48 protein-coding genes and 1 pseudogene are annotated in these 42,927 nt (G+C 66.9%); 23 read left to right on the top strand and 26 right to left on the bottom strand.

From position 1 onward, the window contains the following. Window positions 1–104: 104 nt before the first annotated feature. Window positions 105–737, bottom strand: coding sequence for a helix-turn-helix transcriptional regulator (locus MTBSS4_RS21350; protein WP_173985381.1), 633 nt, complete (start codon window positions 735–737; stop codon window positions 105–107). 117 nt (window positions 738–854) lie between these two features. On the opposite strand from MTBSS4_RS21350, the gene MTBSS4_RS21345 reads away from it, so the two are divergent. The 6 genes from MTBSS4_RS21345 to MTBSS4_RS21320 all read left to right on the top strand — a co-directional run bounded on the left by MTBSS4_RS21345 (window position 855) and on the right by MTBSS4_RS21320 (window position 4,474). Then, window positions 855–1,220, top strand: a complete 366-nt coding sequence (locus MTBSS4_RS21345; RefSeq protein ID WP_173985380.1) for a hypothetical protein — start codon at window positions 855–857, stop codon at window positions 1,218–1,220. Continuing rightward, window positions 1,217–1,666: a hypothetical protein gene (locus MTBSS4_RS21340; protein WP_173985379.1), complete on the top strand. Its 450-nt coding sequence runs from the start codon at window positions 1,217–1,219 to the stop codon at window positions 1,664–1,666. The genes MTBSS4_RS21345 and MTBSS4_RS21340 overlap by 4 nt, the downstream gene beginning before the upstream one ends. 76 nt (window positions 1,667–1,742) lie before the next feature. After that, complete coding sequence (locus MTBSS4_RS21335; protein ID WP_173985378.1) at window positions 1,743–1,949, top strand: hypothetical protein; 207 nt, start codon at window positions 1,743–1,745, stop codon at window positions 1,947–1,949. 1 nt (window position 1,950) lies between these two features. Beyond that, window positions 1,951–3,495: a portal protein gene (locus tag MTBSS4_RS21330; RefSeq protein ID WP_173985377.1), complete on the top strand. Its 1,545-nt coding sequence runs from the start codon at window positions 1,951–1,953 to the stop codon at window positions 3,493–3,495. Then, window positions 3,482–3,751 (top strand): hypothetical protein, encoded by a 270-nt coding sequence (locus tag MTBSS4_RS21325; RefSeq protein ID WP_173985376.1) that lies wholly within the window; start codon window positions 3,482–3,484, stop codon window positions 3,749–3,751. Before MTBSS4_RS21330 ends, MTBSS4_RS21325 begins: the two co-directional genes overlap by 14 nt. A gap of 45 nt (window positions 3,752–3,796) precedes the next feature. Further along, a complete protein-coding gene (locus MTBSS4_RS21320; protein WP_173985375.1) occupies window positions 3,797–4,474 on the top strand; it encodes a hypothetical protein in 678 nt (225 codons plus the stop codon). Here MTBSS4_RS21320 and MTBSS4_RS21315 read toward each other — a convergent pair. Beyond that, window positions 4,459–5,829 carry a mechanosensitive ion channel family protein gene (locus MTBSS4_RS21315; protein ID WP_254432701.1) on the bottom strand — a complete coding sequence of 457 codons (1,371 nt, stop codon included), beginning with the start codon at window positions 5,827–5,829 and terminating at the stop codon, window positions 4,459–4,461. The genes MTBSS4_RS21320 and MTBSS4_RS21315 overlap by 16 nt on opposite strands. Before the next feature lie 69 nt (window positions 5,830–5,898). Between MTBSS4_RS21315 and arsC the strand changes: the two genes are divergently transcribed. Further along, a complete protein-coding gene (arsC, locus tag MTBSS4_RS21310) occupies window positions 5,899–6,246 on the top strand; it encodes an arsenate reductase (glutaredoxin) (RefSeq protein WP_173985399.1) in 348 nt (115 codons plus the stop codon). On the opposite strand, the gene MTBSS4_RS21305 is transcribed toward arsC, so the two are convergent. From MTBSS4_RS21305 to MTBSS4_RS21240, 14 genes are all read right to left on the bottom strand, one after another. After that, the gene (locus MTBSS4_RS21305) at window positions 6,188–7,786 is read right to left on the bottom strand and encodes a bifunctional diguanylate cyclase/phosphodiesterase (protein WP_173985374.1); all 1,599 of its coding nucleotides are present in this window, start codon (window positions 7,784–7,786) and stop codon (window positions 6,188–6,190) included. The genes arsC and MTBSS4_RS21305 overlap by 59 nt on opposite strands. Before the next feature lie 152 nt (window positions 7,787–7,938). Then, window positions 7,939–8,469 carry a F0F1 ATP synthase subunit B gene (locus MTBSS4_RS21300; RefSeq protein ID WP_173985373.1) on the bottom strand — a complete coding sequence of 177 codons (531 nt, stop codon included), beginning with the start codon at window positions 8,467–8,469 and terminating at the stop codon, window positions 7,939–7,941. Continuing rightward, entirely contained in the window at window positions 8,466–8,960 is a 495-nt protein-coding gene (locus tag MTBSS4_RS21295; RefSeq protein WP_173985372.1) for a F0F1 ATP synthase subunit B', read from the bottom strand. Before MTBSS4_RS21295 ends, MTBSS4_RS21300 begins: the two co-directional genes overlap by 4 nt. Before the next feature lie 119 nt (window positions 8,961–9,079). After that, complete coding sequence (locus tag MTBSS4_RS21290; protein WP_173985371.1) at window positions 9,080–9,304, bottom strand: F0F1 ATP synthase subunit C; 225 nt, start codon at window positions 9,302–9,304, stop codon at window positions 9,080–9,082. A gap of 51 nt (window positions 9,305–9,355) precedes the next feature. Continuing rightward, complete coding sequence (locus MTBSS4_RS21285) at window positions 9,356–10,099, bottom strand: F0F1 ATP synthase subunit A (RefSeq protein WP_173985370.1); 744 nt, start codon at window positions 10,097–10,099, stop codon at window positions 9,356–9,358. A 12-nt stretch (window positions 10,100–10,111) separates the two neighbouring features. Next, the gene (locus MTBSS4_RS21280) at window positions 10,112–10,465 is read right to left on the bottom strand and encodes an AtpZ/AtpI family protein (protein ID WP_173985369.1); all 354 of its coding nucleotides are present in this window, start codon (window positions 10,463–10,465) and stop codon (window positions 10,112–10,114) included. Between the two features lie 245 nt (window positions 10,466–10,710). Then, a complete protein-coding gene (locus MTBSS4_RS21275) occupies window positions 10,711–10,914 on the bottom strand; it encodes a hypothetical protein (protein WP_173985368.1) in 204 nt (67 codons plus the stop codon). 70 nt (window positions 10,915–10,984) lie between these two features. After that, complete coding sequence (locus tag MTBSS4_RS21270; protein ID WP_173985367.1) at window positions 10,985–11,539, bottom strand: YceI family protein; 555 nt, start codon at window positions 11,537–11,539, stop codon at window positions 10,985–10,987. Then, window positions 11,536–12,090 (bottom strand): cytochrome b, encoded by a 555-nt coding sequence (locus MTBSS4_RS21265; RefSeq protein WP_173985366.1) that lies wholly within the window; start codon window positions 12,088–12,090, stop codon window positions 11,536–11,538. The genes MTBSS4_RS21270 and MTBSS4_RS21265 overlap by 4 nt, the downstream gene beginning before the upstream one ends. 6 nt (window positions 12,091–12,096) lie before the next feature. After that, window positions 12,097–12,696 (bottom strand): YceI family protein, encoded by a 600-nt coding sequence (locus tag MTBSS4_RS21260; RefSeq protein ID WP_173985365.1) that lies wholly within the window; start codon window positions 12,694–12,696, stop codon window positions 12,097–12,099. A gap of 103 nt (window positions 12,697–12,799) precedes the next feature. Beyond that, on the bottom strand, window positions 12,800–13,201 hold the full coding sequence (locus MTBSS4_RS21255; RefSeq protein ID WP_173985364.1) for a bacteriohemerythrin: 402 nt from the start codon (window positions 13,199–13,201) through the stop codon (window positions 12,800–12,802). A gap of 67 nt (window positions 13,202–13,268) precedes the next feature. Then, entirely contained in the window at window positions 13,269–15,092 is a 1,824-nt protein-coding gene (locus tag MTBSS4_RS21250; protein ID WP_173985363.1) for a helix-turn-helix domain-containing protein, read from the bottom strand. 321 nt (window positions 15,093–15,413) lie between these two features. After that, on the bottom strand, window positions 15,414–15,638 hold the full coding sequence (locus tag MTBSS4_RS21245; RefSeq protein WP_173985362.1) for a hypothetical protein: 225 nt from the start codon (window positions 15,636–15,638) through the stop codon (window positions 15,414–15,416). After that, window positions 15,635–16,516 (bottom strand): TauD/TfdA family dioxygenase, encoded by an 882-nt coding sequence (locus MTBSS4_RS21240; protein WP_173985361.1) that lies wholly within the window; start codon window positions 16,514–16,516, stop codon window positions 15,635–15,637. The genes MTBSS4_RS21245 and MTBSS4_RS21240 overlap by 4 nt, the downstream gene beginning before the upstream one ends. Before the next feature lie 230 nt (window positions 16,517–16,746). Between MTBSS4_RS21240 and dsrA the strand changes: the two genes are divergently transcribed. The 14 genes from dsrA (at window position 16,747) to MTBSS4_RS21170 (ending at window position 31,001) form a co-directional block, all read left to right on the top strand. Further along, window positions 16,747–17,997, top strand: a complete 1,251-nt coding sequence (dsrA, locus tag MTBSS4_RS21235; protein ID WP_173985360.1) for a dissimilatory-type sulfite reductase subunit alpha — start codon at window positions 16,747–16,749, stop codon at window positions 17,995–17,997. 12 nt (window positions 17,998–18,009) lie between these two features. Beyond that, entirely contained in the window at window positions 18,010–19,080 is a 1,071-nt protein-coding gene (dsrB, locus tag MTBSS4_RS21230) for a dissimilatory-type sulfite reductase subunit beta (RefSeq protein ID WP_173985359.1), read from the top strand. An 11-nt stretch (window positions 19,081–19,091) separates the two neighbouring features. Continuing rightward, entirely contained in the window at window positions 19,092–19,451 is a 360-nt protein-coding gene (gene tusD, locus MTBSS4_RS21225; RefSeq protein ID WP_173985358.1) for a sulfurtransferase complex subunit TusD, read from the top strand. 2 nt (window positions 19,452–19,453) lie between these two features. Next, window positions 19,454–19,834 carry a sulfurtransferase complex subunit TusC gene (gene tusC / locus MTBSS4_RS21220; protein WP_173985357.1) on the top strand — a complete coding sequence of 127 codons (381 nt, stop codon included), beginning with the start codon at window positions 19,454–19,456 and terminating at the stop codon, window positions 19,832–19,834. A 66-nt stretch (window positions 19,835–19,900) separates the two neighbouring features. Beyond that, complete coding sequence (gene tusB / locus MTBSS4_RS21215; RefSeq protein WP_173985356.1) at window positions 19,901–20,209, top strand: sulfurtransferase complex subunit TusB; 309 nt, start codon at window positions 19,901–19,903, stop codon at window positions 20,207–20,209. A 42-nt stretch (window positions 20,210–20,251) separates the two neighbouring features. Beyond that, entirely contained in the window at window positions 20,252–20,584 is a 333-nt protein-coding gene (locus MTBSS4_RS21210; protein WP_173985355.1) for a TusE/DsrC/DsvC family sulfur relay protein, read from the top strand. 93 nt (window positions 20,585–20,677) lie between these two features. Continuing rightward, complete coding sequence (locus tag MTBSS4_RS21205) at window positions 20,678–21,406, top strand: respiratory nitrate reductase subunit gamma (protein WP_173985354.1); 729 nt, start codon at window positions 20,678–20,680, stop codon at window positions 21,404–21,406. Between the two features lies 1 nt (window position 21,407). Further along, the gene (dsrK, locus tag MTBSS4_RS21200; protein WP_173985353.1) at window positions 21,408–22,907 is read left to right on the top strand and encodes a sulfate reduction electron transfer complex DsrMKJOP subunit DsrK; all 1,500 of its coding nucleotides are present in this window, start codon (window positions 21,408–21,410) and stop codon (window positions 22,905–22,907) included. A 23-nt stretch (window positions 22,908–22,930) separates the two neighbouring features. Beyond that, on the top strand, window positions 22,931–24,886 hold the full coding sequence (locus MTBSS4_RS21195) for an NAD(P)-binding protein (RefSeq protein WP_173985352.1): 1,956 nt from the start codon (window positions 22,931–22,933) through the stop codon (window positions 24,884–24,886). A 2-nt stretch (window positions 24,887–24,888) separates the two neighbouring features. Beyond that, on the top strand, window positions 24,889–25,266 hold the full coding sequence (locus tag MTBSS4_RS21190; RefSeq protein ID WP_173985351.1) for an Hdr-like menaquinol oxidoreductase cytochrome c subunit: 378 nt from the start codon (window positions 24,889–24,891) through the stop codon (window positions 25,264–25,266). Then, a complete protein-coding gene (gene dsrO, locus MTBSS4_RS21185) occupies window positions 25,263–25,976 on the top strand; it encodes a sulfate reduction electron transfer complex DsrMKJOP subunit DsrO (protein ID WP_217425591.1) in 714 nt (237 codons plus the stop codon). Before MTBSS4_RS21190 ends, dsrO begins: the two co-directional genes overlap by 4 nt. A 3-nt stretch (window positions 25,977–25,979) precedes the next feature. Continuing rightward, entirely contained in the window at window positions 25,980–27,167 is a 1,188-nt protein-coding gene (gene nrfD, locus MTBSS4_RS21180; RefSeq protein ID WP_173985349.1) for an NrfD/PsrC family molybdoenzyme membrane anchor subunit, read from the top strand. A 144-nt stretch (window positions 27,168–27,311) separates the two neighbouring features. Continuing rightward, window positions 27,312–28,487, top strand: coding sequence for a hypothetical protein (locus MTBSS4_RS21175; protein ID WP_173985348.1), 1,176 nt, complete (start codon window positions 27,312–27,314; stop codon window positions 28,485–28,487). Between the two features lie 294 nt (window positions 28,488–28,781). Continuing rightward, the gene (locus MTBSS4_RS21170) at window positions 28,782–31,001 is read left to right on the top strand and encodes an EAL domain-containing protein (RefSeq protein WP_173985347.1); all 2,220 of its coding nucleotides are present in this window, start codon (window positions 28,782–28,784) and stop codon (window positions 30,999–31,001) included. Here MTBSS4_RS21170 and MTBSS4_RS21165 read toward each other — a convergent pair. Then, entirely contained in the window at window positions 30,970–32,967 is a 1,998-nt protein-coding gene (locus MTBSS4_RS21165; RefSeq protein ID WP_173985346.1) for a PAS-domain containing protein, read from the bottom strand. The genes MTBSS4_RS21170 and MTBSS4_RS21165 overlap by 32 nt on opposite strands. A 192-nt stretch (window positions 32,968–33,159) precedes the next feature. Here MTBSS4_RS21165 and MTBSS4_RS21160 point away from each other — a divergent pair, with 192 nt between their 5' ends. Next, entirely contained in the window at window positions 33,160–33,618 is a 459-nt protein-coding gene (locus tag MTBSS4_RS21160) for a bacteriohemerythrin (RefSeq protein ID WP_173985345.1), read from the top strand. Between the two features lie 11 nt (window positions 33,619–33,629). Here MTBSS4_RS21160 and truA read toward each other — a convergent pair whose 3' ends face one another. Genes truA through def form a run of 3 tightly spaced genes read right to left on the bottom strand, consistent with a single transcriptional unit; the run spans window position 33,630 to window position 35,817 of the window. Continuing rightward, a complete protein-coding gene (truA, locus tag MTBSS4_RS21155; RefSeq protein ID WP_173985344.1) occupies window positions 33,630–34,388 on the bottom strand; it encodes a tRNA pseudouridine(38-40) synthase TruA in 759 nt (252 codons plus the stop codon). Further along, entirely contained in the window at window positions 34,388–35,302 is a 915-nt protein-coding gene (gene fmt / locus MTBSS4_RS21150; protein ID WP_173985343.1) for a methionyl-tRNA formyltransferase, read from the bottom strand. Before fmt ends, truA begins: the two co-directional genes overlap by 1 nt. Next, a complete protein-coding gene (def, locus tag MTBSS4_RS21145; RefSeq protein WP_217425594.1) occupies window positions 35,299–35,817 on the bottom strand; it encodes a peptide deformylase in 519 nt (172 codons plus the stop codon). The genes fmt and def overlap by 4 nt, the downstream gene beginning before the upstream one ends. A gap of 101 nt (window positions 35,818–35,918) precedes the next feature. On the opposite strand from def, the gene MTBSS4_RS21140 reads away from it, so the two are divergent. Next, window positions 35,919–36,662: a 16S rRNA (uracil(1498)-N(3))-methyltransferase gene (locus MTBSS4_RS21140; RefSeq protein ID WP_173985341.1), complete on the top strand. Its 744-nt coding sequence runs from the start codon at window positions 35,919–35,921 to the stop codon at window positions 36,660–36,662. 7 nt (window positions 36,663–36,669) lie between these two features. On the opposite strand, the gene MTBSS4_RS21135 is transcribed toward MTBSS4_RS21140, so the two are convergent. The 6 genes and pseudogenes from MTBSS4_RS21135 to MTBSS4_RS21110 all read right to left on the bottom strand — a co-directional run. Then, a complete protein-coding gene (locus tag MTBSS4_RS21135) occupies window positions 36,670–37,977 on the bottom strand; it encodes an RsmB/NOP family class I SAM-dependent RNA methyltransferase (RefSeq protein WP_173985340.1) in 1,308 nt (435 codons plus the stop codon). Window positions 37,978–38,116: 139 nt separating this feature from the next. Then, window positions 38,117–39,082, bottom strand: coding sequence for an SPOR domain-containing protein (locus tag MTBSS4_RS21130; protein WP_254432700.1), 966 nt, complete (start codon window positions 39,080–39,082; stop codon window positions 38,117–38,119). 19 nt (window positions 39,083–39,101) lie between these two features. Further along, a complete protein-coding gene (locus tag MTBSS4_RS21125) occupies window positions 39,102–39,803 on the bottom strand; it encodes a cytidylate kinase-like family protein (protein WP_173985339.1) in 702 nt (233 codons plus the stop codon). 106 nt (window positions 39,804–39,909) lie between these two features. Beyond that, window positions 39,910–41,322, bottom strand: coding sequence for a methyl-accepting chemotaxis protein (locus MTBSS4_RS21120; protein ID WP_173985338.1), 1,413 nt, complete (start codon window positions 41,320–41,322; stop codon window positions 39,910–39,912). A gap of 125 nt (window positions 41,323–41,447) precedes the next feature. Then, window positions 41,448–41,645, bottom strand: a complete 198-nt coding sequence (locus MTBSS4_RS21115; RefSeq protein ID WP_173985189.1) for a hypothetical protein — start codon at window positions 41,643–41,645, stop codon at window positions 41,448–41,450. 22 nt (window positions 41,646–41,667) lie between these two features. Beyond that, window positions 41,668–42,927, bottom strand: a pseudogene (locus MTBSS4_RS21110) (hypothetical protein); the annotation flags it as partial.

The raw sequence follows: 42,927 nt of genomic DNA, 5'->3' as shown, positions 1-42,927 counted from the left end.
GGGGTTGAAAAAGCTTAAGCACTTTTTCGCCCGACTGTCCATGCGGCGCCCCCGGCCGCAGGCCGGAACGCAATGAAGCCGGGCTATGGAGGCGTTCTGTCCGGCTACTGGCTCGCCCAGAGGATGCGGGCCATCCACGCCACCTCCTCCGAGGCCAGCGAGCGGCCGGAATGGGCGGGATTGACCGAGATCAGGTCGATGCGCCGGGCGGTCAGGCGGACCAGTTGCTTGACCATGACCTCGCCCTCGGTGGTGCGGACCACCACCCGGTCGCCGCGCCGCACGTTGGCGGCGGGCGAGACGATGACCACGTCGCCGTCGCGGTAGAGCGGCTCCATGGAATCGCCGCTGACCTCCAGGGCGTAGGCGTGCTGGTCGCCGACCTCGGGAAACGGGATTTCGTCCCAGCCGCCCCCCACCGGATAGCCGGCGTCATCGAAAAAACCGCGGTCGCCGGCCTGGGCAAAGCCGATCAGCGGCATGGTCGAGGCCGGGCGCGCCGTCGCGCCGCCCTCGATATAGCCGACGAAGGCGGCCATGGTGGCGCCGGTGGCTTCCAGCACCTTGGCGACGCTCTCGGTGGATGGCCAGCGGGCCTTGCCCTCGCGGGTGATGCGCTTGCTCTTGTTGAAGGTGGTGGGGTCGAGCCCGGCCTTGCGGGCAAGAGCCGACGCCGTCAGCCCGTGGTCTCGGGCAAGCGCGTCGATGGCGGCCCAGATGTCGGCATGCTTCAGCATGGGAAGATGGTCTCGCAATTCGCATTTTTTCGCAGCAGGATAATATGCCTGATGACTTGACTCGTTGGCGGAAAATCTGGCAGGTTCCTTCTGTTAAATCCTATTATGGAGGAACAAATGGCTAGGGATCGTCGGGTTGTCAGGTTCCAGTCCGCTGTCGAGGGGGTGCCGTTCTCCTCGGCGGAGGAGGCGTGGCTGTGGTATGCCCGCTGTCAGATCGCTCGTGACGAAGGTGTCCGCTATACCGCCGGACTGGCCGACATCCCCCGTCCCTGCGAGCCCGACGATATCGCCCGCGAGGTTGGGCGGCTGCACCGGGGGCGGCGGCTGCGTCCCGGCCATCTCCGCGTCCTCGGCCGGTTCGGCGGGCGGTTGACCGCTCCCGACCCCCAGGGTGACGCCACCCCGGGAGAGGCCGCCCTGTGGGACGAGGCCATGGACCGGCTGACCACGCCGCTGCGCCACAAGGGCATCGTCGCGTGAGCGCCCCGCCGCTTCAGTGGCGCCGCGCCCTGGTGGTATTTTCCGATCGCGCCGACCTGGTCTGGCTGCGACTGCTGCGGCGTGGCTTCAGGCATTGTTTCCTGGTTCTGGGCTCGTCCGGCGGCTGGGTCAGTCTCAACGCCATGGCGCACCGGGTCGAGGTGGCGGTGTTGCCGGTCGCCGCCGATTTCGATCTGGCCGGTTGGTATCGCACCCGGGGGCTGACGGTGGTGGAAACGGCGCCGGTGCTGCCGCCGCGCCGGCCGTTGCCGTTGCGTCCCTTTACCTGCGTCGAGATGGTGAAGCGGAGTTTGGGAATCGCGGACGGCGGAATCTTTACCCCCTGGCAATTATTCCGATATTTTAGCCGTGAATCGGATATAATTCTTGACGATAAGGCTGGCGTCGACGTAGTGTCGAGCCATCAACGCCATATCCGCGCCTGAATCCTGCCGGCTGTACCGCCGTGCGGGATTTTTTGCGTCGCCAAATGAACAAAACGTGATCAAAAAGGAGAGCCCCATGGGTGGATTTTTCACGTCGAGCCCGCCGCCGCCGCCGCCGCCACCGCCGCCGCCGGTCATGCCCGATCCGGAGGCCGAGGCGGCCGAGGAACGGCTTCAGGCCATCAACCGCAATCGCCGGGGCCTGCTCGGCACCATCGCCACTTCCGAATCCGGAATCCTTCGCCCCAGGACTCTGGCCGGCAAGACCTTGCTGGGAGAATGACATGACCGCCCGCCCCCCGCGCCGGGACGAGGTCGCCCCCCATGGCGAAGCACTGCTTGGCCCAGACGGCGACGACCCGTCCGTCCTGCTGAAGCGCTTCCGCAAGGCCAAGGAACGCCGCGCCGTCTGGGAATCCCACTGGCAGGAATGCTATGACTACGCCCTGCCGCTGCGCGATTCCGTCCTGCATGCCGGCACTCCCGGCGAGAAGAAGGCCGACCGCCTGTTCGACGGCACCGCCCCCGACGCCGTCGATCAACTGGCCGCCAGCCTGCTGTCCGAGCTGACCCCGCCCTGGGCGCAATGGTTCGGGCTGAGCGCCGGCGGCCAGTTGCCGGCCGAGAACCGTGATCGCGCCGCCTCCGCCCTGGAGCGGATCGGCATGGTCCTTCAGGGACATTTCGACCGCTCCAACTTCGCCGTCGAGATGCACCAATGCTACCTGGACGCGGTGACCGGCGGCACGGCCTCGCTGCTGTTCGAGGAGGCGTCGCCGGGCGAGACCTCGGCTTTCCGGTTCACCGCCGTGCCGCTGGGACAGGTGGTTCTGGAGGAAGGACCCGAAGGCCGCCTCGACGTCACCTTCCGCCGCAGCGAGCTGACCCTGGCGATGCTGAACGCCCGCTTTCCGGCCGCGCGGGTGCCCGAGGACATCCTTCGCGCCGCCACCGCCGACCCCGACCTGCGTCTTGGCGTCGTCGAGGCGGTGGTGCCGACCCGCAACGGCTATCGCTACGCCGCCGTGCTGGATTGCGACGCCGATGGCGCCGTGCTGGCCGATGGACGTTTCGCCATGACGCCGTTCATCAATTTCCGCTGGCTGAAGGCGCCAGGCGAGATCTATGGCCGTTCGCCGGTGATGAAGGCGCTGCCCGATATCAAGACCGCCAACAAGGTGGTGGAACTGGTGCTGAAGAACGCCACCATCGCGGTGACCGGCATCTGGCAGGCCGATGACGACGGAGTGCTGAATCCCGCCAACATCAAGCTGGTTCCGGGAACCATCATCCCCAAGGCGGTCGGTTCGGCCGGGTTGCAGCCGCTGACCTCGCCCGGACGGTTCGACACCTCGCAACTGGTGCTGGACGATCTGCGCGGCCGCATTCGCCATGCCCTGCTGGCCGACAAGCTGGGGCAGGCGTCCTCGCCCAGGATGACGGCGACCGAGGTGATGGAGCGCGCCTCGGACATGGCCCGCCTGCTGGGCGCCACCTATGGCCGGCTGCAAAGCGAATTGCTGACGCCGCTGGTCATGCGGGCGATCCACGTCCTGCGGCGGCGGGGCGAGATTCCCGAGGTGATCGTCGACGGCCATTCGGTGGAGCTGCAATACCGCTCGCCCCTGGCCCAGGGGCAGGCCCAGCGCGATGCCCGCAACCTGATGACCTGGATGGCGGCGTTGAACCAGTTGGGTCCCCTGGCCCAGGAATCCATCGATGCCGCCGCCGCCGCCCGCTGGCTGGGACGCACCTTCAACGTGCCGGCCGAGGTGCTGAAGCCGTCGTCTCCGGCCCCGGCGGAGGAGAATGGCCATGCCCCGCTCTGAACCGGCCGGCTGGGGCTGGTTCGATCCGCCGTCGCCATCCTCGGACGGGGAATCCGGCCGCGACATGGCCCGGCTGGCGGCCCGGCTGTTCTCCTCCGGCGATGGCGAGGCGCTGCTCCGCCATCTCCGCGAGATGACGCTGGATCGGTGCCTCGGCCCCGACGCCGGCGACCCGGCGCTGCGCCACCTCGAAGGCCAGCGTCACCTCGTGCTCCATCTTCTCGCCCTGGTCGCCCGTGGCCGGGCCGAGGGGTGAGCGCCTTTCCTTCCACTCAATGCCCATTTTTCTCAGGAGACCGACATGCATTACGAAGATTCCCGCGCTCCCGATCTGGAGCCGGCCCGAGGCGGCCGGCCGACCAACGTGCCGGAAAAGTTCTGGGACCCCGCCAGGGGCGAGATCCGCACCGATGCCCTGATCCGCGCCTATCTCGAACTGGAACGGCGGGCCTCGTCGCTGCCCAGGGCGCCCGACAGCTTCGACAAGTACAAGATCAGCCACCGCCATCCCAAGCTGACCAGCAGCGAGACGGTCAATCGGCGCCTGCATCAGGCCGGCTTCACCCAGGAACAGGCGCAACTGGTCTATGATCTGGCCCACGACGTGCTTCTGCCCATGCTGGAGGGGCTGACCGGCGAAAGCGAGCAGACCGGCCATCTCGGCCAGCTGGCTGAATATTTCGGCGGCGAGGAGCGCTGGCGCCAGATCGCGCCTCAACTGACGGCCTGGGGCCGCAGGAATCTGCCGCCCGACGCCTTCGACGCCCTGGCCTCATCGGTGGAGGGCGTCAAGATCATGCATCGCCTGATGGGGTCGGGCGAGCCCAGCCTGGGGCACGCCCCGCCGCCCAGGGATGAGGGCGCCACCGAGGCGGAACTGAAGAAGATGCTTCAGGACCCCCGCTACTGGAAGACCCGCGATCCGGCCTTCATCGCCAAGGTCGGCGCCGGCTTTCGCCGTCTCTACGGCGAGGGCTGACCGGCCGTCTGTCCCCCCCCTCCTTCGGGAGGGGGGGGCTTCTTCGGCGTTCTGGACAGCCAGACCTGGGTCTGGGGGAACGGAATTTCGATGCCGGCGGTGTCGAAACGCTGTTTCAGGCGGCGATTGAACTCACGCGACAATGACCAGCGTTCCAGCGGAACCGTCTTGATACGGGCGCGGATAACCACCGATGACGGGTCGAACCGATCGACCCCCATGACCTCGATGGGCTCGACGATGGATTTTCCCCAGACCTCGTCCGCCTGCAATTCGGCACCCAGATCGACCAGCAGGGCGGCGACTGCGTCGGTATCCTGGGAATAGGCGATGCCGATGTCGAACACGGCATAGGAAAATGTCTTGGTCATGTTGACCACGGTGGTGACGGCGCCGAACGGTACGGTGTGCAGGGCGCCGTTCAGGTCGCGCAGCCGGATGGCCCGGATGGAAATGTCCTCGACCAGGCCGGCATGCTCGCCCACCTTGACCACGTCGCCCACCGCGATGGTGTCTTCAAACAAGATGAAGGCACCGGTGATCATGTCCTGAACCAGCTTTTGTGAGCCGAAACCAATGGCGATGCCCAGGACGCCGGCGCCGGCCAGCAGCGGCGCGATATTGACCCCAAGCTCGGACAGCACGATCAGTCCCACGATCACCACCATCACCATGAAGGCGGCGTTGCGGACCAACGGCAGCAGGGTGCGGGCGCGGCCGGACCGCTGGCGGAGGTTGCCGTCGGAATCGGTGGCGGTCAGATAGCGTTCGATGGCGCCGTGCAGCAGGTGCCAGCCCACCAGGGCCGCCACCACCACCACCGCGATGGTGACCAGCGACGACGCCAGCCGCCGCCCCACTTCGGAATTCAGCAGCGCCAGCGGATCGAAGCCCCACAATTGCGCCAGCGCCAGCAGGCCGGTCAGTCCGATCAGGACGCGCAGCACCCGGTGAAGCATGGGCAGGTAGCGGTTGACCCGGACGCTGTCCTCGCCGGCGGCGGCCAGCGTCCGGTCCACCATCCGGCGCAGCAGCCTGGCCAGGAGCATCGCCACGGCGATGATCGCCAGCGTCGCCAGCCCGACCCGGATGTCGCCGGCCTTTTGCGTCATCCGCCCCACCAGACCGGCCTGTTCCGTCTTCTGGACCGCCTTCTGGGCCGCGATCAGGCCCTTGACCTGCGCCGCCAGCCGTTCGCGGGCCTTGGGGTCCTCCAAGGTGGCGGCCAGGCTTTCCAGGTCGTCGGCCGTCGCCGTCGCCGGCTCCGCCGCGACGCACGGCATCGCCAGGAACAGGGTCAACAACAAGGTGGCAAGCCCGTGCCTTGGCGGGCCATAGTGGAAAAAGCGGATCATGGGCTACCCCGACCATTCGGCGACGGGCTTACCATGACGAGCCGCACCGCCGGAATCAAGGGTCGAACCATGTCGGACGCCGTCACCATCTATCACAATCCCCGTTGCGGCAAATCCCGCGACACGCTCCGCCTGATCCAGGACAGGGGAATCGTCCCCAATGTGGTGGAATACCTGAAGGACCCGCCCAGCGCCGCCGAACTGGCCCGCATCCTCGGCCTGCTGGGCAAGCGCCCGGCCGAGATCACCCGCCGCAAGGAAGCCGCCGAGGCCGGAATCGACCCCGCCGCGATGGACGACGACGCCTTGATCCGGGCGCTGATCGCCCATCCCATCGCCATGGAGCGTCCCATCGTGGTCAGGGGCGACAGAGCCGTCCTGGGCCGGCCGCCGGAAAACGTTCTGGCTCTATTGTAGCGCCGGGCGCCAGCAGCGCCCGCAACTGGTCGGGAGGCACGGGACGGCCCAGCAGAAAGCCCTGGACGTCGTCGACCTTCAGGGCTTTCAGCAGATCGTATTGGTCGGCGGTCTCGACGCCCTCGGCGACGATGCGGCGCTTCAGGGCATGGCCCATGGTGATGATGGAACTGATGATGGCAACATCGTCGGCGTTCGACATGATCTCGTGGATGAAGCTCTTGTCGATCTTGATGATGTCGAACGGGAACTGCCGCAGATAGCTGAGCGACGAGAATCCGGTGCCGAAATCGTCGAGGGCGATGTGAATGCCCATGGCCCGGAATTCCTCCAGCAGGGCGGTGGCGCTCTCGGTATCCTTGATGATCATGCTCTCGGTGATCTCGAATTCCAGGTCGTCGGCCGAGATTCCGGCACACCGGATGATGTTGACGACGCTGTCGATCAGGCCGGGCTGCCGCAACTGGCGGGCCGAAACGTTGACCGCCATGCGCCCCGGCCGCAGCCCGGCGTCCCGCCATTCGCGTATCTGGCGGCAGGCCTCGGCCAGAACCCAGATTCCGACATCGGCGATCAGCCCCATTTCCTCCATCACCGGAATGAATTCGGCGGGCGAGACCTTGCCGAGGCGGCCGTCCTGCCAGCGCAGCAGCGCCTCCACTCCCCGCACCTGGTTGGTCTCCAGGCAGATCTTGGGCTGATAAACCAGGCTGAGGTCGCCGCGTGATCTGGCCTTCAGCAGCCGGTTCTTGATCAGCAGGCGCTGATGCAGCCTGGCATTCATGTCGCTGGTGAAGAAGGTATAGTGGCCGCGTCCCATTTCCTTGGCGCGGTACATGGCGCTGTCGGCCGCCACCAGCAGCCCGTCCACGTCGGGGGCGTCGCCGGGAAAGAGCGCGATGCCGATGGCCGCCGAGATCAGCACCTCGTTGCCGTCATGGATGAAGGGACGTTCCAGCGCCTCGATGGCGCGGGCGGCGATGAATGCCGCCTCGCCATCGCCCGAGATGACGGGCAGCAGCACGGTGAATTCGTCTCCCCCCAGCCGGCCGACGGTGTCGCCGTCGCGCAGCACCCCTTCCAGCCGCCGTCCCACCTCGCGCAGCATCTGGTCGCCGAAGCCGTGGCCGATGGTGTCGTTGATCAGCTTGAAGCCGTCGAGATCGATGAACAGCAACGCCACCTTGTCGCCGGAACCGGTAATTCCGGCGACAGCCTGCCCCAGACGCTCGTGAAACAGGGTTCGGTTGGCGGTTCCGGTCAGGGGGTCGGTGCCGGCCTGACGGCGGATGGCCTCGGTCAGCGCCGTCATCTCGTCCGACATCAGTTTCATGGCGCGGTCGTTGCGCCGCCGTTCCATGTCATGTTCGCCATAGGCTTGGTTCACCAGCCGGACCAGTTCGGCGACGTCGTCGGGCAGCGGTCCGGACAGGCCGGCCTTGCGCATCTGGCGGACAAGCAGGCGATGCCGCAGTGGTTCCGACTCCACCGTTCCGGCCGGGGTTCCCTCGGTTTCCGTCTGGTGCGGAGAATGATCCAAGCCGCAACCTCCCCGGAGTAGCCCACCTCCGGTCATGAGACTACCGAGCAAGGGAGTCTGTCAATCCGCGGATTACTTGACGCCCCAATAAACCAAACCCCCGCCGGACCATCGTCCGGCGGGGGCGGCTGTAACGATCTTGCCCGGTCAGGTCAGTGCAGCTTGCCCGACAGGTCCTTGATGGCGTTGTCGACCAGCGAGGCGGTCTGGGAGGCCGTCAGGCTGTCGCCGATCACCTTGCGGGCGGCGCCGATGGCGACGTCGACGGCGAGGTTCTGGACCTCCTTCACCGCCTGGGCCTCGGCTTGGGCGATGCGGTCCAGCGCCATCTGCTCGCGGCGCTTCATGGTGACCTCGAGATCCTTGGCCGCCTGCTGGGCAAGGCGCTCGGCCTCGGCCTTGGCGTGGGCGATGATCTCCTCGGCCTCCTTCATGGCGTCGCGCTGCTTGCGCTGATAGGTGGCCAGCATCTCCTGGGCCTCCTCGCGCAGCTTGTGAGCCTCGTCGAGGCGGGCCTTGATCTTGGCGGCGCGGGCGTCAAGCGCCGCGGCGATGCCGCGCGACACCGGCTTGTAGGCCAGGGCCACGATCATGAAAAAGGCGACGTTCACCCAGAAATGGGCTTCGGCGTAGAACGGGACGTGGGCGCCGCCGGCAGCGGCGGCATAGGCGGTCGAAATCATTTGCCGTGCTCCTCAAGGGCGCTCGCGACGGCGGTCTGCAACCGTCCGGCATCGGCGTCGGAGCCAACCAGCCGGGCGACGATGGAACCGGCCACATCGGCGGCGACATCGCGGACATTGGCCAGGGCCTCGGTCTTGGCCTGGTTGATGCGGACCTCTCCCGCCTTGATCTGCTCGGCCAGCCGGGCGGCGAGGGCGCGGTTGCGCTCGTCGGCTTCGTGGGCGAGGCGATCGGACGCCTCCTTGATGACGGCGTGGGCATGGGCCCGGGATTCGGACAGGGCCCGCTCGTACGCCGCCACGGCAGCCTCGGCCTCGGCCTTCAAGTGGGCGGCCTTGTCGAGATTGTCGTCAATCTTGCGCTGGCGTTCCTCGAGAACGGCTCCGATCTTGGGCAGGGCCACCGTGTTCATCAGCACATAGAGCGTGACGAAGGTCAGCAGCAGCCAGAACAGCTGGGGCGCAAAAAAGGTGGGATCGAATTGAGGCATCCCAAAGCTCCTGGACGGGTATTGATACCGACCCGAAATAGGTTCGGACCGGTCGGAGAACCGCGGCGGAGAGCGTGTCCCCGCCGCGGCGCCGACCTGTTCCGAAGGAGACTCTTCGCCTAGGCGAAGAGGATCATCAGCGCGACGACCAGGGCGAACAGCGCGATGGCTTCGGTAACGGCGAAGCCGATCCAGCCGTACAGTTCGACATTGGCCTTGGCGGAGGGATTGCGGCCGACGGTGGCGATCAGGCTGGACCAGATGTTGCCCACGCCGATACCCGAACCGATCATGCCGATGGCGGCCAGACCGGCACCGATCAACTTAGCAGCGCTCGCTTCCATTTACTCAACTCCTTCAGGAAAATACGGAACAGTGGGTTTGAACCAAGAAACTCAGTGCATGTGGATCGCATCGTGCAGGTAGATGCACGACAGGATCGTGAACACGTAGGCTTGCAGGAGGGCGATGCCGAACTCCAGCACCGTGATCGCCGACAGGAAGGCGAACGGAACCACACCGGGGACCAGGTAGAACGCGCCCAGCGACACCACGAAGCCGCCCATCACCTTGAGGATGATGTGGCCCACCGTCATGTTGGCGAACAGACGGACGGCGAGGCTGAACGGACGCGAGAAGTACGAGATCAGCTCGATGGGGATCAGGATCACCGCGGTCGCGATCGGCGCGCCCTCGGGGAAGAACATGCGCAGGTAATGGGTGCCGTGGCGGGCGAAGCCGATGATGGTCACGCCGGTGAACACCACCAGGGCCATGGCGAAGGTGACGATGACGTGGCTGGTGTAGGTGAAGCCGATCACCGGAAACGGGATCATGCCCAGCACGTTGCCGAACAGCACGAACATGAACAGGGTGAAGATGAAGGGGAAATACTTCCGCCCTTCGGACCCCACGTTGTCGCGCAGCATGCCGGCGATGAATTCGTAGAAGATTTCCGCCATGGACTGCCACCGTCCCGGCACCAGCGCGCGCGAGCGCACCGACAGCGTCAGGAACAGGGTGATCAGGCCGATGGACAGCACCATCATGGCCGCGGAATTGGTGAACGAGATGTCCAGTCCGCCCACGTTGAGCGGAACCAACGGCTGGATCTTGAACTGGTCGATCGGATTAGCCACTGCACGCCTCTCTCAAAGATCCCTTGTCCGTTCCGCCCGCCTCTGCGCCTGACCCAGGCCGACCGTGTCGTCCATCCCCCGCAGCAGGCGGAAGACATTCATGACGCCGGCAGCCCCACCCAGGAGCAGAAACAGCACCATCAGCCAGGGGGCGGTGCCCAGCCAGGAATCGAGAACCCAGCCGATACCGACGCCCACCATCACGCCAACCACCAGTTCGGCCCCGACGCGAAGACCAAGACCCATCCCGGTCGGCCGTCCTCGGCTTTCCGGTCCACGTCCCGAATCCTCTTCCTCCCTGGCGCGAGCGGCGCGCAGGCGGGCGTCAAGGTCATCCAGCGACGGGGGCGTTTCGGGGTCAGCCATTGCGGTGCATCCTCGATACTCCCCCTTCTGGCGCTGAGGTGCCAAAAGCGCGGGCACCATAAGGGGTAGCCCCACCCATGTCAAGACCGGAAACCGCCAGGAATAGGGCTATGTTTTGATTAGCTTTTTCAGGAATAAGCCGCCCTTGGAACCGGCATGGATGTTGCGGCGCGGCAAGATTTTCCCTCCCCGAAGGGGTGGCGGTCCCGGGACTCTCTGGCCCCATGCCGCGGGGCGTGGCCGCGTCACTGCCCGTTTCCGGAATGGCGCGGCGGGTCGGTGTCGCCTCCCTCGATGCCGTGGAAAAAGGCGAAGCGGAGCGAGGCCCGGAGAAAGCTGCCGCATCCCCCGCTCCGCGTCGTCGTTCTCGCCGCCGCCGACAGGCAGCGCGCGCCCCGCCGGTAATAGCAGTCGGCGCATTCGCGATGGTCTGGACCTGGTGGCGTCATCCGTTCCTCCCGTCTGGTTGGGGCGGGGCGGAGAATACGGATTTGGCGGCGGAACGGGGTGACAGGGATGTTAATCTTTTCTCGTCGCGGTCAGGTCGAAGGTCACCGCCACGTCCAGAGCCACCGTCTCGCCGGTCTTCCACGGTCCCTGGCCGATGCCGTAATCGGTGCGGATCAGGGGGAGGCGCCCCTTGGCGCGGGCGGTGGTTCCGGCGATGTCCAGGGTGAACGGCAACACGACGTCCTTGCCGATGCCGCGAATGGTCAGGCGTCCCGCGGCTTCGTAGGCATTGCCGCCGGTGGCGCGGAACCCGGCCGCCTCGAAGCGGGCGCGGGGGAAGGTCGCGGCGTCGAACCATTCCGCCTGGGGCAGGGAATCGTCCTTCTGACGGTCGCCGGTGGCGGCGCTGGTCATGTCGATGTCGACCACCACCCTGCCGGCGGCGGGGTTGGCGGGGTCGAAGTCGATTTTGGCGGTCCAGCGCTCGAACCGTCCCTCGAACGGGCTGCCGCCCTGGCTGCCGACGAAGCCGAGCCGGCTTGCGTTCCCGCCGCCCGCGCTCCATTCGGCGGCCTGGGCGGAGATGCTCCACAACAGGGCTGCGGCGACCAGGGCGGCCTTCATTGTTTCCTCCCGAATCGGGGCAGCATGCGACGCATGACGTCGTCTCCCAGCATGATGTGGTGGCGCAGGGCGGCGCCCACATGGGCGACCAGGGCGGCGATCATGATCCAGGCCCCGGCGGCGTGGGCGAGTTTGGCGCCGCCGTGGATGTCCCGGGGTAGCGGCAGGTGGGGCAGGGGAATGGTTCCGAACAGGAGCGTCGGAATGTTGAACGGCGAGGTCGACACCACCACCCAGCCTGCCAGCGGCAGGGCGAGCATCAGCAGGTAGAGAAGGTGATGGCCGGCATGGGCGGCCCGGCGTTCCCATCCGGCCATGTGGGCGGGCAGCGGCGGCGGCCGGTGCCCCAGCCGCCAGCCGAGGCGAACCGCCGTCAGGACCAGCACCAGGGCTCCGAAGGATTTGTGCATCTGGTAGAGCTGGAACTGGAGCGGCGAGCCGGGCTTTTGCGCCGTCATGACGAAGCCCATGGCCAGCAGGCCCAGGATAGCCGCCGCCATGGCCCAGTGCAGGGCGATGGCGACGGTGTCGTAACGCTTGGTGGCGGACATGGCGGGTTACTGGCGGATGAATTCGGCGCTGATGGTCAAGGTGACCTCGTCGCCCACCACCGGCAGGCCGTAGGTCAGGCCGAAATCGCTGCGCTTCAACCTGGTGGAGGCGTTGAAGCCGGCGATGTACTTCTTGTTCATGGGGTGGATGCCGGCGCCGTTGAACGTCGCGTCCAGGACCACCGTCCTGGTGACGCCGCGCAGGGACAGCTCGCCGGTGATCCGGCCGGTGGCCGGACCGGTCACCTCGATGGCGGTGCTCTTGAAGCTGGCGGTCGGGAACTTGGCGGTGTCGAACAGGTCGGGCGATTTCAGGTGGGCGTCGAACTTGGGAACCGTGGTGACGATGCCGTCCATGTTGATGCTGACCGCCAGGGCGCTTTGGGCCGGGGCCTTGGGATCGAAGCTCAAGGTGGCGTCGAAGTCGCTGAACAGGCCGTAGGAGGTGGAAAAGCCAAGGTGGTTGAAGGCGAAGATGATCTTGGCGTGGGTCTTGTCCACCTGGAACTGCCCGCCTTCCGCCTTGGCCGGATCGGGTGACGACTGGGCCAGGGCTGGAGCGGTGAAGGCAAGGAGGGCGGCAAGGGCGGCGGTTGCGAGCTTCATGGCGGTGACCTCTCGTGGCGACGATGTTGCGGCCAGTCTACATCGGTCCCGCCCCGGGACAATCGCGCCCCGGTGAAACACATTGTTTCTTGGGAGTGGACGGTCAGGCGGCGGGGGCGTGCGACGACAGGTGCCGGTGAAAGGCGTGGTCGTCGGTGCGGATATGGTCGATCAGCCATTGCTTCAGGGTCAGCAATCCGGCCGAGACCATGGTCAGCTCGCCCGACGCGAAATCCTCCATCACCCGCCGGGCCTGGTCGATCAGCCGGTCGTGGGCGGCTTCGTGGGCGGCGATGTCGGGATAGGCGTACAGCCGCATCAGCATCTGTTCGGACATGAAGTGGATGTTGGTGTAATCCACCAGCTGTTCCAGGATCACCAGCAGTTCCGGGTGGCTCTTGCCGGTTGCCAGGGCCTGTTCCAGCGCCACGAGCAGGCCGATCTGAATCTTGTGTTCCTTGTCCATGCCGTTCTGGCCGGCCGTCAGGCACTGATCACGATCCATGGCGTCTTCCCCGATGTCAGCCTTGCCGGGATGTAGAGAGTTATGGATGGAAATTCAACGGGAGCGATCAGCCTTTTTTACGCGGCCGGCGACCGGCATGGCCGGTGGCCTTGTCGGCGACCGGCGGCGGCAGCAGCACCGGCCGGCGTGGTTGCGTCTGTATCTGCGCCTCCATGGCCCGCTCGATCATCTGGGCGGTGGCGAGCACCTCGGCCAGCTTGGCGCGCAGCAGTTCGGCGGACAGGGGCTCGGGCTCCCTGGCGGCTTTCTTCCTGGTCTTGGGGGCGCTGAGGGCGCCGGCGCCGGCGGCGATGAAGGCGTCCACCCATTCGTCCAGCTTGGATTCGCGAATGCCCAGCGTCGCCGCCACCGTGGCGGCCGGTTCGCCCCGCAGCACCTTCAGCACCGACTGGCGCTTGATCGCCTGGGTGATGGGTGGACGCCGGGTTTTCGGCACCACCGTCAGGGCGGTGACGGTTCCCCTGGCCTCGGACGCGGCGGTTCCGGCCGGTGCGGCGCCGGGGCGCGGCAGGGCGATGCGCCCGCTCAGGGCGTTGGCGGGCTTGGCGCCGGTCTCGGCGGCGGCCGGCGGCGGCAGCGCCGCGGTGACCAGGACCGGCATCGGCCCCATGGCGACGGCGGGCAACGGCGGGCGCTGGCCGGGGGTGAGAACCGGCCGGCCGGTGGTGCCGATGCGGGTGGACGCGGGCAGGCGGGGGGCGATGCCGATGCCGGCCGGCACGGCGAGCGGCCGGGCGGCGGCGCTGAGCCTGGGGCCGGGGATCATCGGGCGGCGGGGCGGCATGCGCGCCGGCACGGCCGATGGCTGCGTCGCGGCCGATGGCGGCGGGGGGGATGGCCGGGCGGCCTGGGGCGGCGCTGCGGCGGGGGTGGGGGTGGCGGTCTTGGCGGCGGCGATGGCCTGATCCGCCAGTTCCGACGCCGGTATCTTCACCGGGGTGATGCGTCCCAGCGCCTGTCCCAGGTCTTCGCCGGCCGGGGCCGGAAGGGCGGGCTGCATCTTCTCCAGCAGCTTGGCCACTTCCTCGCGCATGGCGGCGGCGGTGTCGACGATGGGGGTGAAGCCGTGGCTGGTGACGACCTGGTCCAGGAAATCCAGGGACGTCCGGATTACTTCGACGGCCTGGGGGCCGCGCCCGCCCATATCCTGCACCGCCTTGCGCACCCGGTGGGGGATGCGCCGCAAGATGCCCTGGCGGCGGTTGGACAGAACCTTGAAGTTCAGCACTTCCATCATCTGCGGGGCGTGACGGGCCGGATTCATGGATTCGAACAGATACTCGATCAGTTCGATCTCGGGGAATTCCAGGACAAGGAAGGTCTGCTGGGATTTCTGCCAATTGGTGATGAAGTGGCCGATGGCGGTCAACTGGTCCGCCATTTCGTCCTCGAAGGTTTCCGGGTCCAGCATCCGCCATGCCCGTGCCGTCGCCAGGGGCAGGCGGTCGGGCGAGCCGAAGCCCTGGGCGAGCCGGGTCGCGACCGCCAGCAGGGCGCGGCTGCGGATATTGGACGAACCGAACTCGGCGAAGCAGTCCCGCACCATGTCGGCGGCGACGAAGTCCTTGTCGGGCAACTGGTTGCCCAGCAGCAGGGCCAGGCGGGTCAGGTCGGCCGGCAGCGTGGAATCGCCCTTGTCGGGGGTCTTGGCCAGGGCGGGGGTGATGATGCCGAGCGCGATGGACTCGGGCAGTTCCGGCGGTCCCGACGGCATCTGGAGAGGACGGGCGTGGATGCCTTCATTGCCGGGAAGTGGTTGGCGGGGCGTGGCTGGGTCGATCGCGAACAGCGGGGCGGTCAGCTCGGCCATGTGGCGCCGCAGCCATGCCGGCGCCCACCCGAGCAGGCGAAGCCCCGCGTTCCACCGCATGCGCCATGCGTGGATGCGGGATGAAGCCTCGCGATCCGGTGTTCCTTCCTTGCCCATTTGGCCAGTATGGCCCATAAATCATCAGCTGTGCAACTTTACTTAAGACAGAGGGTGAGGAATTTGCCTTGGTAAACAATTGGTAAATGCAGGTGATGAGCTTTTGTCACAGTAAGGATCGGAGCTATCGCTCCAGCATAGGATGTATCGTCGGATATTGCATACTTCCCCCCTTCTCCCACTAGGTCGGGTGTCCTGGTCGTTAAGCCGGATCAACCCTTTGTGATCGGCTGGGGGCTGTCGTGACAATTTGACACGGTTTCGTCAGCCCTTGCGCCACAGGATCATGGCCTCCAGCAGCGCGTCCACGGTCGGTTCGTCCAGGTCCAGGATGGTGAAGCGGGCGCGGCCCTCCTTGATGCGCAGGCGCATGAGTCTCAGGCCGCTGTCGTGGTCGACCCGCTGCACGGTGATCTCGCGGCTCCACGGTGCCGCCAGGGTGGCGAGCGTCGTGACTTTTTCCTCGGGGTGGCGTGTGTCGTCGGTCATGACTGATCCTGGATGCGGTCGTGGAAACGGGCCCGGTAGAGCAGGCGCGGGCGGGCGGAATCGTCGGCGAAGGGTTCGCGGGTGTGAAGCGGATTGTTGGAGACCAGCCCCTGGCCCGGTTGCAAGACGTGCTCGAAGATGAACGGGGATGGAGTCTCCAGCAGGCGCCGGATGGCGTCGGCGGCCGGGCGGGCGGCCTCGGACCACTCGATGCTGCGGGTCCGGGCGGTATAGCGCATGTGCAGGTTGCCCAGGCCGTCCACCGAGAACACCGGGCCGGTGGTGGCCGGGCGTTGCATGCCATCCTCGTCGTTGCCGGGAATGGTCATGGCGTCGGGCGCCATCAGGACCCGGATCAACTCCGGGTCCTCGTCGCGCAGCAGGATGTAGAGGATCTCGTGGTCCATCAGCCGGTTGGCGCCGCCTTGGGCCGCCGGGCGGGCGCAGTGCAGCAGCAGGGCGCGCACCGTCCGTTCCGGCGGATTGTAATAGCCGTCGGTGTGCCAGGCGATGGGCCGTTCGGTATAGGGGATATAGCGCGAGCGGATGCCGTCGCGGTGCACGCTGAGCGGCGTGACGCCGTCGTCGTCGGCGAGATGGTTGGAATCGAGGCCGGCAAGCCCGAACCGCCCGGCCAGCGCCCGCAGCGCGGCCTTGTCGTCGCGTCCTGCCTTGGGCGGCTCGGCGTAGACGGCCATGCCGGAATGGGCGACGCGCCCGGCCAAGGCGGCGTGTTCCGCATCGGACAGATGGGCGATGTCTTGCACCTCCACCACCAGGTCGGCCACCGAACGGGCGGCGCGGCTCAGCTTGGAATCGCGCCAGCGGCCATAGGCGGCGGCGTCGGCGAGATCGAAAACCCCCGGAAATCCAGACATCTTGCCTCCCTGCTCATTTTCATGCGGCTTCGCTAAAGAATCCACTTGGATCATGGTCGATCATAATATTATGATCCTTTAATGTAACGGGGCGCGCAAGAACGACCTCGACGCCAGGGACGGATCCGGGAAGCAAGCTTCCGTGGGATTGATACGGTTATCAACGGACGTGTGCGCCGGCCATCGCCGTGTGCCGTTCCGCAATGACGACGGGTAGGGAGCGAGAAGCAATGTCGAAAAAGATGCCCTCAACGCCGATGCTCGACGAGCTGGAGAAAGGCCCCTGGCCGAGCTTCGTCAGCGGACTGAAGCGGTTGGCCGATACCGAGGACAAGCCGCACGGCAACCTGATGAAGAGCCTGCTTGGTCAGCTGGAACACAGCTACCAGACCCGCAAGGGGTATTGGAAGGGCGGCACGGTCGGCGTGTTCGGCTATGGCGCCGGCGTCATCGCCCGCTTCTCGGAAGTGGCGTCGCAATACCCGGACTCGTCGGAATTCCACACGCTGCGCATCATGCCGGCGCCGGGCTTCTTCTACGATACCAAGACGCTGCGCCAGATGTGCGACATCTGGGAAGAGCACGGCTCGGGGCTGATCGCCCTGCACGGCCAGAGCGGCGACATCATGTTCCAGGGCTGCCGCACCGATCAGGTCCAGCCGGCCTGGGACAAGCTGAACGAGATGGGCTTCGACATGGGCGGCGCCGGCGCCGGCGTGCGCACTGCGGCCTCCTGCGTCGGTCCGGCCCGCTGCGAGCAGGCCTGCTTCGACACCCTGGAGGCTCACAAGACCCTCATCAACGACTTCACCGACGACATCCACCGGCCGTCGCTGCCCTACAAGATGAAGTTCAAGTTCTCGGGCTGCGCCAACGACTGCGCCAACGCCACCCAGCGGGCCGACGTCGCCATCCTCGGCACCTGGAAGGACGACATGCAGGTCAACCAGGCCGAGGTCAAGGCCAAGGTCAAGCAGCTGGGCCGCAAGGAATTCATCAACCAGGTCATCCGCATGTGTCCGACCCAGGCGCTGGGCCTGAACGACGACGACACTCTGGACGTGGACAACAAGTCGTGCGTGCGCTGCATGCACTGCATCAACGTCTGCACCAAGGCGCTGAAGCCCGGCAAGGAACGCGGCATCGCCATCCTGGTGGGTGGCAAGCGCACGCTGAAGATCGGCGACCTGCTGGGCACCGTGGTGGTTCCCTTCATGAAGCTGGAGACCGAGGAGGACTACGCCGCCCTGGTCGATCTCGCCCATCGCATGCTGGACTTCTTCGCCGACAACGCGCTGGAGCACGAGCGCACCGGCGAGATGATCGAGCGCATCGGGCTGGCCAACTATCTGGAGGGCCTCGACCTGCCGCTCGACGTCAACATGATCAGCCAGCCGCGCACCAACTCCTACGTCCGCACCGACGGCTGGGACGAGGAAGTGCGCAAGTGGAACGAAACCAAGTCCAGCGCGGCCGAGTAGGAGACAGCCACCATGAGCGAACTTCGTCGCCCCATCGAATGCGGCGTGCCGGATTCCAAGCAATTCATGCCTCCGGTCCTGGTCAGGAATTACGGCAAGTGGGCCTGGCACGACCGGCCCCAACCCGGCGTGCTGCGCCATGTCGCCGAAGGCGGCGATCAGGTGTTCACCGTCAAGGCCGGCACCCAGCGCCAGATGGACATCCATACCATCCGCAAGCTGTGCGACATCGCCGACCAGTTCTGCGACGGCCATGTCCGCTTCACCATCCGCTCGTCGGTCGAGTTCATGACCCCGGACGAAAGCAAGGTGAAGCCGCTGATCGACGCCCTGGAGGCCGCCGGCTTCCCGGTGGGCGGCACCGGCAACTCGGTGGGCTTCATCAGCCATACCCAGGGCTGGCTCCACTGCGACATTCCCGGCACCGACGCCTCCGGCGTGGTCAAGGCGCTGATGGACGAACTGGTGGACGAGTTCAAGCACGAGGACATGCCCAACCGGGTCAAGATCACCACCAGCTGCTGCCAGATCAATTGCGGCGGCCAGGGCGACATCGCCATCAACGTCCAGCACACCAAGCCGCCGGTGATCAACCACGCCCTGGTGTCCGGCGTCTGCGAGCGTCCGGCGGTGATCGCGCGGTGCCCGGTGGCGGCCATCCGGCCGGCCCTGGTGGACGGCAAGCCCTCGCTGGAAGTGGACGAGAAGAAGTGCGTGTGCTGCGGCGCCTGCTATCCGCCCTGCCCGCCCATGCAGATCAACGACCCGGTCAATTCCAAGATCGCCATCTGGGTCGGCGGCAAGCATTCCTCGACCCGCTCGAAGCCGATGTTCCACAAGCTGGTGGCGGCGGGCCTGCCCAACAACGCGCCGCGCTGGCCGGAAGTGGCCGAGGTGGTCAAGCTGATCTTGCGCACCTACAAGGCCGACGCCCGGCCGTGGGAGCGCATGGGCGAATGGATCGAGCGCATCGGCTGGCCGCGCTTCTTCGAGATGACCCAGCTGCCGTTCACCAAGTACCACGTCGACACCTGGCGCGGCGGCCGCGCCAACCTCAACGCCTCGGCGCATCTGCACTTCTAGGGTATCGGATCATGAAATTCGGCATTCTGGTCAACGAGGGCCCTTACAACCATCAGGCCTCGGATTCCGCTTACCAGTTCACCAAGGCGGCGCTGGAGAAGGGGCACGAGATCTTTCGCGTCTTCTTCTACTACGATGGCGTCAACAACGCCTCCGGCCTGGGACAGCCGCCCACCGACGACCGCAACGTGACCAGGAACTGGCAGAAGCTGGCCGAGGATCACAAGGTCGATCTGGTGGTCTGCGTCGCCGCCGCTTTGCGGCGCGGCATCGTCGAGAGCAATCTGGCCCCCGGCTTTCGCATCTCGGGCCTGGGCCAGCTCATCGAGGCCGGCATCCAGTCCGACCGCCTTGTGACCTTCGGAGACTGACCATGGACGAGATGGATAGCGGAATCGTCAAGAAGTTCATGTTCGTCAACCGCAAGGCCCCCCACGGCACGGTCTATGCCCTGGAAGTGCTGGAAATGGTGCTGATCTCGGCGGCGTTCGACCAGGACGTCCACCTGGCCTTCGTCGACGACGGCATCTACCAGATCAAGAAGGGACAGGCGCCGGCCGAGATCGGCTGCAAGAACTTCTCGCCCACCTATCGGGCGCTGGAAGGCTACGACATCGAAAAGCTGTACGTGGAAGCCGAGGGATTGGCCGAGCGCGGCCTGACCGAGGACGACCTGCTGGTTCCGGTCGAGGTCGTCAGCCGCGCCGACATGGGCAAGCTGATGGCCGAGATGGACGTGATCCTGACGGCTTGAGTTCGACCTTCGAGACGGCCCCGGCGGGCCTCCTCGGGACGAGGTGAGGGACAGAGGGAAAACGAAATGAGCATTCTTCATACCGTCAACAAGTCGCCGTTCGAGCGCAATACCCTCGAATCCTGCCTGGGCCACGCCCAGCCGGGCGATGCGATCCTGCTGATCGAGGATGCGGTGTTCGCCGCCATGGCCGGGACCGCCGTCGCCGGCAAGATGGCCGATGCCGCCAACAGTTTCCGCCTTCACGTCCTGGGGCCGGACCTGAAGGCGCGGGGTCTCGACCCCGCCAATGTGGTCGCGGGCTTTACCGTCGTCGATTACGGCGGCTATGTGGATTTGGCGGCGCAGAACAAGGCGGTCAACGCCTGGCTGTGACCATCGGGTAAATCAAGAGACAATCAGAGGAGAGGTTCGACCATGGCTTATACCAGCAACGGCGCCACCATCGAGGCCGATGAAGAGGGTTATCTGGTCAACATCAACGAGTGGACCGAGTCCCTGGCCGACCAGATCGCCAAGGACGAGGGCATCGCCCTTACCCCGGAGCATTGGGAAGTCGTGAACTTCCTGCGCGAATACTACTCCGAATACCAGATCGCCCCGGCGGTGCGCGTCCTGACCAAGGCCATCGCCAAGAAGATGGGCGCCGACAAGGGCAACAACAAGTATCTCTACGAGTTGTTCCCCTACGGTCCCGGCAAGCAGGCCTGCAAGATCGCCGGACTGCCGAAGCCGACCGGCTGCGTGTGATCAGGTGACCCCGGAGCGCGGGCGGTCTCGCCCGCCTCCGGTGGTGAAGGGCGGGCGAGGACGCCCGCGCACCGAAGTCTTGGGGGGCGGCTCGTGACGATATTCTTCGCCATACTCTTCACCGTGGCCACGCTGGTGCTGGTGGTCGGGCTGGGCCTGAAGATCGCCCGGTACGCCCGCACCCCGGCGCCGCTGAAGATCCCCACCACGCCGGCGCCCCTGACCGCGCCCGGCGTCGCCTTCCGCCTCGCCCGCGAGGCGGTGGTGTTCGAAAGCCTGTTCAAGGCCAACAAGCCGCTGTGGATTTTCGCCGCCCTGTTCCACTTCGGTCTGGCGGTGGTGCTGCTCCGCCATGTCCGTTACTTCGAGACCCAGGTGGGGCCGGTTATCGCCCTGATCCAGCCTTTCGCCGTGCCGGCCGGCCTCGCCATGCTGGCGGGGCTGCTGGCGCTGCTGGCCCGGCGCTTCGTCATCGAGCGCGTCCGCTACATCACCGGTCCCTCGGACATCCTGATGCTGGTCCTGCTGCTGGGCATCACCGTCACCGGCATGATGATGACCAACCACGTCCACACCGACGTAGTGGCGGTCAAGGCGTTCTTCACCGGCCTGCTGGCCTTCGAGCTGCGGCCGCTGCCCGCCGACCCGCTGCTGATCGTCCACCTGCTGCTGGTGGCGGCGCTGATGATCGTGTTTCCGTTTTCCAAGCTGCTGCATGCGCCCGGCCTGTTCTTCAGCCCGACCCGCAACCAGACCGACACGCCGCGCGAACGCCGCCATCTGTGCGATTGGGCGGCCAAGCTTGAAGAGAAGGTGAACTGAGATGGCCGCCCCCTTCGACACTCCCGAACTGGGCGACGTGGAGGAACGCCGGATTCCGGCGCTGAAGCCCGGCGCCATGGCCGAATCCAAGCCCTATGTCGCCGCCGCCGTCCATCAGGAACCGCTGGGCTTTCCCGGCGTGCTGGAGGACGGCTGGGAGAAGAAGGCCATCGGCCACATGGGCGAGCTGCTGTCCAAGTACCGCTCGCTCCAGGTGTTCATGGACATCTGCGTCAAGTGCGGCGCCTGCACCGACAAGTGCCATTATTTCCTGGGCACCGCCGATCCCAAGAACATGCCGGTGGGCCGCGCCGACCTGTTCCGCTCGGTCTATCGCCGCTATTTCACCCCGGCCGGCAAGATCGCCCCCGGCCTGGTGGGCGCCCGCGACCTGACCAGGGACGTGCTGGACGAGTGGTACAACTACTTTCACCAGTGCTCGCAATGCCGCCGCTGTTCGGTCTACTGCCCCTACGGCATCGACACCGCCGAGATTTCCATGGCGGCCCGCGACATCATGGATTCCATCGGCCAGGGCCAGAAGTACTGCAACGAGATCATCGGCAAGGTCCACAAGATCGGCAACAACCTGGGCCTGCCGGCTCCGGCGCTGCTCGACACCCTGGAAGGGCTGGAAGAAGACATCGAGGCCGATACCGGCGTGCCGGTCAAGCTGCCCATCGACGTTCAGGGCGCCGAGGTGCTGCTGGTCACCCCCTCGGCCGACTTCTTCGCCGAGCCGCATGTCCTGGGCCTGATCGGCTACGCCAAGGTGTTCCATGCCGCCGGCGTGTCGTGGACCTTGTCCACCAAGGCATCGGAAGCCGGCAATTTCGGCATGTTCATCGGCAATTACGAGCAGATGCGCAAGATTTCCATGCGCGTCCGCGAGGCGGCGCTGGAACTGGGCGTCAAGCGCATCATCTTCGGCGAGTGCGGCCACGCCTGGCGCGTCGCCTATTCCTTCCTCAACACCCTGGCCGGGCCGTGGGACTTCCTCGATCCGCGCTATCCGGTGCCGCAGCACATCTTGGAATTCACCAACGACCTGATCGAGCGCAAGGGCGTCAAGCTGGACAAGTCGGGCAACGACGGCATGGTGCTGACCGTCCACGATTCCTGCAACGTGGCGCGGGGCGCCCGCATGGGCGACCGGCCCGGCGGCCAGTTCACCATCCCGCGCGCGGTGATCAAGGCCAGCGTGCCGAAATTCGTCGACATGCACCCCGACACCATCTGCGAGAAGACCTTCTGCTGCGGCGGCGGCGGCGGCCTGCTGACCGACGAGTTGCTGGAGCTGCGCGTCAAGGGCTCGGCGCCGCGCATGGAGGCGCTGAAGGCGGTGGTCGAGCAGGAGGGCGTCACCCACATGGCCGCCATGTGCGCCATCTGCAAGGCCCAGTTCACCAAGGTTCTGCCGTATTTCGGCCACGACCGCGAGATGGTGGTGTCGGTTCACCAACTGGTGAGCAACGCCATCATCCTCGGCGACAACGACTAAAAAAGTTACCAGGGAGAGAGACCATGGCTGCCAAAACCACCGCCAAGGCCACCACCGAGGGCATGAACTTCCGCCGTTACAAGGACGGCGATTCCAAGCCGGGCGCCTGGCAGGAGGAAATCTTCAAGGCCAGCTGGTCGCACAAATGCCCGACCTACGTGCTGCGCACTCCGCCCTGTTCGGGGTCGTGCCCGTCGGGCCACGACATCCGGGGCTGGCTGGACATCGTCCGCGGGCTGGAAAAGCCGCCGGCCGGAATGGCCATGCAGGAATACGCCTTCCGCCGCATGGTCGAGGCCAATCCGTTTCCCGCCGTCATGGGCCGCGTCTGTCCCGCCCCTTGCGAGCAGGGCTGCAACCGCAACGTGGTCGAGGAGCATGTGGGCATCAATTCGGTCGAGCACTATATCGGTGACTGGGCCATCGCCAACAAGCTGACCCTGCCCAAGCCCGAGACCGAGACCGGCAAGAGCGTGGTGGTGATCGGCGGCGGCCCCGCCGGCCTGTCGGCCGCCTATCACCTGCGCCGCGCCGGCCATGCCGTGACGGTGATCGAGGAGAAGGCGGAACTGGGCGGTTATGTCCGCTATGGCATTCCCGGCTACCGCACGCCCCGCGAGGTGCTGGACGCCGAGATCGGCCGCATCGTCGACATGGGCGTCACGGTACGCACCTCGTGCCGGGTCGGCCGCGACGTCACCGTCGCCGAACTGGAGAGCCAGTTCGACGCCATCTTCTGGGGCGTCGGCACCCATTCCGGACGCGGCCTGCCGATTCCGGGCTGGAAGGACACCGCCAATTGCGTCTCGGGCGTCGCCTTCCTGAAGGCCTTCAACGAAGGCCGCCTGCAACACGTTCCCGGCCGCATCATCGTGGTCGGCGGCGGCGACACCTCCATCGACGTGGCCTCGGTGGCGCGCCGCCTCGGCCACATCAAGCAGGTGTCCGAGCAGGATCGCATCGATCACGTCATCCTGGGCCAGGTCGCCCACGATGTCGCCGCCTCGGCATCCCGCGAAGGCGCCGACGTCACCCTGACCTCGCTGTTCCCGGTGGAAAAGATGTTCGCCGCCCAGCGCGAGATCGACGATGCCAAGCGCGAAGGCGTCGACATCAAGGGCGGCATCATGCCGCTGGAGGTGGTCAAGGGGCCGGACGGCCGCGCCACCGGCCTGAAACTGTGCCAGTGCACCATGGACGGCATGACGCCCACTCCCATCGCCGGCACCGAATTCGTGCTGGACGCCGATTTGATCGTCTCGGCCATCGGCCAGAGCGGCGAACTGGCCGACCTGCCCGAGATCGACAACGGCAAGGGCTTCATCAATGCCGACAAGACCATGCGGGTGCCGGGCAAGCCCAAGCACTTCGTCGGCGGCGACATCGTGCGGCCGCATCTGCTGACCACCGCCATCGGCCATGGCCGGGTCGCCGCCTCCAGCATCGAGGAATTTCTCGACAAGGGCGATGTCGGCAAGCGCCCCAAGGTGGACGTCCATCACTTCAATCTGCTGGAGAAGCTGCGGGAAGGCAACCTGTCGCCGGCTCCCTACGATGTCGGCGCTACCCGGGGCACCGATCAGGCCAGGTTCGCGGTTCACAATTTCGAGAACCGCGCCCCCAACGAGATCGTCACCCACGAGGACCTGTTTCTCGGCCACTTCACCCGCGTCGCCCGCAACCATCGCGGCGAGGTTCACATCGCCGCCGACGAGGTGATCGGCAATTTCTCGGAACGGCTGGTGCCGCTCTCCGACCAGGCCGCGGTGGACGAGGCCAAGCGCTGCATGTCCTGCGGCCTGTGCTTCGAATGCGACAATTGCGTGGTGTTCTGCCCGCAGGGCGCGGTCGGCCGGGTCAAGAAGGCCGAGCGCACCACCGGCCGCTATGTGGAAACCGATTATTCCAAGTGCATCGGCTGTCATATCTGTCGCGATGTCTGCCCCACCGGCTACATCCAGATGGGGCTGGGGGAATAGGGATGCTGGCGCGGCTGCTGCTGGGACTGCTGATGATGGCGAGCGCGACGGCGGCCCTGGCGGCCGAGCCGCTGGCCCTGCCCAAGGCCAAGGGAGGCACGACCTGCGTCGAGGCGCCGGCGGTGATGCGGCGCGACCATCCCGACATGCTGAAGCATCAGCGCGACGAGACCATGCGTCTCGGCATCCGCGGCGCCAAGGCGTCGCTGAAGGAATGCGTCGCCTGCCATTCCACCGCCGCCGCCGACGGCGCGCCTCGGCGCGTCGACGATCCCGGCCAGTTCTGCCAGTCCTGCCATGCCTACGTGGCGGTCAAGCCCGATTGCTTCGAATGCCACGCCGCCGTTCCCGGGCAGAAAACCGCCGGAGGCGCGCCATGACCCAGCTTTCCCGCCGTCAGGTCCTGCTCGCCTCGGGCGCGGTGCTGATCGTATCCGCCGCCGAGGCGGCGGACAGCCAATCCGTCCGGGGGCAGCCGGCCAGTTCCGCCCGGCGCTGGGGCCTGCTGATCGACACCGCCAAATGCGCCGCCGATTGCACAATCTGCGTCGACGCCTGCAAGGCCGAGATGGGGCTGACGGGGCATGACCGGCCGCTGACCGACGCCCAGTATGTCCGCAAGGTCAACGTCAAGGACCCCGCCAGCGGCCACACCCACTCGCTGCCGGTGATGTGCCAGCATTGCGCCAAGCCGCCCTGCGTCGACGTCTGTCCCACCGGCGCCTCCATGAAGCGGGCCGACGGCATCGTGCTGGTGGACCGTCACATCTGCATCGGCTGCCGCTATTGCATGATGGCGTGCCCCTACAAGGCGCGCAGCTTCGCCCACGAGGCGCAGACCGGCCAGCAGCCGCACCTGCCGCGCGGCAAGGGCACGGTGGAGGGGTGCACGCTGTGCGTCCACCGCGTCGACGAAGGGCGTCCGCCGGCCTGCGTCGAGGCCTGCGCCGCCAAGGCCAAGGGCGCCATGCTGTTCGGCGATCTGAAGGATTCGTCCAGCGACATCGCCCGGCGGGTGGCGCGCGAGGCCACCAGCCGCATCCGCGCCGACCTCGGCCTTGATCCGGCCGTGCGCTACCAGGGGATTTGAGCGATGGTCAAGACCCGCTACTCCGAAGTCAAGGCGTTCACCCCCGGCTGGCTGGCCCTGGCCGGCGGCCTGGGCGCGGTCATCGTCGCCGCCCTGGGCGCGGTCTGGTACATGGAGCACAACGGCCACTGGGTCACCGGCATGACCAATCAGGTGGTGTGGGGCGTGCCGCATGTCTTTGCCGTGTTCCTGATCGTCGCCGCCTCGGGGGCGCTCAACATCGCCTCCATGGGCTCGGTGTTCGGCCGCGAGCCCTATCAGCCGCTGGGGCGCATGTCGGGGCTGGTGGCCGTGGCCCTGCTGGCCGGCGGCCTGGCGGTGCTGGTGCTCGACCTCGGCCGGCCGGACCGGCTGGTGGTCGCCATGACCCACTTCAACTTCAAGTCTATCTTCGCCTGGAACGTCATCCTCTATTCCGGCTTCTTCGCGGTGGTGGGCGTCTATCTGTGGACCATGATGGACTGGCGCATGAAGCGCTTCTACAAGCCGGCGGCGCTGGGCGCCTTCCTCTGGCGGCTGATCCTGACCACCGGCACCGGCTCCATCTTCGGCTTCCTGGCGGCGCGCGAGGCCTATGGCGCGGCGGTGATGGCGCCCCTGTTCATCGCCATGTCGTTCGCCTATGGCCTGGCGATCTTCATGCTGGTGCTGGTGTTCGCCGGCAAGACCACCCGCCGGCCGGTGGGAGACGACCTGCTGGCGCGCATGATCCGGCTGCTGGGGCTGTTCGTCGCCGCCAACCTTTATTTCGTCGTCATCCATCACCTGACCCAGCTTTACTTCGCCGGCCGCGGCGGGGTGGAGGCCTTCATCCTGGCCGGCGGCGGCGTCTACACCACCCTGTTCTGGGTGGTTCAGGTCGGCCTGGGCGGCATCTTGCCGCTGGTCATCGCCTTCGCCGGCTGCAAGCATCCGCCGCGCCGCCGCGCCGTCATGGCCTCGCTGCTGGTGGTGGTGGGCGGACTGGCCCAGGTCTACGTCCTGATCATCGGCGGCCAGGCCTGGCCGCTGGACCTGTTTCCCGGCATGGAGACCTGGTCAAGCTTCGCCGACGGCCGCATCCACGCCTATGTTCCGACCCTGGCGGAAGTCATGCTCGGGCTTGGTGGAGTCGCCATCGCGGCGATTATTGTCTTGATGTTTGTCACGGTTCTCCGCTTTCTTCCCGACGATATGGGGAGTATGCAATAGGTGTAGTAATAATCCATTATTACGGTGTTCTTTTCTCCCCATACTGATGTATGGGACTGTTAACGAAATGTTGCGATTTGTTCCTGATTCCGTCACTTGTCCATACGGGGAGTATGGGTAAGGTCGGACATCTTGGGAGGGATCGTGACGACTCTTAGCGTTGCCCAGGGAGGCGTTCTGCCGCGTGATCACCTGGAGGCCATCCGCCGCGTGTTGCGGACCCAGGTTTCGGACATCCTTCATCTCAATGTGACGCAATTGTCGGCGCTGACGCCGGATCGGGTCTATGACCAGGTCCTGGACACCCCGGCGCTGCTGCACGAATGCTTCCAGGTGTTCCGTTCCCAGCCCGGCCTGTTCAACCGCGTGGTGGTGCGCCAGGACAAGCGGCCGCCGGCCAGCGACCAGGACGCCTTGTGGTGTGGCCGTTCCCTGGCCGATGTGGTCGCCATGATCGTCCGGGCCTCGGCCAAGCGCTATTTCCGCGCCACCCTGCCGCAGGCTCCCAGGCCGGCGCCGGCGGCGCCCGTGGCCCGCCCGGGTCTGGTGCGTCAGGCCGCCATCGGGCTGGGTCTGATGAAGCCGCCGCCGCCGCCGCGTCAGCCGGCGGCTCCGCTGGGGCAGGGCGACAAGCTGTACCGCGCCTTTCGCAGCAACCTGCTGTACGAATGGCAAGTGCCGTTGATTCCCCATTACGCTCCGTTGGAGATTCGCACGGTGACCCGGTTGGGGGCGCGGATACTCGACCTGCGCGAGCCCGGCCAGATTCAGATCCTGGCGGCCGAGGGCCTGACCGCCGAGGGCCGGCTGCCGCTGGTGCTCGACGACGCCCGGCGGCTGCGCGGGCCGGATGGCGGCATCGACGCCAACGCGCTCAGCGAGGCCTTCGTCAAGCTGGGGCTGGAGGCGGTGTTTCCCAATCTGGAGGATGCCCAACTGCGCCGTGCCGTGTCGCAGATATCGTGCATGGAGGCCAAGGCGGTCGAGTTGCTGATTCCGGCATTGGAAACTGATTTGCGCGCGGTCGCGGTGTTCTTGTTCTCTTGTTTTTCCTCGCTGGGGGAAAAGGGGTTCCGTCAGGCTTTCGGGGCCTGTGGCGCCATGTGGGCCATCCAGAAGCTGGCCAAGCATCTGGAGGGCTGCCGGCCATGGCCGCGTTCGTTGCCGTCCATGAAGGGCGCATCCGACCGGGCGTTGGCCGCCGCCATCGATCTGGCGACCGGCCAGCCGGCCAAGGACAAGCAGAAGACCGCCCCCGCCCCGGCCGCCGTATCGGGCGGCGGTCCCGCCAGGGCCGCCCGGACGCCGGTGTCGGCCTGATGGTGGCCGGTCATGGATGCGAAAGGGTAAATAAGTACTGATATGCTTGTTTACCGATAGTTGGGCGAATAGTTGACGTCAATAGCTTTATTATCAAGCCATGTTCATGAGTAAAGCTTCTGACCTATACTATTTATATATCGACACGAGTGGTCACATTTTGTCACATTGCCCCACCTTTACGGATGGCTAGTTCCCATCCATTGCGGTCCGAGTGGGGTATCGCTTGATCTTTTTCTTGTTGGACATAGCGGCGATGACCGGGGCGGGGGCGGCCCGCCATCGGACGACGCCGTGAGCGGCCGCACGGTTTCCGGGGCGCGTCGCGGTCTTCCGGCGGCGGGGCCGTCCAAGGCCTGGCTGGTCGAGGTCGTCGCCAGCACGCCGGTTCCGACCTTCGTCGTCGATGCCCGGCATCGCGTCACCCACTGGAATCGGGCCTGCGAGGTGGTGACCGGCACCAAGGCGTCCGACATCGTCGGAACGACGCGGGCATGGGCGCCGTTCTATCCGGCTCCGCGTCCGGTGATGGCCGACCTGATCATCGACGGAACCCTGGAGGCCGAGGTCGAGACCTTCTATACCGGCAAGTATCGCCGGTCCGCCATGGTGGACGGGGCATGGGAGGCCGAGGATTTCTTCCCGCATTTCCCCGATGGGGGCAAGTGGCTGGCGTTCAGCGCCGCGCCGCTGCACGGCGAGCATGACGAGGTGGTCGGCGCCATCGAGACCTTGCGCGACATCACCCAGGAAAAACGGGCGGAGGCGGCCCGGCGCGAAAGCGAGCACCGGCTGGCCGAGATCATCGACGGCTGCCCGGTGCCGCTGTTCGTCCTAGACGAGTCCCACCGCGTCACCCACTGGAACCGCGCCTGCCAGGCGGTGACCGGGGTCGGGGCGGACGAGATCGTCGGAACGACGCGGGCATGGGCTCCGTTCTATTCCCCGTCGCGTCCGGTGATGGCCGATCTGGTGATGAGCCCGGAGCCCAGGCGGGAGATGGAGGCGCTTTACGCCGGCAAGTGCCGTCCGTCCGACCTCATTCCCGGCGCCTGGGAGGCGGTCGACCACTTTCCGCACTTCCGTTCGGGTGAACGCTGGCTGGCGTTCACCGCCGCCCCCTTGCGCGGCCTCGATGGCCGCGTCGCCGGGGCGGTCGAGACGTTGCAGGACATCACCGACCAGAAACTCTACGAGGCCAGGCTCAGCCATCAGGCCAGCCACGACGACCTCACCGGCCTCGCCAACCGCACGCTTCTGTCCGACCGCCTCGGCCATGCCCTGACCCACGCCCGTCGCGACGGAAGCCTGATGGCGCTGGTCTTCATCGATCTCGATCACTTCAAGGTGATCAACGACACCCTGGGGCACCGGGTCGGGGACGAACTGGTCCGCCATGTCGCCCGCCGGATCGTCGGCGCGGTGCGCGAGGGCGACACCGTGGCCCGGGTGGGGGGCGACGAATTCGTGGTGCTGCTGTTCGCTCCCGACAGCGAGGAGGTGGTGGCCGAGGTGGTAAGCCGGCTGATCGCCGAGGTCTCGCGTCCGCTGGTGATCGACGACCAGGAATTGTGCGTGGGATGCAGCGTCGGCATTGCGGTCTATCCCCGCGACGGGCTCGACGCGCCGACCCTGCTGATGAATGCCGACGCCGCCATGTACCGGGCCAAGGACAGCGGCCGCAGCACCTTCAACTTCTTCACTCCGGAAATGAATGCGCGCGCCACCGAGCGGCTGGTGCTGGAACGCGACCTGCGTCACGCCCTGGATCGTGACGAATTGCGGCTGCTGTTCCAGCCCCAGATCGATCTGGCCAGCGGGCAGGTGGTCGGGGCGGAGGCCTTGCTTCGCTGGGAACACCCCCGCGAGGGGCTGATCATGCCCGGCCGCTTCATTCCCGTCGCCGAGGACAGCGGCCTGATCGTCCCCATCGGCCGCTGGGTGCTGGAGCATGCCTGCCGGCTGGGCCGGGATTGGGCCGCCGCGACCGGTCGCGACCTGCGGATCGGCGTCAACCTGTCGCCGCGCCAGTTCCGTTCCAAGGGGTTGATCCGCGAGGTGTCCGACATTCTGGACCGCCATGGCGGCGGCCAGCTGTGCCTGGAACTGGAGCTGACCGAGGGGACGGTGATGCACGATCCCGACGAGGCGGCGACGATCCTCAACACGCTGAAGGCCATGGGCGTCCGCCTGTCCATGGATGATTTCGGCACCGGTTATTCCAGTCTCGCCTATTTGCGCAATTTTCCGTTCGACATGATCAAGATCGACCGCTCCTTCATCGAGACCCTGCATCACGACCGGGGCGGCGAGGCCATCGTCAGGGCGATGGTCGCCCTGGCCAGCGCCCTTGATCTCGGCGTCATCGCCGAGGGAGTGGAAACCGAGGCCCAGCGCCTGTTCCTGCGGGACGAGGGCGTGCGCGAGATGCAGGGGTTCCTTTACAGCCGTCCGATTCCGCCGGATCGGTTCGCCGCCCTGCTCAAGTCGGCCGCTCCGTCCTCTCTCCGCTAGCGGCGGCGGGGGAAACCATCACCGTCTCCGGTGGAAAGCGGATGGTGACGGTGGTGCCCTCGCCGGGGACCGAGGAGATGTCAAGGCTGCCGCCGTGCAGTTCCATCAGCGACTTGGCCAGCGGCAATCCCAGGCCGGCGCCTTCGAAGCGGCGATCGAGGCCGCTGTCCACCTGACCGAACGGGGCCAGGGCGATGGTGATTTCATCGGGACTCATGCCGATGCCGGTATCGCTGACGCCGAAGACGAAGCCGCCATCGTCCGACCGGCAGCCCGACAGGGCGACGCTGCCGCCGGCGGGAGTGAACTTGACGGCGTTGCCCAGCAGATTGATCAGAATCTGCTTGGTGCGGCGCACGTCCACCCGCAGCGGGGGAAGATCGGGAGAAACCGCGTCGATGAGGTGGATCGAGCCCTGTTCGGCCCGGCTGGTGATCAGCCGCAGGCAGGATTCCGCCAGTTCACGCGGCGAGATCGTTTCCTCCGACAAGGTGAAGACGCCGATCTCGATGCGCGAGATGTCGAGGATGTCGTTGATCATGGCCAGCAGGTGCTGGCCGGCGCCATTGATGTCGTTGCCGTAGGACCGGTAGCGTTCGCCCACCGGGCCGAACATCTCGCGGGAAATGATCTCGGAAAAACCGATGATGGCGTTCAGCGGCGTGCGCAGTTCGTGGCTCATGGCAGCAAGGAAGTCGGTCTTGCTGCGATTGGCCGATTCCGCCATGGCCTTGGCCTCGCGCAGGCGCTGCTCGGCGCGGTGGCGGTGGGTCACCTCGTGCGAGATGATCAGCAGGCGCGGCACTTCCCCCGGATCGGCCGGATAGGGGGTGACGGTGATCTCGTACCAGCGGTTGTGGACTTCGTCCTCGAAATGGATGGCGTGGCCCTCGGCCACCGCCAGCTGGGCATAGGCGGCGCGGCGGGCACTGACCTCGGGCGGCATGATCTGGAGGATGTTGGCGCCGATCAGCGCTTCCTTGCGGCGGCGCAGGCTGGCGGCGCCGCCCTCGTTCAGGTCGATGATGGTGCCGTCGAGGGTGATGAGGAAGACGATGAGCCCGGGCGCGTCCAGCATGGCCCGCGCCATGACGGCGGCCTCGCGCAGCGCCTCTTCCGCCTGCCGGCGGGCGGTGACGTCGGTGAAGGTGGAGATGAACCCCCGTCCGGGAATGGGATTGCCGCGAACCTCGATCACCCGGCCGTCGGGAAGGGTGCGTTCGAGGACATGGGGCTTCATCAGGCTGGCCACCTCCACCCGCCGGCGGGCCTGTTCCAGCGGGTCGCCGGGACCGTAATCGCCGCGCTGGGCGTTGAACAGCATGAAGTCCTCGAACGGCTTGCCGGGGACATTGAAGGATTTCGGAACCTGAAGCAGATCGAACATCTGTTCGTTGGCCACCACCAGCCGCAGATCGGAATCGAACACGCATACGCCCTGGGGCATGTGGTGGACGGTGGCCTCCAGTATCTCGGCATAGGCCCGGTGGCGATCCTCGCTTTCCCGAAGGGCGCGGGTGCGGCGCTCGACCATCTGGTCGAGACGGTCGTTGGACTGGCGCAGATTGCCGGCCACCTGACGGGCCACCGTGACGTCGGAATAGGTGGAGACGAAGCCGCCGCCCGGCAGCGGGTTGCCGATGATCTCGATGATGCTGCCGTCGGAACGGGTCCGTTCGATCCGGTGGGGGAGGAACCGGCGGGCCTGGGCGATGCGGAATTCGACCAGGGCATCGATGTCGCAGGGGCCGTAATCACCCTTTTCGGCATTGAACCGGATGATCTGGCCGAAATCCATGCCCAGCCGGATGAAGCCGTCGGGGAATCCGAACATCTCGATGAAGCGGCGATTCCACAAGGCCAGATGAAGCTCGGCGTCGAAGACCGAGATGCCTTGTCCCAGGTTCTCCAGGACCGCGCCGATCATCGCCGGGTCGAAGGCGCCGGCGCCGTGCAGGTCGTTCATTGCGAGGTCGATCCCCATCCCTGTCATGAGAGCATCGTAACCGATTTTACTCCCGCACCAATAGGCGCCCTTTGGGCTGATGGAAGACGGGGTGGCGGCGGTCCGCCATCGGGGTTGGATCGGGTGCTATGTCAAAGGTAATAAATGCCCTATCGATACGGCATGGCGCCGCCGGTGCGGAGTATCATGGCGATGAACCCGACGCAGGGGGGGGAGATGGTGCTGCTGTGGCGCGATGACATGAGCGTCGGCCAGGCCGACATTGACGGTGACCACCGGCAATTGGTGGCCCTTGTCAATGAGTTCGAGGCGATCGCCCGGCGCCTGCCCGAAGATCGGGCCCTGCATGTGGCCCTGGCCGGCCTGCGCGACGCCGCGGCCTATCATTTCTCGCGCGAGGAGGCGATACTGGAGGCCTGCCTCTGTCCCGATCGGGATGTCCACCGGCAGGAGCATCGGGCCTTGCTGGACGAGATCGACGCCATGATCCGGCGCTATTTCGTCGAACGCAGCGAACGCATCTCCAAGGCGTCGCTGGGCGGGGCGGCCGAGTTTCTCCGTCGCTGGCTGATCGATCATGTCATCCGCCGCGACCTGCGCATCAGCGAGCATCTCGACAAGCTGCCCGCCGGGTTTCGTCTGCCCGATTAGAGTGGCGAGCCCTATATGTGAACGCTTGCCGGGCCATACCTGACCCCGGTCAGGTACAGCCCCTCGGGGCGGGCGGTGGGGCCGCCGGCCCGGCGGTCGCGGGCCGCCAGGGCGCGGCCGACGTCGTCGGGGCTCCACTTGCCCAGCCCCACCAGCGTCAGCGTTCCCACCATGTTGCGGACCTGATGGTGCAGGAACGAGCGCGCCTCGGCGATGATGCGGATCTCTTCTCCCACCCGCGCGACGCTCAGCACATCCAGGGTCTTGTCCGGTGACCTGGCCTGGCACTCGCTGGCCCGGAAGGTGGTGAAGTCGTGGTGGCCGACCAGTCGCTGGGCGGCCTCGTGCATGGCCTCGGCGTCCAGTTCGGCGGGAACCCACAGCATGCGGTTGCGCTCCAGCGCCGGGGGGGCGCGGCGATTGAGGATGCGATAAAGATAGCTCCGCCCGATGGCCGAGAAGCGGGCATGAAAGTCGTCGCCCACTTCTTCGGCCGCCACCACCGCCACCGGCCAGTTGCCGATGTGGTAATTGAGGGCGGACCGCACCTTGTCGGCCTCATGGGCCTTGATCAGGTCGAGATGGGCCACCTGGCCGGTGGCGTGGACGCCGGAATCGGTGCGGCCGGCGGCAAGGACGGCGACGGGGGTTCCGTTCAGGCGAAAGGCCGCGTGTTCCAGCCGGCCCTGGACCGATTCCCCCTTCTCCTGGCGCTGCCAGCCGACGAAGGGGGTGCCGTCATATTCGACGAGGAGCCGGTAGCGGGGCATCAGCCCAGGACCGTTCCCTTGGGGATGGCATGGCCGCGCAGCATCTCGGCGGCGGTCATGGGGGCCTTGCCGGCCCGCTGCACCCGGACCGGCCTCAGGGCGTAGCGGCCGCAGGCGATCGTCAGCCGCTCGTCGAGCACGGTGCCCGGCGCGCCGTCGGCCGGAGTCATGACCGCTTCCAGCACCTTGACGCGCTCGGGACCCAGGGCGAACCACACGCCGGGCCAGGGGTTGAGGGCGCGCACCATGCGCTCCAGTTCGGCCGCCGGGCGGTTCCAGTCCAGGCGGCCTTCGTCCTTGCTCAGCTTGCGGGCGTAGGTGACGCCGTCTTCCGGCTGCGGCACCGCCGCCAGGGTGCCCTCGTCCAGCCCCTCCAGCGCCGGCAGGATCAGGCGCGATCCCATGGCCGCCAGCATGTCGTGCAGCCACGACGCGGTGGCGTCGGGCAGCAGCAGGATGCTCTCCCTGATCAGCATGGGGCCGGTGTCGAGGCCGACGTCCATCCGCATGATGGTGACGCCGGTCTCGGCGTCGCCGGCCAGGATGGCCCGTTGAATCGGCGCGGCGCCGCGCCAGCGCGGCAGCAGCGAGGCGTGAACGTTGACGCAGCCCAGCCGAGGCGCGTCGAGGATCGCCTTGGGCAGGATCAGGCCATAGGCGGCCACCACCGCCGCGTCGGCTTCCAGGGCGGCGAACTCGGCCTGCGCCTCCGCCGTCCTCAGGCTGGTCGGGGTGCGGACCAGGATGCCGAGATGGGCGGCGCGGGCGTGAACCGGCGAAAGCTGCTCCTTGTGGCCGCGCCCGGCCGGGCGTGGCGGCTGGCTGTAGACCGCCGCCACCCGGTGGCCGGCCTCGACCAGCGATTCCAGGATCGGCACCGCGAAGTCCGGCGTCCCCATGAACACCAGCTTCATGATTCGGCCGCCTCCTTCTTGGCTTTCAGCAGCTTGCGCAGGATCATGTTGCGCTTCAGCGACGAGATGTGATCGATGAACAAGACCCCGTCCAGGTGATCCATCTCGTGCTGGATGACGGTGGCCAGCAGGCCGTCGGCATGGAGTTCCTTGGCCGAGCCGGCCTCGTCCAGATAGCGGACCCTGATCTCGGCGGGGCGGACCACGGTGGAATAATGGCTGGGCACCGACAGGCAGCCTTCCTCGTAGGTGTTGTCCTGCTCCGACGCCCAGGTGATCTCGGGATTGATCATGCGCAGGGGGGCGCGGGTCTCCTCGGTCTTGCCGATATCCATGACGATCACCCGGTCCAGCACGCCCACCTGCGGCGCGGCGAGGCCGATGCCGGGGGCATGGTACATGGTGTCCAGCATGTCGGCCATCAGGGCACGGATGCGGTCGTCCACCGCTTCGACCCGCTTGGCCTTGGTCTTGAGGATCGGATCGGGAGCGGTCAGGATGGGCAGCACGGCCATGGCGGAAACCTTCGTCACGATATCAGCTTCCGACATAGGCCGGGGCCGGCCCATCGTCAAGCGTGCTTCCCTGGGATCGGCCGCCGGAGTAGAAGGAATTCATGACCGAGCCCCGTCCCCGCTTCCGCCTGTTCGTCCCCGTCCCCCTGGAAACCGGGGTGGCGGTGGCGCTCGATCGCGACCAGACTCATTACCTCGCCTCGGTGATGCGGGCGGAAACCGGCGAAAGCGTGCTGCTGTTCAACGGCCGCGACGGCGAGTGGAGCGCCCGTATCGCCTCGCTCGCCAAGTCGGGTGCCGCGTTGGTGCCGGAGAAGGCGACGCGGCCCCAGGAGCCGGAGCCCGATTTGTGGCTGCTGGCGGCGCCCTTGAAGCGCGACCGCACCGATCTGGTGGCGGAGAAGGCGGCGGAACTGGGGGTGTCGCGGCTGTGGCCGGTGTTCACCCGCCGCACCAATGCCGGCCGGGTCAATACCGGGCGCCTGCGCGCCCACCTGATCGAGGCCTCCGAGCAATGCGAGCGCCTGAGCGTGCCCGAACTTGCCGAACCGGCCGCCCTGGACAAGGTGCTGGCCGGCTGGCCCGCCGGCCGGACATTGCTGTTCCTCGACGAGGGCGGCGGCGGAACGCCCCTGGCCGAGGCGGCGTCGGGCGGCCCGGCCGCCCTGCTGATCGGACCGGAAGGCGGCTTCGATCCGTCGGAACGCCGCCTGCTGCTGTCGCTGCCCTTCGTGCGGCCGGTCGGCCTGGGGCCGCGCATCCTGCGGGCCGAGACCGCCGCCATCGCCGCCCTGGCGGTGTGGCAGGCGGCAGCCGGCGACGGCAGGCGGGGGCCGAGGGGGTAGGGCGCCCCTACGCCGCCTTTTCCAGCACCGCGCCGAAGAAGCCGTCGGTGCCGTGGACGAGCGGCGACAGGCGCAGATACGGCCCCGGCACCGGGCAGGGTGTGCCGATGATGGCGGCCCACAATTCGGGCGCCGGCACCACCTTGTATTCGGGATGGGCGGCGAGGAAGGCCGCCACCTGATCCTCGTTCTCCTCGGTCAGCAGCGAGCAGGTGGCGTAGATCAGCCGGCCGCCCGGCCGGGTCAGGCGGGCGGCGCTGGCCAGGATCGCCTTCTGGCGTTCCACCAGTTCCAGCAGGTCGGTCTCGCCCAACTGCCACTTGGCGTCGGGATTGCGGCGCCAGGTCCCGGTTCCGGTACAGGGCGCGTCGACCAGCACCCGGTCGAAGCTGGCGGCGGAACGCTTGATCCATTTGTCGGCCTCGCCCTCGATCACCCGCTTGGTGACGTTGTGGACGCCGGCGCGGCGCAGGCGGTCGCCGGCGCGGTCGACCCGCCATTCGGCGACGTCGCAGGCCACCAGCCTTCCCTTGTTCTCCATGGCTGCGGCGAGACACAGGGTCTTGCCGCCGGCCCCGGCGCAGTAATCGACCACCGCCATGCCGGGGCGGGCGTCGGCCAGCAGCGCCACCAGCTGCGAGCCCTCGTCCTGGACCTCCACCAGGCCGTCGCGCCAGGCCTGCACCTGTACCAGCGGCACCCGGCGCTTCAGCCGCAGGCCCAGCGGCGACAGCGGCGTCGGCGTGGCCTGGATGCGCAGCTTGTCCCTGGCCAGGGCGCCGATGGCCTGATCGCGCGTCGCCTTCAGGCTGTTGACCCGCAGGTCCAGCGGCGCCTCGTCGCGCATGGCCCCCATCTCGTCCACCAGCCGGTCCCCGTACAGCGCCGACAGGCGCGGCGTCAGCCATTCCGGATATTCGCCGCGCACATGGGGGGGCATGTCGCGGTGGAACTGCGACTTCAGTTCCAGCAGCATGTCGATGACCCGGCGTTCCGGCGGTTCAGGCGGATAGGCGGAATGCGGCCCCTTGAACAGGTCGGGCTCCGGCCTGATTCCTTCGAACGCCATGTCGGCCAGGACGCGGGCGCGGGCGTGGCCGCGCTCGGGATGGTCCAGGCGTTCCAGCCACCAGTCGATGCGGGCCTTGCGGCGCAGCACCCGCCAGACCACCTCGGCGATGGCGCGGCGGTCGCCCGAGCCGATATAGCGACGCTCGCGGAAATAGGCGGCGGCGGCCGAATCGGCCGGCCGGGCCGATTTCTCGATTTCGGTCAGGACTTCGATGGCGGCCTGGAGGCGGGCGGCGGGGGTCATGATCTGTCTTTCACGGTGTCGGGCGGCAAAGTCGGGGGGGACTGGTCGCGGCGGCGGGGGGACGTCTCGTTCCCGCCCATCCAGTCACGGCCGGGGGAAATTGGCAACCCCAAGGCGGCTTGCCATCCGCCAATAATGGTCAATATCCGCTGACGGCGCAGGATTGCCCCTTGGCGCGCAGGGCCTTGCACATCTGCTCGGCCTCGGCGGCGGACATGGGGCCGGCCAGCAGGCGGTAGGTGGTCCCCAGTTCGGGAATGGTGGTCTTGACCGCCTTGAAGGCCAGGGCCGCCAGTTCCGGAAATTCCTTCTTCAGGGCGTCCACCGCCTTGTCGGTCAGGGAATCAGACGCCATGGACAGAAGATGGACGCCCACCGGCCCGCTGCCGCTGAGAGGTTGGGCGCCGCCGGGGACATCGCCCGGCTTGACCGGCGGGGCGGTGGGTTTCTTGCGCACCGGCTTCTTGGGTGGCGGCGGTGGCGGTGGCGGCGGCGCCGCCGCCAGAATCTGCTGGTTGCGTTCGATGCTGGCCGCTTCCCGGTTGAATTCGTCGTGATCGACCAGTCGCAGGCGGGCCAGGGTTTCCACCCGCTCGCGTCCCAGGCGGAGGGCGGCGGGGGCGATCACGGCCGGCCCGGCCCTGGTCTTGGGAGCCTTCGGCAACAGGCCGTCCAGCAGGAAATCCCTCTCGCCGATTGCGGCGACGGCGGGCATACCCTCACCCTCGCTCAGGTGGATCAGACGGTCGGCGATATCCTGGAGCGGCGCCGGCCGCGCCAGTCCGGCGGCGGGTGGCGGGGCGGAATAGGGCAGCAGGGCGCCCAGATTGGCGGCGCGCCGCTGGTCGGCGTCGTCCGCCGCCACCAGCCCGTCCTCCACCAGACGGCGCAGGGCGAAGAAACGCTGCGCCTCGGGGTCGGAGGCGATGGCGGCGGGGGGCTCGATCCGGACATGACGGGGTTCCGGCCTGTCCACCACCGCCGCCGGCATGGGCGGCGGCGGCGGCGGCCAAGACTGTTCCGGCGGGGCGATGCCCCTGACGTCGCCGCCACAGGCCGCCAGGACGGCCATCATTGTCGCCAGCAGCCCCCCCCGGTATCCCATCCCTGGTGTCATCTCCGGGTCAGGTTTTCTTGAGATCGCCGCGCAGGACCCGGCCGCTGTGAACGGCGGTGGCCATCACCACGATCATGTCGACCACATCCTCGAAATCCTCCATCCTGTCGGTGTTGATGGTGATGTCGAAGGCGTTGGCGTCGGACAGGCGGGAGTTGAACACCTCCCACACGAACTTGCCGCGACGGTGGTTGACTTCCCGCGCCTGGGCCAGCACGGCGGCCTCGTCGCCGCGTCCGCCGGACGTCAGGCGCTTGGCGCAGGCCTCGGGCGATCCGGCCACCCGCACGCGGAGCGCGCATTCCTCGGCCAGGATGACATGGGCGCCGCGCCCGACGATGACGCCGCCCAGGCGGCCCAGGCTCATCACCACCTTGATCAGGGTATCGCGGTAGGCGTCGGGACTGATGTCCTTGCCCGAGAACAGGCGGTAGAGCCACATGTCCTTGGCGCGGCCGAATCCCTCGTCCAGCATTCGCACGATGGCGGGGTCGTCATCAAGGCGGGCGGCGACCTGCTGCAACAGATCCTCGTCGTAAATCGGCAGTTTGAGGCGCTGGCACAGGCGGGTGGCGATGATGTCGCCGCCCGATCCGAAGTCGCGCGACATGGTGATGACGGGCTGGCGCGGGCGGGCGTGTTCGGCCTCGCGGGGGACCGTCGCGACTTCGGCCATTGCGGAGATCACGGAAAGGATATTGGTCGTCATGGCGGGCCTCCCTGCGGACTGCATGCCTACCCCGCCATCATACCTCCGGGCGCGGCCGCCCGCCATCCCCACGTTGGAGATGGCGGGGCCGGCAAGAACGCACTCGTCAGATGCGATAGCCGAAGCGCACGCCGCCCCAATGGCGTCCCTGGACGAAGATGGGGGCCGAAACGTCCTTCATCATGACGAACTTGCCGCCGCCCATGTCGCGGCGATAGGTCTGGAGCAGGAACGGCTTGGTGTTGCGTCCGGCGCTGAGGCCGGTGCGGTCGTTGAAGATACGGCGGTTGCGGCAATTGGCGTTGTTCCACACCGGGTCCGGCCCCTGGGGCTGCGACACCTTCTTGATGTGGGTGGCGATATAGCCGTTGCGGTCGCAGGTGACGCAATAGGCCACGCGCTCGTCGAAGGTCAGGTTGGCTTCCTGGAACTGGGGCAGCACCTCGTCGGTGAAGGCGGCGAACCGGGTGACATGCTGCTGCGGGTTGGTGTTGGCGATGGGGACATAGGTCTCGTCGAACAGGTCGGCCATGGAAATGCGGTTCTTGGCGACGGCGTCCTCGAAGGTCGCCCCGATCCGCCGCGCCGTCTCCTGGATGGTCTCGATGAAGGGGGTGTCGGCCGTGCGGAAACCCGAGGCGGCGATATAGCCCATCAGTTCCTCGGAATTGTCCAGCAGCGAGGCGATGCGTTCGTCCGCCTTCACCAGGCTTTCGCTGGTCATGGCGATGCCTTCGAAGAACTTGTCGATCTCGCCGATCACCTCGCCGCATTGGGACAGGGATTGCGACGCCGCCTGCGAGATGTCGCCGACCTTGCCTTCCACGGTGTTGATGGCCTGGCCGAACACCGAGACGGCGTTGTTGATGACGCCGACCCCCGATCCCACCGAATCGGCCATCTTCAGGGTGTCGGTCGACGATTCGATCAGTTCGGTGACCGAACCGGACAGCTTGTGGACGGTGGTGTCGATGCCGACCGTCACGTCGGCGGTCTGGCGGGCCAGGGTCTTGACCTCGGTGGCGACCACGGCGAAGCCCTTGCCGGCCTCGCCGGCGCGGGCGGCCTCGATGGTGGCGTTCAGCGCCAGCAGGTTGGTCTGGCGGGCGATCTTCTGGATATTGCGCGACATGGTGCTGACCTCGCCCAGCGCGCCTTCCAGATCCTCCAGTTGCTCCTCGATCCCCTGCACCGCCCCCACCAGCCGGTTGACCCCCGACAGGGCCGCGTCGATGGTATGGAGCGAGTCCGAGGATTGTCGCCCGGCCTCCAGGGTGATGGCGCGCGTTTCCCGCCCGGCCTCGTCGATCAGGCCGATGGTGTCGGCCATGGCGTGCGCCACGGATTTCAGGTGCGAGAACAGCTCTTCCTGATGTTTGACGAAGCGGGTCAGCCCGTCCATGGTGCCGGCGATGTCGGCGACCTCCAGGCTGAGGCTGTCGATCTTCTTCAGTACCTCGGTGGCGAACGAATCAGCCCCACCCGCCGCCGGGGTCGCCCCGACGTCTTGACCTGCCATTATAGTCTCCCTGAACCGCGCGATATTGACCACGCTTCTGACGAGCGCTTTTCATCACACTTCGCAATAAACCTCATCCCCCGCACGGCCGTCAATGCCTATGCAGCGAATGGTGGGGTTGATGTTTAGCCCGCCGTTTCGGGTGGGGTCTCCTTCCCCCCGTCTCCTACCTCCTCGGCGCGGGGGGGACGGCGGTTCTTGGCCGGGTTGGTGAAGCGGAAGCGGCCGGCGAGGACGCATCCCTTCATGCCGGGATCGCAGGGGCGGCCGGCGACCCTGGTGCAGGTGCCGTGGTCGTCGTGAACGCAGCTCCAGCCGCTCATGATGGCGTTGCTCCGGTTCCGGTCACAGCCGGGCCAGCGGCAGGCCGCTCAGCCCCTCGGGGCGGTGGGCGTCCTGGGGCTGGGGCGGGTTGGCGACATTCTTCATCAGCCTCTCCATCTCGATCAAGGCGCGGGACGCCGCCTCGACGATGGGGGGAAAGCCGCCAGGATCGGCGATCCGGGCCAGCAGCGCCTTGACGTGCGCCAAGTGAATCAGGGCCTGGTCACGATTGGACACTCCCATCTCCTCGACCGCCATGCGGGCATGGACCGGAATGCGGCGGAGCAACCCGATGCGGCGCCCGGACATGACCTTGAAGTTCATGATCGAGGCCAGCAATTCGATATTGTGGCCGGGGTGCAGGGATTCGAACAAATGCTCGATCAGTTCGATCTCGGCGAAATCAAGCGACAGGAAGGTGTATTGCGATTTCTGCCAGGCGGTGATGAAGTCGCCGATGGCGGCAAGCCGAGCGGCCATGGCAGCCTGGAACGTGGCGGAATCCAGCATGCGCCACGCCTTGGTGGCGGCCATGGGCAGCTTGCCCGGCATGCCGAAATTGCGGCTGAGATTCATGGCGACGGCCAGCAGGGCGCGGCAGGTCACGTCGCGGCTGCCCCTGGGCCAGCATTCGTGCAGCAGATCCTGGGCGGCGAAATCGTTCGAGGGGGTTTGCAACAGGCGCGCCAGCGAATCCAGGCGGGCCGGCAATTCCAGGGTGCCAGCCCCGTCGGGGGTCGCGGCCGCGATCAGCGCCGTCATTTCGGCGCGGGTCATATCCGCCGATGCCACGGCCAGTTCGGCGTCTCCCAGCAGCAGGACGTCGTCGTCGTCATCGTCGTCATCGGCGGGAGATGCCGTTACGGGGGCGGGCCCGACCGGAAGATCGACCTGCGATGTCACCGTCAACGCCGCCAGGACCTGTCGCAGCAGGATACCGGTCTCTCTTTCCGGCTCCTTCGCGTCCTCGCCCAGGGTCGCCGCATTCTGGAGGGTCAGGGCGTCCAGAACCTGTTGCAGCAGATCCTGATCGGCAGAAACCGCGTCATGAACGGGGGCCGGCTCCGGCGCGGGAACGTCCTCCACCGGCTGGTCCAGCAGCAGGACGTCGTCCTCGTCCTCGTCCTCGTCGCTGGCGGGAACCGGCTCCGGCGCGGGAACGTCCTCCACCGGCTGGTCCAGCAGCAGGACGTCGTCCTCGTCCTCGTCCTCGTCGCTGGCGGGAACCGGCTCCGGCGCGGGAACGTCCTCCACCGGCTGGTCCAGCAGCAGGACGTCGTC

It is taken from the genome of Magnetospirillum sp. SS-4, assembly GCF_902729425.1.
In the GTDB taxonomy this organism is placed as follows: Bacteria; Pseudomonadota; Alphaproteobacteria; order Rhodospirillales; family Magnetospirillaceae; genus Phaeospirillum.
Note: the sequence above shows the minus strand (reverse complement) of the source record. Positions and strands in the feature narration are given on the sequence as shown.

Coding starts and splice junctions, on each gene's coding strand:
- MTBSS4_RS21350 (WP_173985381.1), bottom strand. CDS start 737: ATGCTGAAGCATGCCGACATCTGGGCCGCCATCGACGCGCTTGCCCGA.
- MTBSS4_RS21345 (WP_173985380.1), top strand. CDS start 855: ATGGCTAGGGATCGTCGGGTTGTCAGGTTCCAGTCCGCTGTCGAGGGG.
- MTBSS4_RS21335 (WP_173985378.1), top strand. CDS start 1,743: ATGGGTGGATTTTTCACGTCGAGCCCGCCGCCGCCGCCGCCGCCACCG.
- MTBSS4_RS21330 (WP_173985377.1), top strand. CDS start 1,951: ATGACCGCCCGCCCCCCGCGCCGGGACGAGGTCGCCCCCCATGGCGAA.
- MTBSS4_RS21325 (WP_173985376.1), top strand. CDS start 3,482: ATGCCCCGCTCTGAACCGGCCGGCTGGGGCTGGTTCGATCCGCCGTCG.
- MTBSS4_RS21320 (WP_173985375.1), top strand. CDS start 3,797: ATGCATTACGAAGATTCCCGCGCTCCCGATCTGGAGCCGGCCCGAGGC.
- MTBSS4_RS21315 (WP_254432701.1), bottom strand. CDS start 5,829: ATGATCCGCTTTTTCCACTATGGCCCGCCAAGGCACGGGCTTGCCACC.
- arsC (WP_173985399.1), top strand. CDS start 5,899: ATGTCGGACGCCGTCACCATCTATCACAATCCCCGTTGCGGCAAATCC.
- MTBSS4_RS21300 (WP_173985373.1), bottom strand. CDS start 8,469: ATGATTTCGACCGCCTATGCCGCCGCTGCCGGCGGCGCCCACGTCCCG.
- MTBSS4_RS21295 (WP_173985372.1), bottom strand. CDS start 8,960: ATGCCTCAATTCGATCCCACCTTTTTTGCGCCCCAGCTGTTCTGGCTG.
- MTBSS4_RS21290 (WP_173985371.1), bottom strand. CDS start 9,304: ATGGAAGCGAGCGCTGCTAAGTTGATCGGTGCCGGTCTGGCCGCCATC.
- MTBSS4_RS21280 (WP_173985369.1), bottom strand. CDS start 10,465: ATGGCTGACCCCGAAACGCCCCCGTCGCTGGATGACCTTGACGCCCGC.
- MTBSS4_RS21275 (WP_173985368.1), bottom strand. CDS start 10,914: ATGACGCCACCAGGTCCAGACCATCGCGAATGCGCCGACTGCTATTAC.
- MTBSS4_RS21270 (WP_173985367.1), bottom strand. CDS start 11,539: ATGAAGGCCGCCCTGGTCGCCGCAGCCCTGTTGTGGAGCATCTCCGCC.
- MTBSS4_RS21265 (WP_173985366.1), bottom strand. CDS start 12,090: ATGTCCGCCACCAAGCGTTACGACACCGTCGCCATCGCCCTGCACTGG.
- MTBSS4_RS21260 (WP_173985365.1), bottom strand. CDS start 12,696: ATGAAGCTCGCAACCGCCGCCCTTGCCGCCCTCCTTGCCTTCACCGCT.
- MTBSS4_RS21255 (WP_173985364.1), bottom strand. CDS start 13,201: ATGGATCGTGATCAGTGCCTGACGGCCGGCCAGAACGGCATGGACAAG.
- MTBSS4_RS21250 (WP_173985363.1), bottom strand. CDS start 15,092: ATGCGGTGGAACGCGGGGCTTCGCCTGCTCGGGTGGGCGCCGGCATGG.
- MTBSS4_RS21245 (WP_173985362.1), bottom strand. CDS start 15,638: ATGACCGACGACACACGCCACCCCGAGGAAAAAGTCACGACGCTCGCC.
- MTBSS4_RS21240 (WP_173985361.1), bottom strand. CDS start 16,516: ATGTCTGGATTTCCGGGGGTTTTCGATCTCGCCGACGCCGCCGCCTAT.
- dsrA (WP_173985360.1), top strand. CDS start 16,747: ATGTCGAAAAAGATGCCCTCAACGCCGATGCTCGACGAGCTGGAGAAA.
- dsrB (WP_173985359.1), top strand. CDS start 18,010: ATGAGCGAACTTCGTCGCCCCATCGAATGCGGCGTGCCGGATTCCAAG.
- tusD (WP_173985358.1), top strand. CDS start 19,092: ATGAAATTCGGCATTCTGGTCAACGAGGGCCCTTACAACCATCAGGCC.
- tusC (WP_173985357.1), top strand. CDS start 19,454: ATGGACGAGATGGATAGCGGAATCGTCAAGAAGTTCATGTTCGTCAAC.
- tusB (WP_173985356.1), top strand. CDS start 19,901: ATGAGCATTCTTCATACCGTCAACAAGTCGCCGTTCGAGCGCAATACC.
- MTBSS4_RS21210 (WP_173985355.1), top strand. CDS start 20,252: ATGGCTTATACCAGCAACGGCGCCACCATCGAGGCCGATGAAGAGGGT.
- dsrK (WP_173985353.1), top strand. CDS start 21,408: ATGGCCGCCCCCTTCGACACTCCCGAACTGGGCGACGTGGAGGAACGC.
- MTBSS4_RS21195 (WP_173985352.1), top strand. CDS start 22,931: ATGGCTGCCAAAACCACCGCCAAGGCCACCACCGAGGGCATGAACTTC.
- MTBSS4_RS21190 (WP_173985351.1), top strand. CDS start 24,889: ATGCTGGCGCGGCTGCTGCTGGGACTGCTGATGATGGCGAGCGCGACG.
- dsrO (WP_217425591.1), top strand. CDS start 25,263: ATGACCCAGCTTTCCCGCCGTCAGGTCCTGCTCGCCTCGGGCGCGGTG.
- nrfD (WP_173985349.1), top strand. CDS start 25,980: ATGGTCAAGACCCGCTACTCCGAAGTCAAGGCGTTCACCCCCGGCTGG.
- MTBSS4_RS21165 (WP_173985346.1), bottom strand. CDS start 32,967: ATGAACGACCTGCACGGCGCCGGCGCCTTCGACCCGGCGATGATCGGC.
- MTBSS4_RS21160 (WP_173985345.1), top strand. CDS start 33,160: ATGAACCCGACGCAGGGGGGGGAGATGGTGCTGCTGTGGCGCGATGAC.
- truA (WP_173985344.1), bottom strand. CDS start 34,388: ATGCCCCGCTACCGGCTCCTCGTCGAATATGACGGCACCCCCTTCGTC.
- fmt (WP_173985343.1), bottom strand. CDS start 35,302: ATGAAGCTGGTGTTCATGGGGACGCCGGACTTCGCGGTGCCGATCCTG.
- def (WP_217425594.1), bottom strand. CDS start 35,817: ATGGCCGTGCTGCCCATCCTGACCGCTCCCGATCCGATCCTCAAGACC.
- MTBSS4_RS21140 (WP_173985341.1), top strand. CDS start 35,919: ATGACCGAGCCCCGTCCCCGCTTCCGCCTGTTCGTCCCCGTCCCCCTG.
- MTBSS4_RS21135 (WP_173985340.1), bottom strand. CDS start 37,977: ATGACCCCCGCCGCCCGCCTCCAGGCCGCCATCGAAGTCCTGACCGAA.
- MTBSS4_RS21130 (WP_254432700.1), bottom strand. CDS start 39,082: ATGGGATACCGGGGGGGGCTGCTGGCGACAATGATGGCCGTCCTGGCG.
- MTBSS4_RS21125 (WP_173985339.1), bottom strand. CDS start 39,803: ATGACGACCAATATCCTTTCCGTGATCTCCGCAATGGCCGAAGTCGCG.
- MTBSS4_RS21120 (WP_173985338.1), bottom strand. CDS start 41,322: ATGGCAGGTCAAGACGTCGGGGCGACCCCGGCGGCGGGTGGGGCTGAT.
- MTBSS4_RS21115 (WP_173985189.1), bottom strand. CDS start 41,645: ATGAGCGGCTGGAGCTGCGTTCACGACGACCACGGCACCTGCACCAGG.